This is a genomic window from Arthrobacter sp. TE12231 (assembly GCF_054062895.1).
The window spans coordinates 3662417-3718826 of record NZ_JBSSFS010000001.1; the positions used below are offsets into that span (position 1 = coordinate 3662417).

The 56410-nt window shown below is 67.6% G+C and carries 51 protein-coding genes (2 of these 51 cut by a window edge); 36 read left to right on the forward strand and 15 right to left on the reverse strand.

Translation table 11 applies throughout. From position 1 onward, the window contains the following. Together ppc and ACVWYS_RS16365 are read right to left on the reverse strand one after the other, a co-directional pair. Nucleotides 1-1687: the 5' portion of a phosphoenolpyruvate carboxylase gene (gene ppc / locus ACVWYS_RS16360; protein ID WP_344362851.1), read on the reverse strand. The gene continues 1127 nt to the left of window position 1, outside the view; the window shows 1687 of its 2814 coding nt (coding positions 1-1687); it begins with the start codon at nucleotides 1685-1687; its stop codon lies beyond the left edge, outside the window. Nucleotides 1688-1828: 141 nt separating this feature from the next. After that, nucleotides 1829-2509, reverse strand: a complete 681-nt coding sequence (locus ACVWYS_RS16365) for an NADPH-dependent F420 reductase (RefSeq protein WP_456507566.1) — start codon at nucleotides 2507-2509, stop codon at nucleotides 1829-1831. A 165-nt stretch (nucleotides 2510-2674) separates the two neighbouring features. Here ACVWYS_RS16365 and ACVWYS_RS16370 point away from each other — a divergent pair, with 165 nt between their 5' ends. The 4 genes from ACVWYS_RS16370 to ACVWYS_RS16385 all read left to right on the forward strand — a co-directional run bounded on the left by ACVWYS_RS16370 (nucleotide 2675) and on the right by ACVWYS_RS16385 (nucleotide 5941). Then, entirely contained in the window at nucleotides 2675-3691 is a 1017-nt protein-coding gene (locus ACVWYS_RS16370; RefSeq protein WP_116767093.1) for an aldo/keto reductase, read from the forward strand. Further along, entirely contained in the window at nucleotides 3688-4281 is a 594-nt protein-coding gene (locus ACVWYS_RS16375) for a TetR family transcriptional regulator (protein ID WP_456507567.1), read from the forward strand. Before ACVWYS_RS16370 ends, ACVWYS_RS16375 begins: the two co-directional genes overlap by 4 nt. 82 nt (nucleotides 4282-4363) lie before the next feature. After that, nucleotides 4364-4984, forward strand: a complete 621-nt coding sequence (locus ACVWYS_RS16380) for a TetR/AcrR family transcriptional regulator (protein WP_116767095.1) — start codon at nucleotides 4364-4366, stop codon at nucleotides 4982-4984. 126 nt (nucleotides 4985-5110) lie between these two features. Then, nucleotides 5111-5941, forward strand: a complete 831-nt coding sequence (locus ACVWYS_RS16385; protein WP_456507568.1) for a DUF1684 domain-containing protein — start codon at nucleotides 5111-5113, stop codon at nucleotides 5939-5941. An 8-nt stretch (nucleotides 5942-5949) separates the two neighbouring features. Here ACVWYS_RS16385 and ACVWYS_RS16390 read toward each other — a convergent pair whose 3' ends face one another. Beyond that, a complete protein-coding gene (locus ACVWYS_RS16390) occupies nucleotides 5950-7185 on the reverse strand; it encodes an acyl-CoA dehydrogenase family protein (RefSeq protein WP_456507569.1) in 1236 nt (411 codons plus the stop codon). Beyond that, nucleotides 7182-8006 (reverse strand): SDR family NAD(P)-dependent oxidoreductase, encoded by an 825-nt coding sequence (locus ACVWYS_RS16395; RefSeq protein ID WP_344362833.1) that lies wholly within the window; start codon nucleotides 8004-8006, stop codon nucleotides 7182-7184. Before ACVWYS_RS16395 ends, ACVWYS_RS16390 begins: the two co-directional genes overlap by 4 nt. 252 nt (nucleotides 8007-8258) lie before the next feature. Between ACVWYS_RS16395 and ACVWYS_RS16400 the strand changes: the two genes are divergently transcribed. From ACVWYS_RS16400 to ACVWYS_RS16420, 5 genes are all read left to right on the forward strand, one after another. Continuing rightward, nucleotides 8259-9446, forward strand: coding sequence for a glycoside hydrolase family 76 protein (locus ACVWYS_RS16400; protein ID WP_456507570.1), 1188 nt, complete (start codon nucleotides 8259-8261; stop codon nucleotides 9444-9446). A gap of 192 nt (nucleotides 9447-9638) precedes the next feature. Continuing rightward, on the forward strand, nucleotides 9639-10694 hold the full coding sequence (locus tag ACVWYS_RS16405; RefSeq protein WP_456507571.1) for an iron ABC transporter substrate-binding protein: 1056 nt from the start codon (nucleotides 9639-9641) through the stop codon (nucleotides 10692-10694). Nucleotides 10695-10804: 110 nt separating this feature from the next. Next, nucleotides 10805-12304, forward strand: a complete 1500-nt coding sequence (locus ACVWYS_RS16410; protein WP_116767101.1) for an ABC transporter permease — start codon at nucleotides 10805-10807, stop codon at nucleotides 12302-12304. Nucleotides 12305-12354: 50 nt separating this feature from the next. Beyond that, the gene (locus ACVWYS_RS16415) at nucleotides 12355-13491 is read left to right on the forward strand and encodes an ABC transporter ATP-binding protein (protein ID WP_456509085.1); all 1137 of its coding nucleotides are present in this window, start codon (nucleotides 12355-12357) and stop codon (nucleotides 13489-13491) included. Between the two features lie 40 nt (nucleotides 13492-13531). Beyond that, nucleotides 13532-15490, forward strand: coding sequence for a glycogen debranching N-terminal domain-containing protein (locus tag ACVWYS_RS16420; RefSeq protein WP_456507572.1), 1959 nt, complete (start codon nucleotides 13532-13534; stop codon nucleotides 15488-15490). On the opposite strand, the gene ACVWYS_RS16425 is transcribed toward ACVWYS_RS16420, so the two are convergent. Beyond that, nucleotides 15443-16285, reverse strand: a complete 843-nt coding sequence (locus ACVWYS_RS16425) for a phosphatase PAP2 family protein (protein WP_344362817.1) — start codon at nucleotides 16283-16285, stop codon at nucleotides 15443-15445. The two genes, ACVWYS_RS16420 and ACVWYS_RS16425, sit on opposite strands and share 48 nt — an antisense overlap. 80 nt (nucleotides 16286-16365) lie before the next feature. Continuing rightward, nucleotides 16366-16965: a YdeI/OmpD-associated family protein gene (locus ACVWYS_RS16430; RefSeq protein WP_456507573.1), complete on the reverse strand. Its 600-nt coding sequence runs from the start codon at nucleotides 16963-16965 to the stop codon at nucleotides 16366-16368. Between the two features lie 94 nt (nucleotides 16966-17059). On the opposite strand from ACVWYS_RS16430, the gene ACVWYS_RS16435 reads away from it, so the two are divergent. The 5 genes from ACVWYS_RS16435 to tgt all read left to right on the forward strand — a co-directional run bounded on the left by ACVWYS_RS16435 (nucleotide 17060) and on the right by tgt (nucleotide 21897). Next, entirely contained in the window at nucleotides 17060-17830 is a 771-nt protein-coding gene (locus tag ACVWYS_RS16435) for a VOC family protein (RefSeq protein WP_456507574.1), read from the forward strand. A gap of 121 nt (nucleotides 17831-17951) precedes the next feature. Then, nucleotides 17952-18491 (forward strand): NUDIX hydrolase family protein, encoded by a 540-nt coding sequence (locus ACVWYS_RS16440; RefSeq protein WP_091255041.1) that lies wholly within the window; start codon nucleotides 17952-17954, stop codon nucleotides 18489-18491. A gap of 121 nt (nucleotides 18492-18612) precedes the next feature. After that, complete coding sequence (locus ACVWYS_RS16445; protein ID WP_456507575.1) at nucleotides 18613-19716, forward strand: DUF6707 family protein; 1104 nt, start codon at nucleotides 18613-18615, stop codon at nucleotides 19714-19716. A gap of 123 nt (nucleotides 19717-19839) precedes the next feature. Then, on the forward strand, nucleotides 19840-20565 hold the full coding sequence (locus ACVWYS_RS16450; protein WP_456507576.1) for an SRPBCC domain-containing protein: 726 nt from the start codon (nucleotides 19840-19842) through the stop codon (nucleotides 20563-20565). 33 nt (nucleotides 20566-20598) lie between these two features. After that, nucleotides 20599-21897 carry a tRNA guanosine(34) transglycosylase Tgt gene (gene tgt, locus ACVWYS_RS16455; RefSeq protein WP_456507577.1) on the forward strand — a complete coding sequence of 433 codons (1299 nt, stop codon included), beginning with the start codon at nucleotides 20599-20601 and terminating at the stop codon, nucleotides 21895-21897. Between the two features lie 189 nt (nucleotides 21898-22086). Here the strand turns inward: tgt and ACVWYS_RS16460 are convergent, their stop codons facing one another. The 3 genes from ACVWYS_RS16460 to ACVWYS_RS16470 form a co-directional block, all read right to left on the reverse strand. Continuing rightward, nucleotides 22087-22323: a Gfo/Idh/MocA family oxidoreductase gene (locus ACVWYS_RS16460; protein WP_456509086.1), complete on the reverse strand. Its 237-nt coding sequence runs from the start codon at nucleotides 22321-22323 to the stop codon at nucleotides 22087-22089. Nucleotides 22324-22406: 83 nt separating this feature from the next. After that, nucleotides 22407-23426: a sugar phosphate isomerase/epimerase family protein gene (locus tag ACVWYS_RS16465; protein WP_456507578.1), complete on the reverse strand. Its 1020-nt coding sequence runs from the start codon at nucleotides 23424-23426 to the stop codon at nucleotides 22407-22409. Beyond that, entirely contained in the window at nucleotides 23423-24601 is a 1179-nt protein-coding gene (locus ACVWYS_RS16470; protein WP_456510076.1) for a Gfo/Idh/MocA family protein, read from the reverse strand. Before ACVWYS_RS16470 ends, ACVWYS_RS16465 begins: the two co-directional genes overlap by 4 nt. Nucleotides 24602-24753: 152 nt before the next feature. Between ACVWYS_RS16470 and ACVWYS_RS16475 the strand changes: the two genes are divergently transcribed. Continuing rightward, nucleotides 24754-25767, forward strand: coding sequence for a LacI family DNA-binding transcriptional regulator (locus tag ACVWYS_RS16475; protein ID WP_116767111.1), 1014 nt, complete (start codon nucleotides 24754-24756; stop codon nucleotides 25765-25767). Between the two features lie 112 nt (nucleotides 25768-25879). Then, nucleotides 25880-26821, forward strand: coding sequence for a type IV toxin-antitoxin system AbiEi family antitoxin domain-containing protein (locus ACVWYS_RS16480; protein WP_456507580.1), 942 nt, complete (start codon nucleotides 25880-25882; stop codon nucleotides 26819-26821). Between the two features lie 122 nt (nucleotides 26822-26943). On the opposite strand, the gene ACVWYS_RS16485 is transcribed toward ACVWYS_RS16480, so the two are convergent. After that, nucleotides 26944-27639: a queuosine precursor transporter gene (locus tag ACVWYS_RS16485; RefSeq protein WP_456507581.1), complete on the reverse strand. Its 696-nt coding sequence runs from the start codon at nucleotides 27637-27639 to the stop codon at nucleotides 26944-26946. Between the two features lie 303 nt (nucleotides 27640-27942). Here ACVWYS_RS16485 and ACVWYS_RS16490 point away from each other — a divergent pair, with 303 nt between their 5' ends. From ACVWYS_RS16490 to ACVWYS_RS16500, 3 genes are all read left to right on the forward strand, one after another. After that, a complete protein-coding gene (locus ACVWYS_RS16490; RefSeq protein ID WP_456507582.1) occupies nucleotides 27943-28734 on the forward strand; it encodes an ABC transporter ATP-binding protein in 792 nt (263 codons plus the stop codon). Continuing rightward, nucleotides 28734-29516, forward strand: a complete 783-nt coding sequence (locus ACVWYS_RS16495; RefSeq protein ID WP_456510077.1) for an ABC transporter permease — start codon at nucleotides 28734-28736, stop codon at nucleotides 29514-29516. The genes ACVWYS_RS16490 and ACVWYS_RS16495 overlap by 1 nt, the downstream gene beginning before the upstream one ends. 142 nt (nucleotides 29517-29658) lie before the next feature. Continuing rightward, complete coding sequence (locus tag ACVWYS_RS16500; protein ID WP_456510078.1) at nucleotides 29659-30531, forward strand: hydroxymethylpyrimidine/phosphomethylpyrimidine kinase; 873 nt, start codon at nucleotides 29659-29661, stop codon at nucleotides 30529-30531. Between the two features lie 106 nt (nucleotides 30532-30637). Here ACVWYS_RS16500 and ACVWYS_RS16505 read toward each other — a convergent pair whose 3' ends face one another. The 3 genes from ACVWYS_RS16505 to ACVWYS_RS16515 form a co-directional block, all read right to left on the reverse strand. Continuing rightward, entirely contained in the window at nucleotides 30638-31894 is a 1257-nt protein-coding gene (locus ACVWYS_RS16505; protein WP_456507585.1) for a serpin family protein, read from the reverse strand. A 116-nt stretch (nucleotides 31895-32010) separates the two neighbouring features. Then, nucleotides 32011-33759 carry a pyruvate dehydrogenase gene (locus tag ACVWYS_RS16510; protein ID WP_456507586.1) on the reverse strand — a complete coding sequence of 583 codons (1749 nt, stop codon included), beginning with the start codon at nucleotides 33757-33759 and terminating at the stop codon, nucleotides 32011-32013. A gap of 200 nt (nucleotides 33760-33959) precedes the next feature. Next, entirely contained in the window at nucleotides 33960-35441 is a 1482-nt protein-coding gene (locus ACVWYS_RS16515; protein WP_116767119.1) for a helix-turn-helix domain-containing protein, read from the reverse strand. 169 nt (nucleotides 35442-35610) lie between these two features. Between ACVWYS_RS16515 and aceA the strand changes: the two genes are divergently transcribed. Next, a complete protein-coding gene (gene aceA, locus ACVWYS_RS16520; protein WP_456507587.1) occupies nucleotides 35611-36942 on the forward strand; it encodes an isocitrate lyase in 1332 nt (443 codons plus the stop codon). 249 nt (nucleotides 36943-37191) lie between these two features. After that, the gene (gene aceB, locus ACVWYS_RS16525; RefSeq protein ID WP_456507588.1) at nucleotides 37192-38853 is read left to right on the forward strand and encodes a malate synthase A; all 1662 of its coding nucleotides are present in this window, start codon (nucleotides 37192-37194) and stop codon (nucleotides 38851-38853) included. Nucleotides 38854-39105: 252 nt separating this feature from the next. Here the strand turns inward: aceB and ACVWYS_RS16530 are convergent, their stop codons facing one another. Both ACVWYS_RS16530 and ACVWYS_RS16535 read right to left on the reverse strand, forming a co-directional pair. Further along, nucleotides 39106-40296 carry an MFS transporter gene (locus ACVWYS_RS16530; RefSeq protein WP_456507589.1) on the reverse strand — a complete coding sequence of 397 codons (1191 nt, stop codon included), beginning with the start codon at nucleotides 40294-40296 and terminating at the stop codon, nucleotides 39106-39108. Between the two features lie 154 nt (nucleotides 40297-40450). Next, the gene (locus ACVWYS_RS16535; RefSeq protein ID WP_344362768.1) at nucleotides 40451-41662 is read right to left on the reverse strand and encodes an ROK family transcriptional regulator; all 1212 of its coding nucleotides are present in this window, start codon (nucleotides 41660-41662) and stop codon (nucleotides 40451-40453) included. A gap of 181 nt (nucleotides 41663-41843) precedes the next feature. On the opposite strand from ACVWYS_RS16535, the gene ACVWYS_RS16540 reads away from it, so the two are divergent. From ACVWYS_RS16540 to ACVWYS_RS16610, 15 genes are all read left to right on the forward strand, one after another. Then, entirely contained in the window at nucleotides 41844-42932 is a 1089-nt protein-coding gene (locus tag ACVWYS_RS16540) for a Gfo/Idh/MocA family protein (RefSeq protein WP_344362765.1), read from the forward strand. Then, complete coding sequence (locus ACVWYS_RS16545; RefSeq protein WP_344362762.1) at nucleotides 42929-43747, forward strand: hypothetical protein; 819 nt, start codon at nucleotides 42929-42931, stop codon at nucleotides 43745-43747. The genes ACVWYS_RS16540 and ACVWYS_RS16545 overlap by 4 nt, the downstream gene beginning before the upstream one ends. 114 nt (nucleotides 43748-43861) lie before the next feature. Further along, nucleotides 43862-45184, forward strand: coding sequence for an ABC transporter substrate-binding protein (locus tag ACVWYS_RS16550; RefSeq protein ID WP_344362759.1), 1323 nt, complete (start codon nucleotides 43862-43864; stop codon nucleotides 45182-45184). Between the two features lie 11 nt (nucleotides 45185-45195). Continuing rightward, nucleotides 45196-46164 carry a carbohydrate ABC transporter permease gene (locus tag ACVWYS_RS16555; protein WP_344362755.1) on the forward strand — a complete coding sequence of 323 codons (969 nt, stop codon included), beginning with the start codon at nucleotides 45196-45198 and terminating at the stop codon, nucleotides 46162-46164. Beyond that, a complete protein-coding gene (locus ACVWYS_RS16560) occupies nucleotides 46164-47057 on the forward strand; it encodes a carbohydrate ABC transporter permease (RefSeq protein ID WP_456507590.1) in 894 nt (297 codons plus the stop codon). The genes ACVWYS_RS16555 and ACVWYS_RS16560 overlap by 1 nt, the downstream gene beginning before the upstream one ends. Nucleotides 47058-47144: 87 nt before the next feature. Further along, a complete protein-coding gene (locus ACVWYS_RS16565; RefSeq protein WP_456510079.1) occupies nucleotides 47145-47900 on the forward strand; it encodes a sugar phosphate isomerase/epimerase family protein in 756 nt (251 codons plus the stop codon). Next, nucleotides 47897-49015, forward strand: coding sequence for a Gfo/Idh/MocA family protein (locus ACVWYS_RS16570; protein WP_456510080.1), 1119 nt, complete (start codon nucleotides 47897-47899; stop codon nucleotides 49013-49015). Before ACVWYS_RS16565 ends, ACVWYS_RS16570 begins: the two co-directional genes overlap by 4 nt. A 9-nt stretch (nucleotides 49016-49024) precedes the next feature. Beyond that, the gene (locus ACVWYS_RS16575; RefSeq protein WP_456510081.1) at nucleotides 49025-50218 is read left to right on the forward strand and encodes a Gfo/Idh/MocA family protein; all 1194 of its coding nucleotides are present in this window, start codon (nucleotides 49025-49027) and stop codon (nucleotides 50216-50218) included. Between the two features lies 1 nt (nucleotide 50219). Continuing rightward, nucleotides 50220-51215 (forward strand): sugar phosphate isomerase/epimerase family protein, encoded by a 996-nt coding sequence (locus ACVWYS_RS16580; protein WP_120954239.1) that lies wholly within the window; start codon nucleotides 50220-50222, stop codon nucleotides 51213-51215. 10 nt (nucleotides 51216-51225) lie between these two features. Continuing rightward, nucleotides 51226-52089: a 3-keto-disaccharide hydrolase gene (locus ACVWYS_RS16585; RefSeq protein WP_456510082.1), complete on the forward strand. Its 864-nt coding sequence runs from the start codon at nucleotides 51226-51228 to the stop codon at nucleotides 52087-52089. Between the two features lie 2 nt (nucleotides 52090-52091). After that, nucleotides 52092-52994 carry a TolB family protein gene (locus tag ACVWYS_RS16590; RefSeq protein WP_344362738.1) on the forward strand — a complete coding sequence of 301 codons (903 nt, stop codon included), beginning with the start codon at nucleotides 52092-52094 and terminating at the stop codon, nucleotides 52992-52994. Then, on the forward strand, nucleotides 52987-54021 hold the full coding sequence (locus ACVWYS_RS16595) for a Gfo/Idh/MocA family protein (protein ID WP_456510083.1): 1035 nt from the start codon (nucleotides 52987-52989) through the stop codon (nucleotides 54019-54021). The genes ACVWYS_RS16590 and ACVWYS_RS16595 overlap by 8 nt, the downstream gene beginning before the upstream one ends. Further along, the gene (locus tag ACVWYS_RS16600; RefSeq protein ID WP_456510084.1) at nucleotides 54014-54496 is read left to right on the forward strand and encodes a heme-degrading domain-containing protein; all 483 of its coding nucleotides are present in this window, start codon (nucleotides 54014-54016) and stop codon (nucleotides 54494-54496) included. Before ACVWYS_RS16595 ends, ACVWYS_RS16600 begins: the two co-directional genes overlap by 8 nt. 309 nt (nucleotides 54497-54805) lie before the next feature. Continuing rightward, on the forward strand, nucleotides 54806-55909 hold the full coding sequence (locus ACVWYS_RS16605) for a baeRF11 domain-containing protein (protein WP_116767136.1): 1104 nt from the start codon (nucleotides 54806-54808) through the stop codon (nucleotides 55907-55909). Nucleotides 55910-55975: 66 nt separating this feature from the next. Beyond that, nucleotides 55976-56410, forward strand: the 5' portion of a protein-coding gene (locus ACVWYS_RS16610; RefSeq protein WP_456510085.1) for an N-acetyltransferase family protein. It continues 102 nt past the right edge of the window; 435 of the gene's 537 nt are visible here — the first part of the coding sequence; the start codon lies at nucleotides 55976-55978; the stop codon falls past the right edge of the window.

Consider the following 56410-nt stretch of genomic DNA (forward strand, 5'->3'; position numbering starts at 1 on the left):
GGTCCACGATCTCGGCCGAGGCGCGCAGCTCCTCCACGGTCTCCAGCAGCGGGGCGAAGCCGATCTTGGCGTACGGCGCCTCGCCGAAGAGGCTGACCAGGCCGGCCTCGCGGGCCAGAACGGCCGCGGCCAGGACGTCGTCCGCGCCGCGGGTCATGGAGATGATGTAGGTCTCGATCACGTCGGGGCCGTAGGTGCGCAGGGCGCGCCGGATCTCCCGGAAGACGTCGTACGTGCCGTCGGCGACGCCGTCCAGCTTGATCGGGTGGCCCGAGAGCGGGCGCCGGGACGCGAGTTCGGAGCCCAGGACCTCAAGCCGCTCGGCACGGCTGAGCTCCGCGTACCGGACACCCGGGCCGCCGAGGCGGTCCATCAGCTGCCCGACGGCGTCATGGTGGTGGTCGGCGTGTTCGCGGATGTCGAGGGTGGCCAGGTGCAGGCCGAAGGAGGCGATGGCGCGGCGGACCCGGGACAGGGCGCCGTCGGCGGCAAGCGCGGCGTGGTGGTTCCGCAGCGAGCGTTCCAGCAGGCCGAGTTCGGCGAGGAGCTCGGCGGTGGCGACGTAGTCGCGGCCGGGCTCGTGCGCGGATCCGGCGGCGACCCGACGGCCGGTGTTGATCAGCTTGGCCTTGATGCAGGTCAGCTTCAGCCGGTACGGCTCCTGCGCGTTGAGCTCGAGGACACGGCGGTCCAGGCCGGGCAGGTTCTTGAGGTCGACGTCGATCGAGTCCAGGAGTTCCTGGTCCGCCCCGGCCAGCGCGGTCGAGTTGGACAGGATGGAGATCAGCCCGTCGATCAGGCCGATGCTGATCCGCACGGCGTGCTGGTTCTGGATCTGGAGGATCTCGCGGGTGACCGCGGCGGTGACGTTGGGGTTGCCGTCGCGGTCGCCGCCGATCCAGGAGCCGAAGCGGATCGGCGCCTTCTGCGTCGGCAGCGTGACGCCGTGCTCGGCGAGCAGCTCGGACAGGTCCGAGAGCATTTCCGGCATGGCGTCGCTGAGGATGCCGGTGAGGTAGTAGATGGCGTTCCGGGCTTCATCGACGGGGGTCGGCCGGACCTGGCGGAGTTCGTCGGTCTGCCACATCTGGTCGATCACTTCGGACAGGTGACGGTCCTGGCGTCGGCGCGCGGACGTGCCCTCCGCCGTCGATTCGGCAAGGATGTCCGAGAGCCGGCGGATCTTGTCCAGCACCGAGCGGCGGGAGGCCTCGGTGGGGTGCGCTGTGAAGATGGGGCGGACGTCGAGTTCGTTGACGACTTCCTGCAGCACGGAACTGCCGGCCTGGTCCGCGATCTCAACGACGGCTTTGGCGAGCCAGCCGTCCTTTTCCTGCCGGCTGCGCAGCCCGCGGACCCGGTGGACCTGCTCGGCGGCGTTCGCCAGGTGGAAGTAGAACGCGAAGGCGCGGACCAGGTCGGTGGCCTGCTCGAGCGGCAGGGAGCCGAGCAGTTCGCGGACCTGGGCGACGACGTCGTACGAGCTCCACGGCCCGGTGGCGTCGGCCCCGCCCCGGGCGGCCTCCTTGGATTCCTTGGTCAGCAGGCGCACCTGCTCGACGAGGTCCAGGAGCTCGGGCCCGTGCTGGCGGACCAGGGATTCGCCGAGAAGGGTGGAAACGCGGCGGACGTCGGCCCGGAGTTCGGCCGCAAGATCGGTGTCGGAATGCATTGCAGTGTCAGCCATGGAAACTATCTTTCGAGGGTTCGACGTGGCTCGTACACTGCGCTGGATACTGTGAGCCGGATTACTTCTTCCCATGGGATGTTACCCGGAGGCACTCCCGTCCGGAATTCCGTCTCAGATAGTGTCAGTCCCCTCCGGGACCTACCGCGCGATCTTGAAGTTGAACTCGCCCGTGCCCAGCGCGCCCCAGATCCGCAGCCAGATCGGCAGGATCATTTCCGCCCCGCGGGCACTGGTGATGTCGCCGAGGTCGATCACGTCGCGGTGGCCGAGACTCTTGAGGATCCCGGTCACTGCGGCTTTGGCGTCGGCGTCGTTGCCGGAGACGAACACCGAGTGCTCGCCGCCGGCCACCCGCGCGGGATCCACCATCACCGAGGCCGTCATGGTGTTCAGCGTCTTGACCACCTTGGCCTCGGGGAAGGTCCGCTGGATCTGCTCGCCCAGGCTGTCCGTGTTCACCGGGTTCAAGGACGGCGGCATGCCCTGCGAAAAGTCCAGCGGGTTGGCGATGTCCATGATGACCTTGCCGGCGAGGTTCCCGGAGCCCGCAGCGGTCAGGGCTGCCAGGGAACCGCCTCCGTTCGTGGCGTTGACGACCAGTTCGGCCCCGGCCGCGGCGTCGGCAAACGCGGCGACGCCGACTCCGGAGTTCGCGGCGTGCCATTGGGCGAACGGCGGTGTGCCCATCATGTCCGGCTCGGTCCGGGCAAGTGTCGCCTGCGGGTCGCGGGTGCCGATCACGACGTCGTGCCCCAGGCCTGCGAGTGCGCCGGCAATCGTGCGCCCCACCATGCCGGTTCCCAGTACTGCAATCTTCATGGCATCCTCATTCTGAATCAGTGGAGTAGACAGGTTCGTCTACGTGTGGGCAAGACGCTATCAGACAGACCTGTCTACGGCAATAAAAAAGGGCACCTTGGGCGCCGGGAATCGATCGACTGACAAATATTGAAATATGTCAGCTGTCCGCGGTAGTCTCTCTCCATGACTACTTCTCCCCTCGGCCCCACCCGCACCCTGGGCTCCAGGGGCCCCGCCACGGCTCCCATCGGCCTCGGACTGATGGGCATGTCCGATCTTTATGGACCGGCAGACGACGCCGAGAGCGTCGCCACGATCCATGCCGCCCTCGACGCCGGCGTGACGCTGCTGGACACCGGGGACTTCTACGGCATGGGACACAACGAAATGCTGCTGCGTGATGCGCTCCGCGGCCGCCGGCGCGAGGACGCCCTGATTAGCGTGAAATTCGGCGCACTGCGCGACGCCCGGGGCGGATGGAACGGCGTGGACACCCGCCCCGCCGCGATCAAGAACTTCCTGGCCTACAGCCTGCGGCGATTGGGTACAGACTACGTTGACATTTACCGGCCCACCCGCCTCGATCCGACCGTCCCGGTGGAAGAGACCATGGGGGCCCTGGCCGGACTCGTGAAGCAGGGCCTCATCCGCCATATCGGCCTGTCCGAAGTGGGCGCCGAAACCCTGCGCCGCGCCAACGCCGTCCACCCGGTCTCCGATCTCCAGATCGAATACTCCCTGATTTCCCGCGGCATCGAACAGGACATCCTGCCGACGGCCCGCGAACTCGGTATCGGCATCACCGCCTACGGCGTACTGTCCCGCGGCTTGGTATCGGGTCACTGGCCCGCGGCCGGCACCGGAAACCGGCGCGATTTCCGGGCCCACCTCCCCCGATTCTCCGGCGAGAACCTGCAGCGAAATCTCGAACTCGTCGAACGGCTGCGCGGCATCGCGGACCGCAAGGGCGCGACCGTCGCCCAGCTCGCCATTGCTTGGGTCCTGTCCCGCGGCGAGGACATCGTCCCCCTCGTCGGCGCCCGCCGTCGCGATCGGCTCACCGAATCGCTGGGAGCGGCCGACCTGGTCCTCTCCGGCGAAGACCTGGCAGCGATCGAGGCCGCCGTCCCGGCCGGCGCCGCCGCGGGCACCCGCTACGACGCCGGCCAGATGGCCTGGCTCGACAGCGAACGCCGGTGACGCCTGCCGTCGCCGTCCTGACGGAGGAGCGCATCCTCGACGCCGCCGAAGATGTGCTGCGGCGCTTCGGGCCGGCCAAGGCCACAGTGGTGGACGTTGCGAAGGCCCTCGGCGTCAGCCACGGCACCGTGTACCGGCACTTCCCCACGAAGGTGGCGCTGCGGGACGCGGTGGCCCGGCGCTGGCTGGACCGTCTCGTGGAGCCGCTGGATCCTGCCCGGGATACGAACGGCCCGGCCGCGGAACGCCTGCTCCGCTGGCTGGAACGCCTCGCGGCCATCAAACAGGGCTTGGCACTAAATGATCCCGAGCTGTTTGCCACCTTCAGCCAGCTGACCGCCGAGGCGCGGGAAGTCGTGGCGGCCCACGTCGACCATCTGGCCGCCATGATCACTGAGATCATTGCCGACGGCGTCAGCAGCGGCGAGTTTGTGGTGACGGATCCGGTCACGGCCGGCCGTGCCGTCCTGCACGCGACCGCACGGTTCCACCACCCGCTGCACGCGGCGGAATGGGCGGATCCGGCCGTCGGCTCGGAGCTGCACGAGGTCTGGCGGCTGCTCGTGCAGGGCCTGGCCGCACGCCCATAGGCTGGCGACAACACGGGGCAGGCTGGATGCTACATAAAGGACGAGCCGGGCATAGACAGACTTGTCTGTGTACGATTGTGACATGACGTCGCCAGCAGCCACCGCCCCGCCGGCTGCCCGGACCCCCGCCGGGCAGGCCCGGGAGAAGATCCTGGCCACGGCCTTCCGCCTCTTTTATGCGCAGGGACTCCGGGCCGCCGGCATCGATACGATCATCGCCGAGTCCGGCGTCGCCAAAGCCACGTTCTACAAGTACTTTCCGGCCAAGGACGACCTCATCCTGGCGTATCTGGAGAGGGTCGACGGCGTCTGGACCGGGCAGCTTCACGCCGCAGCCGAAGCCGCCGGGGAAGACCCCGCCGCGCAGCTCGTGGGCCTGTTCGATGCCCTGACCACGGCCTGCCGGCGCGACGGCTACCGCGGCTGCGCCTTCATCAATGCGGCCGCCGAGTCGGCCTCCGGCACCAGGGTCCACGACCGGACCGTGGCCCACAAACAGCAGATCCGCGCCTGGATCAGGGATCTGGCCGTGCGCGCTGGCGCGCACGACCCGGACCAGCTGGCCCGCGGCCTGACCCTGCTGCTCGACGGCGGGCTGGCCAGCGGGGTGCTCGACGGCGACCCTGATGCGGCCGCCGCGGCCGGCGCCGCGGCGGCCCAGCTCGTGGCAGCCAGCCTCGAAACTCCACCCACCCCCAACTGACTCGCAGCAGTGGCCGTTTTGAGGCGTCAAAGCGACCCCTGATGCGTGCTAGTTGTGCCGATACCTCTGGAAGTGCCCATGATCACTCCTGAACCAGGGACTCGTTCGAAGCCCACACCTGATTCCATGCCCGCAACTGATCCAGCGAAGGATCCCCAGCTCGCCCGCTGGCAGCGCTTCCGGAACAGCCGCAACGCGGCCCTCGTGAGTGAGCACGGCTGGCTGACGCTGACGTCCTTTCAGTGGCTGGAGGACCGTCCGTCCGCCGTCGAGCTCGCCCCGGGGCTCTGGTCCACGGACGGCAGGGCGGCCCGCCTCACCGCCGCCGCGCCCGAGGGCCTGACCCTCGTGGAGACCGGCGAACCCGTGGACGGGACCGTCAGTGCCGAACTCGCCGACGAGGAATCGTTGATGTGGGTGCAGTACGGCGGCGACGACGGCCGTCAGGTAGTGGTGGAACTCGCCATGCGGGCCGGCAAGTACGCCATCCGCACGAGAGACTCCCAGTCACCGGTGTTCACCGGGTTCGACGGCGTGCCCACCTTCGACTTCCGTCCGGACCTGGTGATCGAGGCCCGGTTCGTGCCCTATCCGGAGCCCGTGGACGTGCCGATCGGCACCGCCAACCCGCTGGTGGACGGGATCCACCGCTCGGTCGGCGAGCTCGTCTTCCGCCTTCCGGGCTCGGAACACGAGTTCCGCCTGCAGGCGGAGGAGGAGAAGCTCGGCGCCCTGACCGTGACGTTCCACGACGAAACCAACGGGGAATCAACGGACGAGTGGCGCAAGGTCTCCACCGCAAAACCCCGGCCAGATGGAACGGTGATCCTGGACTTCAACCGGGCCATCAACTACCCCAGCGCCTTCACCCCGTACGGCACGTGCCCCATGCCGGTGAAGAACAACAGCCTGGACTACCGGATCGAGGCCGGCGAGAAGGAGCCCGGACTCTTCTAAACGGTCTTTTAGACGATCGCGGACACCCCGGTGATGGCCCGCCCCGTAATCAGTGTGTTGATCTCGAACGAGCCCTCGTAGGTGTAGATCGCCTCGGCGTCGGAGAAGATCTTGGCCATCCGGTAGTCGGTGACGATCCCGTTGCCGCCCAGCAGGGACCGGCCCATCGCCACGGTCTCGCGCATCCGGGCGCTGACGTAGGACTTCGCGAGCGCCACCTGCGGCATGTCCGCGGCACCCTGGTCCTGCAGCTGTGCGATCCGGACCATCATGCCCATGCTGGCCACGGCATTGCCGAGCATGGTCACCAGCTGCTGCTGGACCAGCTGGAACTTCGCAAGCGGCCGGCCGAACTGCTGGCGTTCGACGGCGTACTGCCGGGCGACGTCGAACGCCGCAAGCTGCTGCCCTACCGCCTGCCAGGCCACCATGATCCGGGAACCGCGCAGGAGCTCGTTGGTGTCCTCGAAGCTGCTGATGCCGGCGAAGCGGTCCGCCTCGGCCACGCGGACGTCGGTGAAGACGATATCCGCGTTCTGCACGGTGCGCAGGGCGATCTTGTTCTCGATCCGGCTCCGGCTCACGCCGGGCAGGGTGGCGTCGACGATGAAGCCCCGGATGCCGCCGTCGGCCTCGTCCCGGGCCCAGACCAGCATGTAGTCGCAGAACGTCCCGTTGCCGATCCAGCGCTTGGCGCCGTTGAGCACCCAGACGTCGCCGCCGCCGGCCTCGACGCCGGGAATCCGCCGGGCCCGGGTCTCCATGCCGCCAGCGACGTCCGAACCGTGGTCCGGTTCGGTGAGCGCAAAGGCACCCGTCGTGCGCAGGTTCGCCGCGTCGTCGAGCAGGCGCGCCTTCTGTTCGTCCGAGCCGAAGCCGAAGAGCGACTCCACGAAGAGGTCATGATGGACCAGGAAGAAGGTCGCGAGCGAGGTGTCCACGCGGGTCATCTCGGCGATGACGATCCCGGCGAACAGGTTGCTGTAGCCGCGCTGGGCGGGGGCGCTAAGCTCCAGGGCCGCCAGCTTGGGCAGGATATGGGCCGGGAACTCGGCCTTGTTCCACCAGTCCGTGGCGAACGGGGCGACCTCGGCCGCCAGGAACTCCCGCAGCTGCGCCAGTTTGGCCTGCTCCGCGGTGCTGAGCAGGGATTCGTAGTCGAAGAAGTCCGCCGCGGGCAACCCCGCCACAGATGCCACTGCCGCAGCCGGTGCTGCCCCGGCGGCCGGCCCGGTCCGGGTCATTTCGGGCCCATCCGGATGGCGCCGTCGAGGCGGATGGTCTCACCGTTGAGCATGGCGTTGTCCACAATGTGCGCTGCGAGGTTGGCGTATTCGGCTGGACGGCCCAGCCGCGAGGGGTGCGGCACCTGCTGGCCCAGGGAGTCCTGCGCCTCCTGCGGCAGTCCGGCCATCATGGGGGTCTCGAAGATCCCCGGCGCGATGGTGACCACCCGGATGAGCGAGCGCGCGAGTTCGCGGGCGATCGGCAGCGTCATGGCGGCCACGGCGCCCTTGGAGGCGGCGTAGGCGGGCTGGCCGATCTGGCCGTCGAACGCGGCGACGGAGGCGGTGTTGATGATGACGCCGCGTTCGGGACCGCCCAGTTCCGTGCTGACAGGCTCGGTGGCGGCCATCGCGGCCGCGGCCAGGCGGATCACGTTGAAGGTGCCCACGAGGTTGATCTGGATGACGCGGTTGAAGGTCTCCAGGGGCAGCACGCCCTCGCGGCCCAGGACCTTGCCCGGGGTGGCGATTCCCGCGCAGTTCACCGTGATGCGCAGCGGGCCCAGGGCGACGGCGGCGTCGACGGCGGCCTGCACCTGCGTTTCGTCGGTAACGTCGGCGGGGACAAAGACGGCCGTGCGGCCGCGTGCCTCAGCGCCGCCAGTGGACGTGCCACGGTGAGCGGAAGCGGTGAGTTCGGCGGCAAACGCGGCCCCGGCGGAGCCCGGCAGATCCACGAGCACCACCGATGCGCCGGCGTCGAACAGGCGCCGGGCCGTGGCAGCTCCGAGACCGGAGGCCCCGCCCGTAATCAGCGCGACAGTACCCTTGATGTCCATGCATCCTCCTTGATGTGGAACCGAACCCCGGCCGCGAAGCCTCGACGCGGGCGCCGCCTGCAGCAGCGGCCCGCCGGGAACATTAGTTAGTGAATGTTAACTGGAACGCCGGCATTCCGCACCTTTGCCCGCGCCCCACGGAACGATTCCACCGCACGCCTGCCGGCACGATTGCACTGCGACCTCGACTGCACCCCCGGAGGCCGCCGTCACGAACGGTGTCCGGGCAGGTCCCGCGATTAGGCTTGAACCATGACCCGAGCCGACGCCGCCCCCAACTGGTCCTTCCGCGCGGACGAGGCCGCCCGCTCGGTGACCAGGCTCTTCGGACAGCGGCTCTTTTTCCTGCCGGGGACCCACATCGGAGCAATCCTCCGGCCCTCGGGCCGGCTCAAGAGCCTGTCCCGGCCCTGGCACTACTGGTGGCAGGCGCACTACCTGGACTGCCTCGTGGACGCCGGCCGCCGGGAGCTGGGCTCGTCGGGGCATCCGGGCGCCAAGTTCGACGGCGAGAACCGGCCCAGCGCCGGCAGGCTCGCCTCCCGGCTCGTCACCGGGATCCGGCTCCGCAATTTCCTCACGGTGGTCAATGACTACTACGACGACATGGCCTGGCTGGCCCTCGCCACGCTCCGGCTGGACAGGCTCGCCGAGGACTCCCGCAAACGCACCGGCCGGGAGCGCAACGCCAAGGTCCTGCAGAGCCTGACGCTCCAGTTCGACGCCGCTTCCACGGACGATCTGGGCGGCGGCACCTTCTGGAGCAAGAAACGGGACTTCAAGAACACGCCCGCCACCGCACCGGTGGCCCTCTACTACGCGCGGACGGGCAACCGGGCCAAGGCCCAGGCGCTGCTGGACTGGCTCGACGCCCGGCTCTACGCGCCTGAACAGGGCCTGTACCGGGACGGATTGCGGATTTCCGGCACGGGCGAAGCGGTACTGGAAGAGACCATCTACACCTATAACCAGGGGCCCGTCCTCGGCGCCCTGCTGGAACTCGGGGGCGCGGCGAACCTCGAGCGGGCGGCCGCGCTGGTGGAGGCCGTGGCGCGCAGCCTCACGCAGCCGGCGCCGCTGCTGGGCCGAAGCGCGGCGGTGTTGCGCTGCGAGGGAACGGGCGACGGCGGACTCTTCACCGGGATCCTGGTCCGATATCTGGCCCTTGCAGCCCTAAACGAGGGCCTTCCGGCCGAAACCCGGGCCACGGCGGCGACCCTCGTAAATGACACCGCCCAGGCCCTCTGGGAGGGCCGGCGGATTCTCCCGGCCCACGACCGCCTCGCCCGCGGGGGCAGCCATCTGGTCTTTTCCAACCGCACCGAACTGCCGGCGCGCCGCAGCTATCCGGAGGGCGCCGCCGTCGAGCTCTCCACCCAGCTGCAGGCCTGGATGATTCTGGAGGCAGCCGCATCGATTGCCCCGGCACACGCCCCGTAGGCCGCCCCGACGCCGGCGCTAATTACGTCACGCAATAGTTTCGTAATTCATGTGATCCTGATCACTTAACGCGTTCTCAGGTTGGTTGCTTAGGTTTGGCTAACCTACAGTCTTTCTTAGTGAGCATGCCCTAACTTCCCCGCTCACGGGGGTCAGGGCACCTACGACGACTTCCTTGCAGAAAGTAGCCCCATGAAGATCCGCACCAACGCACTGGCGGGCATCGCCCTGGCCGCCACTGCCGCCCTGGGCCTGGCCGCCTGCGGCTCCGGTTCATCCTCCCCGGCCGGCAGCAGCGCAGCCGCCGGCGGCACCCCGTCGGGTGAGATCACGGTCTATAACGCCCAGCACGAGTCCCTGACCAAGGAGTGGGTGGACGCCTTCACCGCGGAAACCGGCATCAAGGTCACCCTGCGCCAGGGCGACGACACCGAGATGTCCAACCAGATCGTCCAGGAAGGCCAGGCGTCGCCGGCGGATGTCTTCCTTACTGAGAACTCGCCCGCCATGGCCCAGGTGGAAAACGCCGGCCTCTTCGCGGACGTGGACAAAGCCACCGTGGACCAGGTACCCGCCGAATTCCGCCCCTCCACCAACAAGTGGACCGGCATCGCGGCACGCTCCACCGTGCTGGTCTATGACAAGAACAAGATCAGCGCGGACAAGCTGCCCAAGTCGATGCTGGACCTGGCCAATCCCGAGTGGAAGGGCCGCTGGGCCGCCTCGCCGTCGGGCGCCGACTTCCAGGCAATCGTCTCGGCCCTGCTGGAGCTCAAGGGCGAAGCCACCACCCAGCAATGGCTCAAGGGCATGAAGGAAAACTCCAAGGCCTACAAGGGCAACAGCACGGCCATGAAGGCCGTCAACGCCGGCGAAGTGGACGCCGCCCTGATCTACCACTACTACTACTACGGCGACCAGGCCAAGACCGGCGAGAACTCCAACAACGTCACGCCGTACTACTTCAAGAACCAGGACCCCGGCGCCTTCGTCTCCGTCTCCGGCGGCGGCGTGCTGAAGTCCTCGAAGAACCCGGCGGCCGCCCAGGCCTTCCTGAAGTTCATCACCGGCAAGAAGGGCCAGGAAGTGCTCCAGAAGGGCACGTCCTTCGAGTACGCCGTCGGCTCGGGCGTCCCGTCCAACGAAAAGCTCGTACCGCTCAAGGATCTGCAGGCACCCACCGTGGATCCGGCCAAGCTCAATTCCGCCAAGGTCACCGAACTGATGACCCAGGCAGGGCTGCTGTAACGGCAGTGACTAACAAGCTGGCGGTCCCAGGTCCATCCGGTGATTTGACGACTGACACGACGACGGCGGGCAGGGTCAAGCGACCCCGCCCGCCTGTCGGCGTCTCTGCTGTGTCCATCGTGGCGGTGCTGATCGCCTTGTTCTCCCTGGTGCCGTTGGCCTACGTGATCGTCATGACGGCCGCCACCGGGTGGGACACCGCCGTCTCCCTGATCTTCCGCCCTCGGGTGGGCGAACTGCTGCTGAACACTGTGCTCCTGACCGTGGTGACGGTGCCCTTGTGCCTGATTCTGGGCGTGGGCGGCGCCTGGCTCGTGGAACGCACCAGCCTGGTGGGCCGGAAGTGGTGGGCTGTGCTGCTCGCGGCCCCGCTGGCCATCCCCGCCTTCGTCAACAGCTACGCCTGGGTTTCCGCGGTCCCCTCCCTCGGCGGGCTGTGGTCCGGGGTCCTGATCGCCACCCTGTCCTATTTCCCCCTCGTCTACATCCCGGCCGCCGCGACCCTCAGCCGCCTGGACCCGGCCATCGAACAGTCCGCCGCGTCCCTCGGCCTCGGCGCCTGGCGCGCCTTCTTCCGCGTGGTGCTGCCGCAGCTGCGCATCGCCATGACCGGCGGAGGGCTGCTGGTCGCGCTGCACCTGCTGGCCGAATACGGGGCCTTCGCGATGATCCGCTTTGACACCTTCACCACCGCGATCATGGTGCAGTACCAGTCCACCTTCAACGGCACCGCCGGGAACATGCTCGCCAGCGTCCTGGTCTTCCTGTGCCTGATCCTGCTGCTCGTGGAGGTCCGCAGCCGCGGCAGCGCCCGGTACGCCAGGATCGGCTCGGGTGCCCAGGCGCGCGCCTTGCGGCTGCCCCTGCACGCGTATCAGGTCCCCGCCCAGCTGTCCCTGATCGCCCTCACTGCGCTGGCGTTCGGCCTGCCGCTGACGTTCGTGCTGCGCTGGGTCATCGCCGGCGGGCCGGATGTCTGGGCCGCGGAGGAGTTCATGCCGGCCCTGCTGCAGACCCTCGCCTACGGCATCGCCGCGGCCGTGGTCACCACCTTGGTCGCGTTCCCCATGGCCTACCTTGCCGTGCGGCGTCCGGGGTGGTTCAGCAAGTCCTTGGAGCTCTCCAACTACATCACCAGCTCCATGCCGGGGATTGTGGTGGGCCTGGCGTTCGTGACCGTAAGCATCCGGATGCTCCCCAACATGTACCAGACCTCGGGACTCCTGATCGCGGCCTATGTGCTGCTGTTCCTGCCCCGGGCCCTGGTGAACCTCCGCTCCGGGCTGGCCCAGGCGCCGAAGGAACTCGACGAGGCCGCGCAGGCGCTCGGCAAGCCGCCCCTGCTGGCGTTCCTCCGTGTGACGCTGCGCCTCACGGCCCCCGCCGCTGCCGGCGGCGCGGCACTGGTGTTCCTAGGGATCGTCAACGAGCTCACGGCCACTCTCCTGCTCTCCCCCAACGGGACCCGCACGCTCGCCACCGAGTTCTGGAGCAAGAGCAGCGAGATTGACTACGCCGGCGCCGCTCCGTATGCGCTCCTGATGATCCTGATCTCGGCGCCCATGACCTACCTCCTTTTCCAGCAGTCCAAGAAAGTGGCCGGACAGTGACCGATTTTTACCCTCCGCACGAGGCACCCTCCCGTCTCCCAGAGCCGCGGATCGCGGCGTCCGTGGCGCCCAGCACCAACAGCCACCTGGAAATCGACGCGGTCACCAAGAACTTCGGGCCCCAGGCGGTACTCAAAGGCGTCAACCTCTCCGTCGCCAAGGGCGGAACGACGGCGATCGTGGGACCGTCCGGTTCCGGCAAGACCACCCTCCTGCGGCTGATCGCCGGCTTCGAACACCCCGATACCGGCACCATCTCACTCAACGGCAGCAAGGTGGCGGGAGAGGACGCCTGGGTCCCGGCCCACAAGCGCCACGTCGGCTACGTGGCCCAGGACGGCGCCCTGTTCCCGCACTTGACCGTGGGCCAGAACATCTCCTTTGGCCTGGACAGCGGCAAACTCCCCGGCGGACGCAGCGGCGTCAAGGCGCGGGTGAGCGAACTATTGGAAATGGTCTCGCTGGACCCGTCCACGGCCAAGCGCCGCCCACACCAGCTCTCCGGCGGCCAACAGCAGCGCGTCGCGCTGGCCCGGGCGCTCGCCCGCGAGCCCGAGCTCATGCTCCTGGACGAGCCGTTTTCCGCCCTGGACGCCGGCCTGCGGGTGGCGACCCGCCGCGCGGTGGGCCAGGTCCTGAAGGACGCCGGGGTCACTACGATCCTCGTCACGCACGACCAGGCCGAGGCGTTGTCCTTCGCCGACCAGGTGGCCGTGATGCGCGGCGGCAAGCTGGCCCAGATCGGCAACCCGTTCGTCGTCTACACACGCCCGGCGGACCGCGCCACCGCGGAGTTCCTCGGTGACGCCGTCATCCTGGATGCCTGGATGGAAGGTTCCCTGGCCACGTGTTCGCTCGGCGGGATCCCCGTGCGACGCCCGCCGGCGCAGGGCCGGGTCCAGCTGATGCTCCGGCCGGAGCAGATCCGCATTTCCGAGGACGGCCCCATCCGCGGCACCGTGGTGGACACCGACTACTTCGGCCCCGAGACCACCGTCCGGCTCCAGCTCCCCGTCCCGCCGGTCCTTGCCGCCGGCGCCGTCCCGGACCACCGCTACCCCGGCGGCGGGGAAATCATCACCATCCGGCACTGGAACGCCTCCATCGCACGCCCCGGCACCGAGCTGAGGCTGCGCGTGGTGGGCGAGGCCGTGGCGTTCCCGATGGACGACGCGCCGGTCCAATAGGACATTGAGCCCTCCGTGGGCCGCGGCATAGGGTGGGCGAATGACTGTTCAGCCAGGCCTGCACCGCCAGCACTGCTCCGTTGCCGCCCCGACGCAGCTGTGGCTCGATCCCGACGGCCGCCTGGCCGGCGAGTCCAACCCGCCAGGCGCCAGGCAGTCCGGTCAGTCAGCCGGGCAGTCCGGCGATCCGGCCGGCGGGTCCACCGATCCAGCCGGGTTCACCGGGCTCCTTCACGGCGACACCCGGATGCTCTGCCGCGCCCTCGTACGTGTCAACGGCCTGGAGCCAGAACCGGCCACCGTCGAGACCCAGCCCGGCGGCGTGCTGCGCGTGCGGGGACTCGTCCGGGGCATCCCGGGGCCCACAGAAGATCCCGCCGTCGAGCTTGTCCAGACTTGGACCGTGACGCCCGGAGTGGTGCGGCATGCCCTGCAGCTGCGCACGTCACTGGATTCCCTCGACGTCGAGATCGACGTTGAGCTGGCCGCCGACTTCACCGACATGGCCCAGATCCGGCTCAGCCGCTTTCGCGACGCGTCCGCGCCGGTCTCGGCCGACCAGTCGGCGTTACGCTGGCGGGAGGGCGGGAAGAGCTTCGCGGTGGCGGCGCCCGGTGCTGTGACCCCGGAGGGCCGGCTCGCCTGGCGCGGGAGCCTGGGCCGGGGCCGGCCGTTCGAGGCCGAATGGCAAGCCGTTCTGACCGACGATGACGACGCCGTGGTGGCGGCGCGGCCGCCCGCCCCGCGGCCGTCGCGGACCGGACCGGCCGGGGCCCTGGGCCTGCTCCTGGACAACTCCCTGGATGAAGTGGCCGGGCTCCGGCTGGCCACCCGCCAGCTTCCGCACGCTCCTTTCATCGCCGCCGGGGCGCCCTGGTACTTCACACTGTTCGGGCGCGACTCGCTGTGGGCGGCGCGGCTGCTGCTGCCGCTGGACACCGGGATGGAGACCGGGCTTGCCGCGGGCACGCTGCGGGCCCTGGCGGCCTTCCAGGGCACTCGGACTGACCCTGCGGCTGCCGAGGAACCCGGCAAGATCCTGCACGAGCTGCGCTCCAAGGAACTCGTGCTCGAGAGCCAGGGCCTGCGCCTGCCTCCGGTGTACTACGGCGCCGTGGATTCCACCCCGCTGTGGCTTTGCCTGCTCGGTGAACTCTGGCGTGCCGGGCCGGACGACGCCGTTATCCGGTCGCTGCTGCCGAATGCGGCACGCGCCGCGGACTGGCTGCTCGCCGCCGGCGCGGGAGCGGGCAACAACGCCGGGTTCCTTAGCTACCGGGACGCGACCGGGCACGGCCTGAGCAACCAGGGCTGGAAGGATTCCCGGGATGCCATGCAGTTCCGCGACGGCCGGCAGGCGGAGGGGCCGATCGCCCTATCCGAGGTGCAGGGCTACGCGTACCAGGCGGCCCTGCAGACGGCCGAGCTGTTCGACGCCTACGGGGAACCCGGTGGCCCGGCGCTGCGGGACTTCGCTGCCGGCCTCCGGCTCAGGTTCCGGGAGCGCTTCTGGGTTGACGACGACGCCGGGCCCTTTCCGGCCATGGCCCTGGACGGGCACGGGGTTCCCTTGGACATCCCGGGCTCGAATATGGGACACCTGCTGGGCACGGGCATCCTGGATGCGGCCGAAGCCCGGATCGTGGCTGACCGGCTGGTGAGCCCGGAGCTGTTCTCCGGCTACGGCGTGCACACGATCTCCCGGCGTGCTGCGGGGTTCTGGCCCTTCAGCTACCACTGCGGATCCGTGTGGAGCCACGACACCGCCATCGCAATCCGCGGCCTCCTGGCCGACGGGTTCATCCCCGAGGCACGGAACCTGGCCGATGGCCTGCTCGGCGCGGCAGCCTCGTTCGGGCACCGGCTGCCGGAGGTGTTCGCCGGGGTGCGGGCCGAGGACTCGGGGGTCGCGGTGCCCTACCCGGCGTCGTGCCACCCGCAGGCGTGGTCCTCAGCCTCGGCGGTGGTGATCGCCCAGGCGATGGGCGTCGGGCTCTAACAGCCCGTCTTCTGACGGGTACTCCTGCGCCGCGTACGCCGGAGCCGGCATTGCCGCCTGCGCGGCCGGGACGGCCGGCGCCGGCAGCCGGGCGGCCCTGGCGGTGCGCAGCCCGTCGGCCAGGATGACGGTCCCGGTGACGGCGAGCGCCAGGCCGATGGAGGCGAGCACGTCCGTCAGCCAGTGATAGCCCAGGTAAAGCCGGCTGAAGGCGACCACCAGCGTCCCCGCGGCCGCGGCCGCGAAGCTGAGGGCCGACGTCGTTCGTTTGCTAGTCCGCGTGCCGCGGCCCGTCACCAGCAGGTAGCTCAGAACGCACAGGAAGACGCCTGCGCCGAACGTATGGCCCGAGGGGAATGACAGGGCGTCGTCCGGGCCAAGCATGAAATCGCTGGCGGCAGGCCGGGGGCGGGCGACGTCGTGCTTGATCAGAGTGGACACTGCAAGGGCTGCCGCCATGGCACCGACCAGCAGGGCCGGACGCCAGATTTCCCGTTTCCACGCCGCCCATGCCAGGGCCAGCATGCAGCCGATCACGGTCATCCACAGTGGCGACGTCACCGTGGTCACGGCCGTCAGGATGGAGGTGGCCAGCGGGTCCCGGGACGCCACGAGCCCGTCGTGCACGGGCCCGTCCAAGGCAGCGGCACCGCTGTTCGACTGCACCGCGGCAAGCATGGTCCAGAAGATCGTCTCCCCCGCGACCAGCAAGCCCGCGGCCACGAAGAAGAGCCGCCGCTGGGACGGCAGCGGCGGGCGGGCGGAGGGTCGCGGAGCACGCTGGGCAGGGAGCATCGCTCCATCCTGCCAGCGGCAACTACCCGTAACCCGGACGGTTTCTGGGAGTTCTCTGGGATCCGCGGCGGGGGCCGCCGTTACTCTTCCCGGGGCCGCTTGGTCTGCGGGTACGGCGTTTCGAACCGGGCGAGCATCTCCACGAACCCGGCGATCTTCCTCTCTCGCGTAGCGGCCTGCTTAACCTCGTTCGTGCGATAGATCAGGGCATACCGGTTCACCGAGGTCAGGACCTCGAACATTGCCTGCGCCCGGGGCTCCGCCGCGATGGCCGCGGCGAGGTCTTCCGGGACCTCTGCCGTGGCCGCGCCCGAATAGGCGGCTTCCCAGCGCCCGTCCGCCTTGGCGCTGAGGACGGCGGCCTGTCCGGCCGGGGCCATCCGCCCCGCCGACTCGAGTCGTTCAACCCGCTCCACGTTCCGCGCGGACCACACGCTCTTGGGTCCGCGCCGTGTCATCCGCTGGTAGGAGCTCTCCTCGTCCCGCCGTCGGCCCTGCCCGTCGATCCAGCCAAAACACAGCGCCTCCTGCAGCGCAGCCTCGTAATCCAGCTCGGTCACCGAGCCGCCTTTCTTGTGCAGCACCAGCCATACGCCGGGGCTCTGCGCGTGATGCCGCTCCAGCCAGGCACGCCACGCGGCGGCATCCTTGACCAGCAATTCCTCCAGTTCAACAGCCATGGCCCTATTGTGCCCTTCGGACCTGACCACAAGTGCCGCTTTGGTGGGACGATATCCCTGCGAACCGAAACCCGTGACCACCCGAGGAGCAACGATGCTGCGCGTCCGCCCGATCCACTTCACTTCCCGCCTTGATGAATGGGAGCGGCTGCTCACCGATCTGGGCCTAGTCAAGACAGTAGACGAGCCCACCTGGCGGGTGTTCGACGCCGGTTCCGGCCGCCTCGCCCTTCACTTCGTCGAGCAGGGCTCCGCAGAGGACGGCACCACATCCTTCGGCGTCGAAGTGGGCGATCTGAAGGAATTCGCCCGGCGGACCACGGAGGCGGGGGCGCAGGGCGGTCCCGGCCCGGCCGGCGGCACCACCGCGGAACTCATCGAAGCGGACCACGGGTCTTCCTGCCGTATCACCGCTGCCGACGGTTTCACTTTCCTCGCGGACACGGCCACGCGCGATGCCGACGGCAGCTGGGGCGGGTCGGCGGAAGCGGACCCGGGCCTCGCCGTCGTCGGCGTCTGGTTCTCCGAAAACGCCGTTGCGGCGGCGCAAACGCTGCGCGATATCGGTGCCCGGCCCCGGCCGGTCCCGGGCAGCGGCGCTGACACAGCGGAGTCCGAGGCGTTCACGGCGAAGAACGGCGGGATCTTGATGGTCGGTGCAGGCGCCGGGACCGCGCGTGCCGGCTTCGGCTTCGAATACGCCGGCGACTTTGACGCCCTGCATGAGCGGCTGAACGAGGCGGGTCACGAGGCGGCGGTCATTGAGGAAGCTGCCATCCCGACCCTGCACGTGGTCAACCCCGATGCGGACGGAGTGGCCGCCCACCCGCCGCTCTGGATTTCCGCGGCACCCGCGGAGGGCTGAGCGCGGCAGGACCCTATGTGCCGGATCCCGTCCGCGCGGTGCACCTACCTGGGGCACAAACAATATCCCCGATCTGAGGCGCGGCGCGGGGAACGGGTCAGGGATGGGGTAGAACTTAACCATGAATGTGCGCACCCCTGACCCGAATCCCGGCTGGCTCTCCGACGACGACTTGTTCGAAGCGCGGGGAAGGCTGCCGATGGTCTACGTCGAGGCCGTTCCGGTCCGGCTGGATCCGCTGGGGTTTGTTAACGAGGTCGGCACCCTCCTGCAGGCCGACGCGGACGGCACCATGGTCCGCTCCCTGGTTTCGGGCCGCGTGCTCTATCGCGAGACCATCCGCGCCGCGCTCCTCCGCCACATGGAGAAGGACCTGGGCCCGCTCGCCTTCCCGCAACTGCCGGTCAGCCCCGTGCCGTTCACCGTGGCCGAGTACTTCCCGTCGCCGTCGCACACAGGCTTCACCGATGACCGCCAGCACGCCGTCGCCCTGGCGTACATCATTCCCGTCACGGGAGAATGCTCCCCGCGGCAGGACGCCCTGGAGCTGACCTGGATGACCCCGCAGGAGGTCATGAGCTCGGACGTGCAGCTTGAATTCAGCGGCGGCCGCGGTGCCCTGATCCGGCAGGCGCTGGCTTTCGCGGGAGTCGGCAACTAGCCGGTTCCCCTGGGTCCGGCGCCGCCCCGGGGACGCTCGGGGCAACAGCAGCGTCCCCGACTTCGGGCACCTGATTTTGTAGACTGTTGGGCGGACTGCAAGAGAACTTTAAGGACTCCCGATGACCCACCCGCCAGCCTCCCGGAACCACAGTGAACTTCAGGCTGGATCTCTACGGGCCGGCGATCACCTGATTCTGCCCGATGGAAACCGCTCCGCCGAGGTCCATCAGGTGGACGTCGAAACCGACGATTTCGGCACGCCCGCCATGGTTCTGGCGACCCTCAGCGGCGGCGGTGTGCTGCGGATCGCGGCAGGATCAACGGTGAGGATCACCGAGAACGCGGAGGAAGCGGAGACGGCTGAGATTGACGCGGAGGACACGACGGCGGCCGCGGAGTTCACTGATTTCGCGGCCGCCGGCACCGCCGATACAGCACCCCCGAATACAGGTTCCGCTACTTCCGATGCCAGCGCATCCGACGCCGATGCCTCCGACGCCGGCACGGCCCCCGCCCCGGGCCAGGAGGGCTCCGAGGCGGCGGCGCCCGGCGTCGTCGTTCCTCCGCTGCCCCTGGTGCCGCCCGCGGTGAGCGGACCCAGCGAGACGGAGCTGGCGCTCATCCCGGCGCCGGACGGCACACCGGAATCCGTGGTGGAGGCCGTGGCAGAGGCCCATGCGGGCGCCGTCGGCGTGCTCCTGCTCAGCGAACGGCTTGCCAAGGGCATCAACACCAAGTCCGGGAGCTGCCTGAAGGACCTCAGCGACCTCGCCCACGAGCTCTTCGTCATGCTCAAGGACGCCGAAAACGCCCTGGCCGTCGCGGACCTGCTCAACGTCCTGCCGTTCGACGGCAACCCTGGCCGCTGGGCCTCGGTGGAGGCGTCCTTGGCGCTCTCCAGCTACATTTGCCGCCAGCTGGGGCAGGACGAGCGCGCCGGAATCTACGAGAAATTCCTTCGCGCGCCGGAGGCCATGGAAGCAGACCCGTTCAAGGCCAGGATCAACGCCAAGGTGCGTCAGCGCTCGCTCAACGAGCCCAATCTGTACGACAAGGAAATTTTCCGCTCGATCGACAACTCCAACCCTGATGCGGAACGCGAATGGCGGCTGCTCCGGCTCGAGGCGCTCCTGTTCCTGCGCGCGCACGGCGGCTCTGAAACCATCGGCGCCGCCGAGCTGGAACGCCGGATCGGCAACGAGCTGGAATCCGTCCGCCCCTAAGGGCCTCGCGATCGTTCCCATCCGGTCCTGCCGGTCTTCTCCGGTCCCAGCCGGTCCTGCCCACCCGTTCGCCCTACCCGTTCGCCCCTACCCGTTCGGGGCCTGGCGTTGTAGATTCACCCCATGACGAACAATCTGAGCGTTGTGATCAATTCGGACGCGCAGCAAGTTTGGACCATGCTGCGCGAACCCGCCAGAATCGCCCAATGGCACGGCTGGAACGCCGATGACCAAGAGGCCGAAATCAACGAAATCTACTTCGGCCCCAATGTGGTCGAAGGCGCGGACCACACCTCCCTGGTGGTCGACGGCGGAGACGTCTTCACCTTGAAACCTGTCCCCACGGGCACGGAAGTCAGCGTCACCCGGGCGGCGATCGACCACAATTCCGAATGGGCCGCGTGGGACGAGGACATCACCCAAGGCTGGCTGACCTTCCTCCATCAGTTGCGCTTCGCCTTGGAACGGCACCCGCACGGCAAACGCCGGACCTTCTTCTTCTCCGTGCCCGGCACCGGCGGCTCGGCGATAGAAAACCTCGGGCTCAGCGACGTCCCGGCGCCCGGGGACACGTATTCGCTCACCCTGCCCACGGGCGAGGAGATCTCCGGCAAGGTCTGGTTCCGCAGCAATCACCAGGTGGGCCTGACGGTCCACAACTACGCCGAGCACGGCGAGGGCCTGCTGATCGTGGCGGACCAGCCCGCCATCGCGGACGTCCGGCCCGACGGCGGATCCCTGGCGATCGTCTCCACCTATGACCTCGGGGCCCACCAGCTGGACGCGATCCGCAATTACTGGGACAAATGGCGGGCTGAGAACTACCCCACATCGGATCCCGTCCACTAAGGCTTAGGCCGCGTTAGCTGGCACACTTGAACCGTGCCAGCCAATCCTGTCTCTGCTTCTTTGCCGCCCGCGCCTGCCCGGCAGTCCGAGTTCTCCTTCCGTGTGGGCAAGCGCCTGAGTGAGGCGTGCCCGCCGTCGGCCGGTCAGATCGCCGCCAACGGCGGGGAGTTCCTGGGCCGGACCGGCACCATCGCCACCCCGCACGGCGAGATCCAGACTCCGGCGTTCATCGCCGTCGGCACCAAAGCCACGGTCAAGTCCGTGCTGCCGGAATCCATCGCCGAGCTCGGCGCGCAGGCCGTGCTGGCCAACGCGTACCACCTGTACCTGCAGCCGGGAGCGGACATTCTGGACGAGGCCGGCGGGCTGGGCGCCTTCATGAACTGGCGCGGGCCCACGTTCACCGATTCCGGCGGCTTCCAGGTGATGAGCCTGGGCTCGGGGTTCAAGAAGGTCATCGACATGAAGTCGGTGGACCATTCAGGGCCGGACGACGCCGTCGCCCCCGGCAAGGAACGCCTGGCCCACGTCGATGAGGAAGGCGTGTGGTTCAAGAGCCACCTCAACGGCGACCGGCACCGGTTCAGCCCCGAGATCTCCATGAACGTCCAGCACCAGATCGGCGCGGACATCATGTTCGCGTTCGATGAGCTGACCACGCTGCAGAACTCGCGCGGCTACCAGGAGGAATCCCTGGAACGCACCCGGCGCTGGGCCGAGCGGTGCATCACCGAGCACTTCCGGCTCACATCCGAGCGCGTCGGGAAGCCCTACCAGGCGCTGTTCGGGGTGATCCAGGGCGCCCAGTACGAGGACCTGCGCCGCAAGGCCTGCCGCGACCTCGGCGCCATGAATTTCGACGGCTTCGGCATCGGCGGCGCACTCGAGAAAGAGAACCTCGGCACGATCGTGCGCTGGTGCAATGAGGAGCTGCCGGAGAACAAGCCGCGGCACCTCCTGGGCATTTCCGAACCCGACGATATCTTCACCGCAATTGAGAACGGCGCAGACACGTTCGACTGTGTCTCCCCCACCCGGGTGGCCCGGAACTCGGCGTTCTATCACCCCACCGGCCGGTACAACCTCTCCGGCGCCAAGTACAAGCGCGATTTCGGCCCGCTCCAGGAAGACTGCGACTGCTACGCCTGCCTGAACTATTCGCGGGCCTACATCCACCACTTGTTCAAGGCCAAGGAGATGATCTCGGCGACGCTGATCTCGATCCACAACGAGCGCTTCGTGGTGAAGATGGTGGACGATGCGCGCCTGGCCATCGAGTCGGGCAACTTCTTCGACTTCAAGGCCGAGACCCTGGGCCGGTACTACTCCTAGGTTCCGCTGCCGCCGTCCAGGTCGCCGAAACAATTCGGACCCGGCGTCGAATTCGCCGGAACCTCTTGAGGTCGCCGCAACGTTCCGGACCCGGCGTCGAATTCGCCGGAACCTCTTGAGGTCGCCGCAACGTTCCGGCGATTCCGCAGCTTTCCGGCGACCTCGCGATTCACCGCACGACGGCGGCCCCTACTCCGGGTGCTGTCCGTCCAGCCCCACAACCCTGTTCTCCAGTGCGCTGCGCCGGGCGGCGTCGAGCACCTCAAGGGTCCGTACCCCCTCGACGGCCGGCACCGGTCCGGGCCCGCCGTCCCGAACCGCGCGGGCGAACTCGGTGTAGAACCCGGCATAGTTGCCCTGCTCCGAGTCCGATGCGCACCGTATGGGGCCCTTTCTGTTCGGGCGCTGTCCGCACCGCCGTCGAATTCGCCGGAAAGCTGCCCGTTCGCCGGACTTTTACGGCGAACCCGGCGCTTTCCGGCGACCTCGGGGTATTGATCGAACGACGGTCAGTTCGTGAGGTGCAGCGACGCCGAGAGCGCCGCGTCCGCGTCCCGCAGGACCTTGGCCGCCACCTGGAGGCCCTCGATCCGGCCCAGGGAGGTGTCCTCATGTTCTATGTTGACGAGCATGTTCGGGTCCACCTCGTACAGCGCGCGCAGGAACTCCGTCCAGTAGGCGGTGTCGTGCCCGCGGCCCAGGGCCACGAAGTCCCAGGCGGAGTTCTTGGGCCACTCGTTGGCCCACTCGTCGCCGCCGAGGTTGGTGCGGTTTTCCTCCGGGGAAAGCCTGCGGAAGCTGTTGTCGAGGACACCGTAGAGCGCGGCGTTCTCAGTGTTCACTCGGACGTCCTTCGCGGCTGCCTGGAAGACCAGCGGACCGAGTTTGCGCACCACCGCGACCGGATCCATCTGCTGCCAGAACAGGTGCGAGGCGTCCAGCTCGACGCCCACGTGGGTCGCGCCGGTCAGCTCAATGAGCTTGTACACATCGGCGGTATTGAACACGATGTTCTGCGGGTGCAGTTCAAGGGCAACCTTGACGCCGTGGTCCGCGGCGAGGCGGTCGGTTTCTTTCCAGAAGTCGGCCGCGATGCTCCACTGGTAGTCCAGCACGTCCAGGGCGGCCGAGTTCCAGGCGTTGACCACCCAATTGACGGTGGTGGCCCCGGGTTCGCCGCCGGGAAGGCCGGACATGGTCACCACCCGGTCCTGTCCCAGCCTGTGCGCCAGCCGGATGGAGCGGCGGATGTCCTCGGCATGCTTCTCGCCGATCTCCCGCTTGGGGTGCAGCGGGTTGCCGTTGCAGTTCAGGCCTGCAATCGAAACGCCGGTCCCCTCGAAAATCGCGAGGTAGTCATCACGGGCCGCATCGCTTTCGAGGATCTGGTCCATGGTGGGAACATGGACGGCCGGCAGGAATCCGCCGGTGTTGATTTCGATGCCGGTCAGTCCGAGGTCGGCGATGACCTTGAGGGCCTCGGGCAGCGGACGGTCGTGCAGGATTGCGTTGTAGACGCCGAGTTTCATAGCGTGATTTTCTTTCCGTTGTTGAGCGCCGATTCGGTGACCGCGCCGAGCAGTTCCATGTTGCGCACGCCCTCGTCGAAGGTGGCGCAGCGGGGCAGCGACTCCGCCTCGCTGAGACCGGCAACTTCCTCCAGGAACGCCCGGGCCTGGTAGCCGAAGGCGTCGTTCTGTCCGAAGCCGACTTCAGGGGCGTCCATGGCCAGGCCGCCGGCGATGTAGGGGTGGCCCGGGCCGAGGATGACCTGGCGGTAGCCGTTCTCGTTGCCGGGGCCGTCGTTGAGGAACAGCTGGACTTCGGCGGGGCGGCGCTGGTCGAACTTGGCGGCACCGTTCTCGCAGAACACTTCAAACTGGAGGCTGTTGGCGTGTCCGGCGGCAACGCGGGAGACTTCAAAGCTGCCGGCACCGTTTTCGAACTCTGCGGAGAACGCCGCGTAGTCGTCGTTTTCGACCGGCTCGAAGGTGTCGCTGACAGCGACGTGGTCGTGGCCCATGACCGCGGCGAGCGGGAGCGGGCGCTTGTCGATCACGGTGCTGAGGTGCCCGCCGCTGATGGACTTGATGTCACCGCAGAGGAATTCGGAGACGTACGTGAGGTGGCTTCCGACGTCGGCCAGCGCGCCGGAGCCCTGGCCGCCCTTGTAGCGCCAGCTCATGGGGGCCGAAGGGCTGAACCCGTAGTCGGTCCAGTAGCGCCCGCTGAAGTGCAGGACGTTGCCCAGGACGCCGTTGCGGATGAGGTCGCGGATGTAGGCGATGCCCGGGGTGCGGCGGAAAGTGAACCCGATGCGCGCGATCGAGCTGGCGTTGCGGGCTGCCTCGGCCATGGCGCGGGCGTCCTCGATCGAGTCGCTCAGCGGCTTTTCGCACAGCACGTGCTTCCCGGCGGCCAGCAGGCCCTCCACGACTTCGCGGTGGAGGGAGTTCGCGATCACGACGCTCACGACGTCGATGTCATCGGCCTCGGCGATCGCCTGCCAGGAGGTGTCATTGCGTTCGTAGCCAAAACGCTTCGCCGCTAGAGAGCCGAACTCGGCGTTGACATCGCCGATGGAGACCAGCCGGATGGGAGGAAGAACCGGGCTGTACAGCGTGGACGCCGTCCGGTAGGCGGCCGCATGCGCCTTTCCTGCCATTCCGGCGCCGATTACGGCAACTCCTAAACTGTCAGCCATCGATTTCTCCTTTGAAATTGCCAGGCCGACGGCCCGACTCTAGAAAATTGGAGCGCTACAAAAATTAGCGCTGATAAGAAGCGTAGCTATGTGAATATGTCCTGTCAATGGTTGGACGGCTATCCTCGAATGACACATGAAAGGCTCTGCAGATGACGCTGAACACCTCTCGAACCCGCCGCCCGACGATCTACGACGTCGCCAAGAGCGCCGGCGTCTCCCCGTCGCTGGTGTCCCTCGTGCTTCAAAACCCGTCGAAAGTCAGCGAGAAGCGCCGGGAGGCTGTCCGGGCGGCCATGTCAGAGCTAGGGTACCGCCCGAGCCGGGCAGCGACCACGCTTGCCAGCAGCCAGACGAAAAGCATCGGACTGGTCATTGACGACTTCCGGAACCTCTGGTTCGTGGACCTCCTGCGCGGCATGGAATCCGCTCTCTCCCCCCACGGCTACCAGGTCACCCTCGCGGATTCCCGCCCGGGCGAGAACCGCATCACCGAAGCCGCGGACGGTCTGCTGTCCATGCACGTCGAGGGCCTTGTCATCGCGGCCGAGCCGAGCGAGTCGATGATGGCGGGGACCTGGGTTCCGGCCGTCGTCGCCGGCTGGCGCAACGGTGTTCCTGCCGGCGCCAGCCTCATTACCAATGACGACGACGGCGGCGGCCGCATGGCGGCGGATCACCTACTGGGGCTCGGCCACACGCGGATCGGACACCTCTCGGGCTCCGGCGGGGCTGCCGCCCACCGGCGCGAGGGCTTCCGCAGCGGCATCACGAAGGCCGGCGTCGAGCATCGGATCGCCGGCGAATCGCAGGGGACCTCCGAGGAGGACGGCTACGCGGCCGCCTGCTGGATTCTTGACCACCACCCGGACACGACCGCACTGTTCGCAGCCAACGACACCATGGCCCTGGGCGCCCTCGCCGCGGCCAAGGCGCGCGGCCTGTCCGTTCCGGCAGACCTCTCCGTGATCGGCTACGACAATTCCCAACTGGCCAAGTCGCGGTACCTGGACATCACGTCCGTCGACAACCGCAGCGACGTCGTCGGCGTCGATGTCGCCAACACCCTGCTGGCCCGGATCCAGGACCCGGCCCTCGAGCCCGAGCGCAAGCTGATCGAGCCGGCCCTGATCGTCCGGGGCACGACGGCGCGCGTTTCCGGCTGATACCGGCGCGTCCCGTTCCGGGCCGCCGGCGAACTCGTTATCCACACCGCCGTTATCCACATAGCGACGGCGGAGCCTCCCGGGCGCGTCGGCGGTACCGGACGCTGGAGCCATGTCGCAAAACCCCTCGCTGCAACTGCCCCCGACGGGCAATCTCTGGCGCACAGAAGAACTGCTCGACCTCGGCTACGGCTCGCGGACCATCCGATCCCTCCTGGATTCGGGCGCCCTCGTCCGGCTCCGGCACGGCTGCTACATCCGCACCAGCCTCTGGAACGCCCAGTCCCCGGACGTCCGGAGCAGGCAGCGCATCTTCGCGCACGCCCACGGAACGCGTACGACGTCGACGGGCACCTTCCTGTACAGTCACACGTCCGCAGCGCGCCTCCGCAGCCTGTTCCTCTGGAACGTGGATGACGCCATCCACGTCCTGCAGAAAGTGCGCCCGTCGAACGAGCGCCATGGCAGGGATGTCCGGTGCCATACACGTCCCTTTGCCGAACACGACGCCGACGTTGTCCGCGGCCTGCGGACGACGTCTCTGGAACGGACGGTTGCCGACTGCGCCATGATGCTGCGCTACAGGCAGGCCTTGATCCTCACCGACCACGCGCTTCGCCTGGGTGCGGATCGAGTAGCCCTGCAGACCATGGCGGACGCACTGGATGGCCGCCGGGGGATCCGGACGTTCCGCCGCGTCCTCATCACGGCCGATCCACGGTCCGAATCTGCCGGCGAAACCCTGACCCGCGAGCTGATTCACCGGCTTCGGATCAAGCCTCCTGAGCTGCAAGTGGAAGTATCAAGCCGCGCCGGGCGCCACCGTCTGGACTTTGCGTGGAAAGAGGAGAAGGTAGCCCTCGAGTTCGACGGCAAGACCAAGTACTTCGACTACAGGCCCACAGCCGAGGTGCTCTTCGAGGAACGGCGCCGGGAGAAAGCCCTGGCTGAAGAGGGCTGGCTGTTCATCCGCGTTGAGTGGGAACACCTCTTCCGCGAGCAGGAATTCAGGAACCGGCTGCTTCGTGCTTTAGCCGGCCGCCCGCCCGCCTGACACGCCCGTGAGTCGCGAATTCGCCGGACGCCCGCGACGTCGCCGGAAACCTACGGCGACCCCGCAGGTTTCCGGCGAACTGGGCCACGGAACGGAACGACGTCGGGCACGACGGCGGATGCCTAAGCGCTGTAGCTCGGTTCGCGCTTCTTCACCCAGCCGATGGCGAGCGTGGTCAGCGGTACGAAGGCGAACTCCACGAGGGTCTTGTAGAGGAAGCCCACAAGGACATAGTTCACGAACATCCCGACGTCGGTAATTCCGATCACGGACGCGGCGATGCTGCAGAAGATCAGCGTGTCCACGAACTCGCCGGCCACGGAGGAGCCCATGATGCGCGCCCACAGGGATCTTTCCCCAGTGCGCGCCTTCATCTTTACCAGGATCCAGGAGTTGATGGTCTGGCCGGCAAAGAAGGCCAGTAGCGAAGCCAGCACGATCTGCGGGACCGGGCCCAGGGCGCCTTCCAGGGCCGCCTGCTTGGAGGCACCGTACTCGTCGCCGAAGCCCGGCAGGGCGATGATGACCCAGTAGCAGAGTGACGCGAAGACGGAGAGCGCAAAGGTGGTGACGATGGCCTTGCGTGCCACTTTGAAGCCGTAGACCTCGCTGATGACGTCGCCCAGGATATATGCCAGCGGGAAGAGGAAGAAGCCGCCGTCCGTGATGATCGGGCCGATCGCCACGCCCTTGGATGCCCCGATGTTGGACAGGATCAGCACCACGGCCATAACGGCCAGCATGATGCCGAAGTACGGGGAACCGATCGAGGCGAACTTCGGCGGCGCGGACACCGGGAAAGTCTTGGCGGACGTCATGGCATTCCATTCGTAGTGGTTCGCTCGGCGGCCCGCGCCCGCAAGGGAATACGCTGGTCCGCCGGCTGTATTAGCACTGGACGGCTCGGGCAAAAGAACCACCCGAACCGCCCTCCATTCTCGCACCCGGCCGTGCGGGCACGACGGTGCGAATCCGGCCCGGAGCCGCGAGTTCGCCGGAGACCTGCCGGTTCGCCGGAAACTTACGGCGATCTCGCACCTTTCCGGCTATTTCGATGCTGCCGGGCCCCGCACTGTGAACGTTCCGGGCATGGTGGCAGGATGGGGGCATGGAGGAGCCCCGTGCCTGACACCGCGGTTTCCACGCGTGCCCTCGTCAAGCGATACCGCGGAGTCACCGCCGTCGACTCGCTCGACCTCGACGTCCGCCGGGGCGAGATTTACGGGTTCCTCGGCAGGAACGGGGCGGGCAAGACGACCACCATCCGCATGCTGCTCGGCCTCATCCGCCCGAGCAGCGGGGAGGTGACGGTCCTCGGGCGGCGCATCCGGCCCGGCGAGACCAACGTGTTTTCGCGCGTCGGCTTCCTCGTCGAGACCGCTACCGCCTACCCCAACCTCACGGTGCGCGAGAACCTCGACATCCAGCGGCGGCTCACCGGCTCGCCAACCCGGACGGTCGCCGACTCGATCGCTCTGCTGCGCCTGGGGCCGTACGCCGACCGGCGCGCCGGGCAGCTCTCGCTCGGCAACAAGCAGCGCCTCGCGCTCGCCCGCGCACTGCTGCACGCCCCCGAACTTCTCGTGCTCGACGAACCCGCCAACGGGCTGGATCCAGCCGGCATCGTCGAGATCCGCGAGTTGCTTCGCTCACTCGCCGACGAGCGCGGCGTCACTGTCTTCATGTCGAGCCACATCCTCGCCGAGGTCGCCCACCTGGCGGACCGCATCGGCATCGTCCACGACGGCCGCCTCATCGAGGAGTCATCACGCGACGAACTCGCCGCGAAGGCGCGCGCCTTCGCGACCGACGCCTACACGTCCGAAGAACGCGAGCAGGCGCTGCTCACACTGGATCTGGAGCGCTACTTCCTCGCGCGCACGGGCGATGGCCCACAGGGCGGCGATGCCTGATGTTCGGTCAGGTTCTCGCCACCGAATTCGTCAAGCTCCATCGTTCCAAGGCAACGTGGGCCACCCTGGCGGTGCTCGCGATGATGCCGCCGAGCGTAGCGCTTTTCATGTGGATCGTCCGCGAACCGGGGCGTGCGGCCGAGCTGGGGCTTCTGGGCACCAAAGCGAGCCTTGCGGGGATCGAGGCGACATGGTCCGCATACTTCTACATGCTCACGCTGATCTTCGGCGTCGGCGGGATGCTGCTGCTGGCGTTCATCGTCGCTTACCTGTTTGGCCGCGAGTACAGCGACGCCACCGCCAAGAACATGCTCGCGCTGCCGGTGGGCCGTCACTGGTTCGTCGTCGCCAAGCTGCTGGTCGCGGCGGCGTGGTGGATGGCAATCGTCGCCGTCGTCCTCGTCGAGGCGTTGGCGATCGGACTGGCGATGGGCCTGCCGGGGTTCTCGGCGGAGCTGGCCGCGACCGGAATCGCACACGTGCTTCTCGCCCCGGCGATTTCGTTCCTGCTCGCACCAGTGGTCGCCTGGATCGCGGTGTTGAGCCGTGGCGAGGTGGCGCCCATCGCCTTCTCGCTCGTGATGCTGGCCCTCGGCAATTTGTTCGGCAAGACCGGCTGGGCGGAGTGGTTCCCCTACTCGATAGTCCCACTGCTGATCGGCATGGTGGCCGGCCCTATCGACTCGCTCCCGGCAGGCAGCTACGCGGTGCTTGCCGCGACATTCGTCGCAGGCGTCGCCGCCACGATCCTGCAGCTGCGGTTCGCAGACAACGCGCAGTAACCTGACGACGGCGGGGCTCAGCGCACCGTCCGTCACCGTGGTCCGCGTGATCCGGGACACTCGGGTTTTGTTCATACTGTTCACGGAATACTTGTTCAAGAGCACAATGCGGTCGGATTTAGCCCAATGGCAGGATGGGACCATGACTTCTACCGCATTCGACTCCGCTTCCCCGGCTACTACCGAAACCACAGTCTCCCCCGCCATCGCGCTGACCATCGCAGGCTCCGAAGCGACCGGCGGCGCCGGCGCGCAGGCTGATCTGAAGACGTTTCAGGAACTCGGCGTCTTCGGCATCGCGAACCTGACCTGCATCGTGTCCTTCGACCCTAAGGACAACTGGAACCACCGCTTCGTCCCGGTAGACCAGCAGGTCATTGCGGACCAATTGGAGGCGACGACGGCGGCCTACGGTGCCGCGTCCGGCGCATCGACCGTATTGGATACCGTGAAAATCGGCATGCTGGGCAGCCCCGCGACAATTGCGACCGTGGCTGCGGCACTGTCCGACGGGCAGTTCGCCAACGTGGTGCTGGATCCGGTGCTGATCTGCAAGGGCCAGGAGCCGGGGCACGCCCTGGACACCGATCAGGCCCTCAAGGCACAGGTCCTGCCGCTGGCCACCTTCGTCACGCCGAACCACTTCGAGGCCGAGTCGCTCTCCGGGCTGGAGATCACCGACGTCGAATCCCTCACGGCCGCCGCCGTCCGCATCCACGAGCTCAGCGGCGCCGCGGTTCTCGCCAAGGGCGGCGTGCGGCTGGAAGGCCCCGACGCCGTCGACGTCTACTACGACGGCGAAACCCTGGAAGTCCTGTCCACCCCGAAGGTGGGCGACGTGGCCGTGTCCGGTGCCGGATGCTCGCTGGCCGCCGCGGTGACGGCCGAACTCGCGAAAGGCGCGACCCCGCTGGAGGCCGCCCGGACGGCCAAGGCGTTTGTGACCGCGGGGATCCGGAACCGGGTGGCCTCGGGCGCCCCGTTCGACGCCCTCTGGCAGGGCGGCCCGCGCTAGAGCCTTTCCGGCCCGTGTGCCGAGTTCGCCGGAGACTCTCCAGTTCGCCGGAAGTTGGCGGCGAACTCGAGAGCTTCCGGCGACGTGGAGCCCGGCCAGCCGCCCGTCAGCGGGGGTCGGCCACAGTTCCCATGAACAGGGGCAGGCCGGATTCGACGTGCACGATCTGGTAGTGGAACGGCCGGTCGAAGTCGATGGTCTGTTCCGGCTCCGGCGGCAATCCGGTCACCATGCCGTCAATTCGGGTCACCGCCGCGGCCACCGTCCCCTTCTCCGCGGCAGTGATGCTGGCAGCCTGCGCGGCCTTGGTGATAGTGAGTCTGCTCTGGATGGAGTCGAAGTCTTTGGTGGTGGTGAGGGTTGTGTCCAGCCCCAAGGAACCCAGCACTTTCCGAAGGTCGAAGCTGCTCTTGTGGTCCCACCTGGGCAGGGAGATCAGCACGAGGACCTCGGGGGCCGTGTCCAGTGCCGCCGCAATCTCCGCTAGGGTGGCGGCCGTGAGGGTCTCCGGCCCTTCGCCGGGACCGGGCAGCACCAGCCGCATGACAAAACCTTTTGCGTACGGCAGGTCCACGACTCGCCAGCGGGCACCCTCTGCATAGGCCAACTCCAGCATGTTGTGCATCGTCGGGACGCTGATTTCCTCGCCACCGGACTTGGTGAAGGGGCTGTCCTGGGTGTCGTTGGGGTCGAAAGGCGACCGCCACGCCGCGGCGAAGTACAAGGCGTTGAGGAGGCTGAAAGTGCAGTCGCGATCGTACTCCGCAGGCGCTTTCTTGATCCGGCCGCCGGTGTTCTTGTTCACCCAGGCGTCGATTGCAGGCTTGGTGGCGGCCTCATCTTGGAAGTCCACCGGGTACACGCCGGTGCCATAGTGCTTGGCAAGGGTTGCCAAGTAGTTCTTTCCGGTTGGCACGCCCGTGTCCGCAAACAGGCCATTGGCCGCGTGCATGACCGGCTTCCGTGGCGGGTCCTTTTCGTCCACCGAGCCAGGATCGCCGTCGTACGCCGCCAGGAACCCGAGCAGGGCGTTCATTGCCTCATCCCGGGTGCCGGCCGGGAGTCCCAGGACCTTGTCCATTTCGACGGCGCTCTCCCCGGAGGCCCCTGCCCGCAGCATCGCGAGCGCTATCAGCAGGCTGCCCGGGGACGACACCACGTTTCCTTCGGCCCCTTCACCACCGTCGGCCAGGAGAGCCGCTCCCAATGTCAGGGCGGATGCCCGGAATGCCCGAAATTCGGCAGCGTACGCGGCGCGGTCCACCGCAACCCGCTCAACGCCGTCGGCCGTCAACAGCGACGGTGGCGGGGGCGAGTATGCGGCGAGCGCCCCGGCGCTCCGCGCTGGCCCGATTCCAGCCATGCGGTGATTTTTCATTGCCACTCCCGTCGTATCGTTAGTACCCAGTTCGCCTGAATCTCTCCAGTTCGCCGGAAGTTTCCCGCGAGCTGGAGAGTTTCCGGCGAACCCGGAGGGCCTCAGCGCCGCGGGATGTTGCGCAGGTTGCTCCGGGCCATGCTGACGGCCTCGCCGGCGCCCCGGTTGAGGACCACCTTGGACATGGCCGTGGCGAAACCCAGGACCTGGGCGCCCTTGATCTTAGGCGGGAGGGACAGCGCCTTGGGGTCCGTGATGAGCTCCACGAGCGACGGGCCGGGATGGGCAAACGCTTCCCGGTACGCGGCCTCGATGCGGGACGGGTCCGTTACACGCACGGCATGGAACCCCAGGGCCCGGGCGACGTCGGCGTAGTTCGCATCGGGGACGTCCACGCCAAAGTCAGGGAGCCCGTCCACCAGCATTTCGAGTTTCACCATGCCGAGGGTGGAATTGTTGAAGACCACGACGTTGACCGGAAGCCGGTGCGCGGCGACCGTGATGAGCTCACCCAGCAGCATGGACAGGCCGCCGTCCCCCGAGACCGAGACCACCTGCCGGCCGGGGTAGGCCAGCTGAGCGCCGATCGCGTGCGGCAGCGCGTTGGCCATGGAGCCGTGCAGGTACGAGCCGATCAGCCGGCGGGTGCCCAGCGGGTTGATGTACCGCGCGGTCCAAACATTGCACATGCCCGTATCCGCCGTGAAGATCGCGTCCTCTGCCGCCACCTGGTCCAGCAGCGAGGCCGCATATTCCGGGTGGATAGGCTGTTTCTTGCCCACGTTCCGGGTGTATGCGCCCACGGCCTTGTTCATGAGACGGTCGTGCTTCTTGAGCATCGCATCGAGGAAGCGCCGGCTCTTCTTGGCCTTGATCAAAGGCATCAAAGCCGCGAGCGTGGGGAGGACGTCGCCATGCACGGCGACGTCGACGTCGGTCCGCCGGCCCAGTTTGTGGGCGGCCCGGTCCACCTGCGCCGTCCGGGTTGCCGGCAGGAATTGGTCATACGGGAAGTCGGTGCCCAGCAGGATCAGTAGATCCGCGTCCTCGATGCCTTCGGCCGCAGCGCCGTAGCCCAGCAGCCCCGTCATGCCGATGTCATACGCGTTGTCGTACTGCATGAAGTCCTTGCCGCGGAGCGAATGGCCGATCGGCGCCGCGATCAGTCCGGCGAGCGCCACCACCTCATCGTGCGCGCCCTCGACGCCGGCCCCGGCAAAGATGGCTATCTTATCCGCCGCGTTGATGGCGTCTGCCAGCTCTTGAACGCTGGCGGGGTCCGGGGTCAGCGTCGCCGGCCGGAATGCGGCCGGCGCCGGGGTCGGGGCGGTTGCTTCGAGGCCGGCGATGTCGCCGGGAAGGGTCACGACGGCGACGCCCCGGAGCCCGACGGCGTGCTGGATGGCGCTGTGCATGACCCGGGGCGCCTGCTCCGCGGTGCTGATCAGTTCGGAATAGACCGAGCATTCGTTGAAGAGCCGGTCCGGGTGGGTTTCCTGGAAGAAACTGCTGCCGATCTGCTTGCTCGGGATGTGCGAGGCAATGGCCAGCACCGGCGCCCCGGAACGGTTGGCGTCGTACAGCCCGTTGATCAGGTGCAGGTTGCCGGGCCCGCAGGAGCCGGCGCAGACCGCGAGCCGGCCGGTCAGCTGGGCCTCCGCCGCCGCGGCGAAGGCGGCTGCTTCCTCATGCCGGACATGGATCCAGTCGATGCCGCCCTGCTGCGAGCCGCCGGTCTTGCGGACGGCGTCGACGAGCGGGTTGAGGCTGTCCCCCACGATCCCGTAGATCCGCTGCACGCCGGCAGCCTGGAGTTGTTCGATGAGCTGGGTGGCAAGTTCCTTGGCCATGGGTGCACGCTCCCGCGAGGTGGGTCGATGAGCTGTCACAGGCCAATATAGTCCGCCCTGCCGTCAGCCACGCCCAAGGCGACGCTCCCTCGCCTGATGTGCGGGAGCGACGCACTGAACCGCAGAAAATGCGGGAGCGACGGCAGTAAGCGGGCGGGACGGCAGGGTCCCGGAGAAACCCGCAGGACGTGAGGGGAGGATCAGCTTCCGGAGTGCGCCTGCAGGAAGGAGTAGACCTCGGTCTCGTCCACGCCGGGAAAGGCGCCCGGCGGCATGGCGGCCAGCAGGTGGGAGTGGGCCCGGGCCGAGGGCCAGGCGTTGCCGGCCCATTCGGCGGTCAGCGATGCCGGCGGGCGGCGGCAGCAGCTTTCGTCCGGGCAGGTGGATTTGGACCGCTCCGTGGTGTCGCGGCCGCGGAACCACTTCACGTGCGCATACGGGACACCAACGGAGAGCGAGAACTCCCCGTTGGCGGAGCGTTCGGTGCGGGCCGTGCACCAGAAGGTCCCGGCCGGGGTGTCGGTGTATTGGTTGTACGCGCTGAACTTGTCCGGGACGTCGAACACCACCCGGGAGGTCCAGTTCTTGCAGGACGGCTGGCCCTCGATGGCGCCGGTGTGGTCCTGCGGGAACGTCACGCCGTCGTTCTCGTAGGCCTTGTAGATGATGCCGCTCTTGTGGGTCTTCTGGAAGTGCGTGCGGAGGTCCAGATGCTGCGTGGCGAGGTTGGTGAACCGGTGCGCGGCCGTCTCATAGGACACGGCGAAAGCATCCCGGATGTCCTCGACGGCGATTTCCTTGGCCTGCTTGGCCCGCTGCAGGAACTCCACCGTGGCCTGTTCCGGGAGCAGGAGCGCGGCGGCGAAGTAGTTCGTGGCCACGCGCTGCATGAGGAAGTCCCCGTAGTTCGACGGCGTCTGGTGGCCCAGGACATAGTGGCCCAGGGCCTGCAACAGCACCGACCGGGGGTCGTGGTCGCTCCGTGCGTTCTGCGTGAGGTAAATTCTACGGTTCTTAAGATCCGTCACCGAGCGGGTGGAATGCGGCAAATCGCCCACGTGGTGGAGGCTGAAACCGAGGTGCCCGGCGATGTCCGCAATGACGTGGTGGGAGAGGGGTCCGCTCGTGTGGCCCACCGAGGCCAGGACCTTCTGCGCCTCGGCCTCATACTCCGGGAAGTAGTTGTTCCGTTCCCGCATCATGGCCCGCAGTTCACCGTTGGCGCGGCGAGCCTCCTCCGGTGTCGCCACCTGCTCGTTGAGCCGCCGCTCGAGTTCATGCTGCAGGCCCACCATGGACTCCAGCACGTCCATCGGAAGCCGCGAGCTGATACGGATTTTCGGCAGGTTGAGGGACTCGTAGATGGGGCTGCGCTGGTAGCGTTCCAGCTCGATCTCCAGCGCAGCGCGGCGGTTGGGCGGCTCGGCCCCGAGCAGTTCATCGATGCTGACCCCGAGGGCCCCCGCGAGCTGCTGAAGCAGGCCAAGCTTGGGCTCGCGCTTGCCGTTTTCGATCAGGCTCAGCTGGCTGGGGGCGGTCCCGACGGCGGCGCTCAGGTCATCGAGCGTGAGTCCGGCAGCCTTGCGCAGATGACGGACACGGCGGCCCATGCTGATGACGTCCACTTCCGGGACGGCAGGCGAGGCGGCTGAGGCGGGGCGGTTCCAGCTGGCGGGGTGCATTTATTGAGGATATGCGAAGAAGTGCATTTCTTTCCATAGCTTTGGTCTAGAAACCCCTTGGAAAGTGAAGAAAAGTAGATCTCACGGAAAGATTCACTATCCGGAAACAACCGGCCAGGATCTGCAGAGTCGCAGACTGGCCGGTCCCGGACCCATCAAGGAGACAAAGATGACTGCAGCATTTGAGCCCACCCAGCAGACGCCCGAGCAGCAGGCCGCCGCACTGGAGCTCGAGTGGGCCGCCAACCCGCGTTGGGAAGGTGTGACCCGTGACTTCAAGGCTTCCGACGTCGTCCGCCTCCGCGGTCGCGTCTCCGAAGAACACACGCTGGCCCGCCGCGGTTCCGAGAAACTGTGGAAGCAGCTCACCGAGGAGCACAGCACCGGCAAGTACACCAACGCCCTGGGCGCCCTGACCGGCAACCAGGCCGTGCAGCAGGTCAAGGCCGGGCTCCGCGCCATCTACCTCTCCGGCTGGCAGGTCGCCGCCGACGCCAACAACTCCGGCCACACCTACCCGGACCAGTCGCTCTACCCCGCCAACTCGGTCCCCACCGTGGTCCGCCGCATCAACAACGCCCTGCTCCGCGCGGACCAGATCGAGTTCTCCGAGGGCATCCAGACCGTCGAGGACTGGATGGTCCCGATCGTGGCCGACGCCGAGGCCGGCTTCGGCGGCCCGCTGAACGCCTACGAGCTCATGAAGTCCATGATCCAGGCCGGCGCCGCGGGCGTGCACTGGGAAGACCAGCTCGCCTCGGAAAAGAAGTGCGGCCACCTCGGCGGCAAGGTCCTGATCCCCACCCAGCAGCACGTCCGCACGCTGAACGCCGCCCGCCTCGCCGCCGACGTCGCCGGCACGCCGTCGGTCATCATCGCCCGGACCGACGCGGAGGCAGCCACCCTGATCACCTCCGACGTCGACGAGCGCGACCAGGAATTCATCCTCCGCGAAGGCGGACAGCCGGTCCGCACCCCGGAGGGCTTCTACAAGGTCCGCAACGGGATCGAACCCTGCATCGCCCGCGCCAAGGCCTACGCCCCGTACTCCGACCTCATCTGGATGGAAACGGGCACCCCGGACCTGGAGCTGGCCCGCAAGTTCGCCGAGTCCGTCAAGGCCGAGTTCCCGGACCAGATGCTCTCCTACAACTGCTCGCCGTCGTTCAACTGGCGCAAGCACCTCGACGACGCCACGATCGCGAAGTTCCAGCGCGAACTCGGCGCCATGGGCTTCACCTTCCAGTTCATCACCCTGGCCGGCTTCCACGCCCTGAACTACTCGATGTTCGACCTCGCCCACGGCTACGCCCGGGAAGGCATGAGCGCCTACGTCGAGCTGCAGGAGAAGGAATTCGCCTCCGAGTCCCGCGGCTACACCGCAACCAAGCACCAGCGCGAAGTCGGCACCGGCTACTTCGACGACATCGCCACCGCGCTCAACCCGAACGCATCCACTTTGGCTCTCGTGGGATCCACAGAAGAGGGCCAGTTCCACTAATCCCCGCCCAAGGTGAGCTGTTGATTCCGCTCATCTGAAGGCACGACGGCGGCCGGCACCCAGGGTGCCCAACCCCTCGGGGGCCGGGAAAGGTGATCCGGAAGCGTGCGTATAAGGGGCCCTGTCCCCGCCCGGCCGAGCCCTGCGAGGCCCACGGCGGGGATGGGGAATAGCACGCGGAGGATTGCCTTTTTCGGCCCCAAACCGCACCCCGCCGTCGAACATTTGCTTCTCCGAGGAGAGATTGAAATGAACAGCTTCACTGACAACTTCACTATTAACGGGATCACGCTGACCGCGCAGCCAATTTGCCGGCAGAGCGAGGTCCTCACACCGGATGCGCTGGCGTTTGTGGCCAAGCTGCACAAGGCCACGGCCGGGCGCCGGGAGGAGCTATTGGAGGCACGGCGTGAACGCCGCCAGCAGATCTCCAAGGGCCAGGACCCGCGGTTCCTGCGCGAGACCGAGTCCGTGCGCAACGACCCGAACTGGCGCGTCGCTCCCCCGGCCCCGGGCCTGGAGGACCGCCGCGTGGAAATCACCGGGCCGGTGGACAAGAAGATGACCATCAACGCGCTGAACTCCGGCGCCAAGGTGTGGCTCGCGGACATGGAGGACTCCTCCACCCCGTCCTGGCGCAACGTGATCCAGGGCCAGCTGAACCTCACGGACGCCCTGGAGCGCCGGATCGACTTCACCTCCCCCGAAGGCAAAGAATACAAGCTGCGCCCGGCCGGGGAACTGCCCACGATCGTGGTCCGCCCCCGCGGCTGGCACCTGCCGGAAAAGCACATGCTCATCGACGGCACCCCGATCGCCGGCGGAATCGTGGACTTCGGCCTGTACTTCTTCCACAACGCCCGCCGCCTGATCGCCCAGGGCAAGGGACCCTACTTCTACCTGCCCAAGATCGAGAACCACCTCGAGGCCCGGCTGTGGAACGACATCTTCATCCTGGCCCAGGACCTGCTGGGCATCCCGCAGGGCACCATCCGCGCCACCGTGCTGATCGAGACCATCACCGCCGCGTTCGAGATGGAGGAAATCCTCTACGAACTGCGCGACCACGCCGCAGGCCTGAACGCCGGCCGCTGGGACTACATCTTCTCCCTGATCAAGAACTTCCGCACCCGCGGACCGCGCTTCGTGCTCCCGGACCGCGGCCAGGTCACCATGACCCAGCCGTTCATGCGCGCCTACACCGAACAGCTCGTCCGGGCCTGCCACAAGCGCGGCGCCATGGCGATCGGCGGCATGGCCGCTGCCGTCCCCAACCGCAAGGACGCCGCAGCCAACGCGATCGCCTTCGAAAAGGTCCGCGCCGACAAGACCCGTGAGGCCGGCGACGGCTTCGACGGCTCCTGGGTGGCGCACCCGGACCTGGTTCCGGTCTGCCGCGAGGTGTTCGACGGCGTGCTCGGCGACCGCCCGAACCAGCTCGAGCGCCTCCGGGAAGACGTCACCCCGGACGACCGCGCCCTCCTGGACATCTCCTCGACCACCGGAACCATCACCGAACAGGGCATCCGGAACAACATCGAAGTCGGCATCCGCTACATCGAGTCCTGGCTGCGCGGCAACGGCGCCGTGGCCATCCACAACCTGATGGAGGACGCCGCCACCGCAGAGATCTCCCGCTCACAGCTCTGGCAGTGGATCTTCTCCCGCGCCATCACCGACCACGGCGACGTCGTGACCCGCGAGTGGGTGGAGGACATGCTGGATGAGGAATTCGCCAAGCTGGAACGCTTCGAAGGGGACCGGTTCGCCGACGCGCGGGACATCTTCGAGGAGGTCACGCTCAGCAACGAGTTCCCGGCCTTCCTGACGCTGCCGGCCTACGACCGCTTCCTGTATGAAGCGCGCGACGGCGCGGAGCTCAGCGAGAAGGCCGCCCTCATCCCGGCGTAACCCCAGAATTCCGTCAGCTGGACTGCCCGCCCTTCGCAACAGGCAGCCCGAAATCCGGGTGGCAGCCCAGCAACGGAACACAGCCCGACAACGGCGTCGAACTGACAGTGAGGGCCCATGTTTTCGATAAAACATGGGCCCTCACTGTGTTCCCGGCGCAAACTTTGTGGGCGGGAAGGCGGCCGGGGCGGGCATTTCTCGGCGCACAGGCGTCCACAAGCGCGGCCCGAAATGAGCGGGGGCGGGAGGAACCTAGTGCGGCTTCGGCACCCGGCGCAGGGACAACGCCGTGCCCAGGATGAACGCGGTCACGGAGCACAGGATCAGCAGCAGCGGACCGGTCCAGGCGCCGGAGACACCGTGGACGTAGCCCAGAAGGGTCGGCGCCACGGCGCCGAAGGAATACCCGGTCCCCTGGACGACGGCGGACATCCGGGCCGCCGACGCCTGGTCCCGGGCCAGCCGGATGATGGCGAGGAAGATCAGCGTGATGCCGCCGCCCTGGGCGACACCGCCGAGGGAACACCACAGCCACCACAGTTCGGGCGCGAGCAGCAGGCCCACAGGAACCGTGAGCCACAGCAGGCCCAGGGTGAGGCCCACCGCCGTCGTGCTGGCGAACCGGGCCGCCAGCGGGACGCCGAGGCCGCCCACAATGGCAAAGATCTGGAAAAGCGAGGACGCCGCTCCGGCGGCCGACGGCGTCATGCCAAGTTCGTCCACCAGCAGGCTGGGCAGCCAGGCGGTCACACCGTAGTAGGAGAACGCCTGCCCGGCGAACCCGACGGTCAGGGCTGCCGTGATCCACCGCGATGTGAGCTTGCCGGCCGGCCGCCCGGGGTCGGACGCGGGAACGGCAGCAGGAACGAAGGCCGCCCGCTGGCCGACGGCGATCACCCAGACCGCGAGGGCCGCCAGCGCGAACAGTCCGCTCGCGGCAATCGCGGGACGCCAGCCCAGCAGCTCGGCCAGCGGCGCGGACACCATCGACGTAAGGAACGAGCCGATATTGAGCGCCGCCGTGTAGGTGCCCATCGCCGCGCCCTGCCGGGCCGGAGTGAAGTCCCGACGGATGATCAGCGGCACCACGATGTTGCCGATCGTGATGGAAACGCCCAGGATCACGGTGCCCAACATCACGACGGCGCCGCCTCCCGCCGAGCGGACCACGACGCCCAGGAGCACGCCCAGCAGGGTCAGCGTGATGGCGAACTCGGGACCCAGCTTACGCCCGGCCAGCGATGCCAGCGGCGCGGCCAGGGCAAAGCACAGGACCGGGATCCCGGTGAGGAATCCCAGTTCCACCGGAGTGAACCCGAGATCGTGCTGCATCTGCGCGACCACCGGGGCCACGGCCACCAGGGGGCCGCGCATGTTCAGCGCGATGAGCCCGATCGCGAGCATGAGGAGCCAGCCGCGCGGTGCCTTGGCGAGGTCGCTCATAAGGTGGGCCGTCGCCCGGCGAGCGGGCACAAATATGGTTTCATCAGTCCCATTGCTATCACGGGCCACTCCCGCACCCGCGGAATATGACGCCACCCGGGACACGGCCACCGGCGACCACGCATCCGGGGCGACGGCTTCCGGGACGCCGTTTCTAGCCCGTGGCCTGCAGGGTCGCCTCAATGACGGCGGGCGAGAGCACGTGCTGCGTGACCATCTGGCTGGCGCCGAGGATGGCGGCCTGGTCGCCGGCTTTGGACAGGCCGATCCTCAGGTGCGTCGTGGCCAGCGGCAGCGAGCGCCGGTAGACCACCTCGCGGACCCCTGCCATGAGGTGCTCCCCGGCCTGGCCGAGGCTTCCGCCGATCACGATCACCGAGGGGTTTAGCAGGTTGACCACCGTGGAGAGGACATCCCCGAGGTCCCTGCCGGCCTGCCGCAGCGCCTGGATTGCCTGGAGGTTCCCCTCAGCGACGAGGCGCAGGACGTCGCCGCCGTCGTGCGCCGGAAGTCCCTGCTGGGTGAGCGCCTTGGCGACGGCGGGGCCGGACGCCAGGGCTTCGAGGCAGCCGTAATTCCCGCAGCGGCACAGCACGTCGTCGCCGCGCGGAACCCGCACGTGCCCGAGGTCTCCGGCTGTGCCGTTGGCCCCGCGCTGGAGTTCACCGTTGCTGATGATGCCCGCGCCGATGCCGGTGGCCACCTTGATGAAGAGGAAGTTTTCGTCCTGGGGCCAGTGCGCCGTGCGCTCGCCCAGGGCCATGATGTTCACGTCGTTGTCCACCAGGACCGGCACCGGGAGGGACCGCTGGACGTGACGGACGACGTCGAACCCGTCCCAGCCGGGCATGATCGGCGGCTTTACCGGCATGCCGGAGGCGTGTTCCACGGGCCCGGGGAGCCCGATCCCGGCGCCGGCCAGGTCCGAGGTACTCCGCCCCGCCTCGCCGAGCAGCTTCAGCCCTTCCTCGATCACGCGGTCCAGGACAACCACCGGGCCGTCGGCGACGTCCTGCGCCAGCCGGCGCTCGGCGAGCACCTTTCCGTTGAGATCCGTCACGGCGATGATCACGTGCGTGGCCCCGACATCCACCGCCAGGACTACGCGGGCGGCCGGGTTGAAGGCAAAGCGCGACGGCGGCCTGCCGCCGCTGGAGCTCGCCTCCCCTGCCGGGCCGACGAGGCCCGAGACCATCAGCGCGTCGATGCGGGAGGCGACGGTGGAGCGGGCAAGCCCGGTGGTCAGGGCCAGTTCCGCGCGGGTCCGGGCCTTGCCGTCGCGCAGGAGCTGGAAGAGGTCGCCGGCGCGGGACAGGCTGCCGCCGGCCTCGGTGGCTGCGGGTTCGGTGCCGGTGGGCGTACTCATGAGTAAGTGATAGCACGAAGTTCTTCTGTATGTCACTCTTCACAAAGATTGAAACGTAGTTTTCAACTTTTGCTTGACGCTCGTCAAAAGTATGTCTAACTTTGGGTGTGAGCCAGATCACCGGCCCGGCAGCCTGCCTGCCGCTGGACGGTTCCGGGACTACGAAGGGGTATGAACGAACTTGTCGAGCCAAGAACATGCAGCGCCGGCGCCGCTGGGAGTGGGGATTCTGGGGGCGGGTCCCGTCACCCAGGCGATCCACCTTCCCTCCCTCGCCAGGCTGCGCGGCATCCTGGAGGTCCGCCACATCATGGACGTCGATCCGGCGGTGGCCGAATCCGTGGCCGCACGGGTGGGGGCACGCTTCAGCACCAGCATGGAAGAACTGCTGGCCGACCCCGCGGTCGAGATCGTCGCGATCTGCAGCCCGCACCAGTTCCACGCCGTCCAGGTGATCGCCGCCTGCCGCGCCGGCAAGAAAGCCGTCCTGTGCGAAAAGCCCTTCGCCATGAACGGCGAGGAAGCCGCGGCCATCGCCGCCGTGTCAGCCGAAACCGGTGTGCCGATCGTCGTCGGCGCCATGCACACCTTCGACCCCGGCTGGCTGGCTGCCGAAGCCGCGTGGGGCAACCTGCCGGAACAGGTCCACACCGTCCGGTCGTCGATCGTCCTGCCGCCCAACCCCCGCTTCGAGGACTTTGCCACCGAGATCGTGGGCCGCACTCCCCCGGCGCCCGCGGCAAACGCGGCCCCCGACACCGCTGCGGTGAAAGCCATGCTGACCGGCGGCGTCATGGGTCTGGCCATCCACGACCTCCCCCTGGTCCGCAGGTTCGCCCCGGACTTCCGGGCCGTCGAGGTCCTGCATGCCCAGACCGTCATGCCGTTCGGCTATGTCATCTCCCTGCGGGCGGGCGACGTGACAATCGAACTCCGCGCCGCGATGAACGGCACCTGGGAACCGTCTTGGACCTTCGAGGCCATCGGCAACGACGCCTCGCTGTCCATCGACTTCACCCCGTCCTACGTTCACGCGGGGTCGGCGACCGCCCGGATCCGCACCGCTGCCAGCACCACCGTCCTGGGCCCCTTCGGCCACAACGGCTACGAGGGCGAATGGCGCAAACTCGCCGAAATCGCCCGGGGCACCGGAACGGCCCCCCGCCCGGAGACGCTGATCCACGATCTGGAATTCGCCCTCGCGATCGCCGACGCCGCCGCTGCCTGCGTCGATGCCGGCGCCGCCGCCTATGAGGAGGCAAGCGCATGACAACCCCGCTTCTCGTCCAGGCCGGCCCCGAGGCCGAACAAGCCGGTGCCGTCGGCGCCGTGGTCGCTTCCCTGCCTGTTTCCTTCGCCCCGGCGGACGGCCGGGCCGACGTCGTGGCTGTCGCCGGTGTCCCGGGTTGGACCGCCAGCGCCACCGCGGCGGTCCGCAGCGGTGTCCGCGGCGTCGTCGTCGTTGATCCCGTGGCGGAAGACCCCGCCACGCTGGCCGAGGCAGCTGCGGAGGCGGGCGCCGCGGTGGTCCTCGACCAGGCGTGGGCCGGAAACCCGGTCCTCGCGGAGTCCCAGGCCGCGGTCCGGAACGCCATCGCCGACGCCGTGGCCGACGCCGTGCTGCTGGACTCCGTGGCGTGGGGCACCCCCGGAACCGACCCGGCAGCCCTGCTCACGCGGCACCTTGGCGCGGTCCTGGCCTGCGGCGTCGAGCTGGAAGGCCTGCGGGTCATCCAGCGCAACGCCAACGGCTACACCGTGATCGGCAGCCTCCCCGGCGGGGCGCCGGCGGCCCTGCAGGGAATCACCACGTCCTCGCTGCCCGCGACGGCCACCGTGTCCGTCCTGACCTCCTCAGGACGGGCGGACATCACCCTCCCCGATGCCTCCGCAGGCTGGCCCGCGGAGGTCCGCTCGGTCACCTCCGCCGGGGCCGCCGCCTTCCCCACCATCTACGAATCGGCCCACCGGCACAGCTGGAGGCGGCTCCGCGCCGCCATCGACTCCGGCGCCCCGGAGGCCGATCTGGAACGGTTCGCCGCCCTGACCGCACTTGTCGGGCAGCTCCACGACTCACCGCAATAACTGCTCCAACCGCTCTAGCTGCTCTAACTGCACAGCCCGCAATACCTTCCGCATCAACTCACTGTCGAGAAGACCGGCCGCGCCACAGCGTGCCGGTCACGAAAGGAAATCATCGTGACGATCAAGTCCTCTGTAACCTCCACCGCATTCTCCCGCCGGGGATTCCTGGGCTTCGCCGCAGCCGCGGCGAGCGCACCGCTCCTCGCGGCGTGCGGCGGCGGCTCCGCCTCTCAGTCAGGCGGCAGCGGCGTCATCAAGTTCTGGGATATGCCGTGGGCCACCCCCGCGTACAACGACGCCGCCAAGAAGATCGCAGAGGGCTACGCGCCGGCCTCGGGCAACCTCAAGGCCAGCTACCAGACCATCCAGTGGGCGAACTTCTACCAGACGTTCTCCTCGGCCATCGCTTCCAAGACCGGACCGGCAGTGTCCACCGGCGGCGGCTTCCAGGCCTTCCAGTTCGAGCAGCAGGGCCAGATTGCCTACGCGGACAAGGTGGTGGATGAACTGAAGAAGAACGGCCAGTTCGATGACTTCCTGCCGGGCGTGCTGGAGCCGTTCAAGACGGACAAGGGCTATGTTGCCGTTCCGTGGCAGCTGGACATCCGTCCGCTCTGGTACCGCAAGTCGCTGTTCGACCAGGCCGGCGTCGCGGTTCCCACCGACTGGGCATCCCTGCTTGAGGCTGGCAAGAAGTTCAAGAGCATGGGCGCCGTCGGCTTTGCCACGGGCTCCGGCGCCGGCAACAACATCGGCAACCACCTGATGATCATGATGATGCTCAACAACGGCGGCGGCGTGTTCACCCCGTCCGGTGAGCTCGATGTTATGAACGACCGCAACGTCGAGGCCGTTGAATTCCTGCTGGAGCTGGTCTCCAACGGCATCATCGACCCCGCCGCGGTCAGCTACACCTCGGACAACCTCAACGCCCAGTGGAAGAACAAGAAGGCCGCGTTCGGCATGTTGACGCTGGGAGTTCCCGAGCGTGTCGGTGACACATCTGGCGACCTTGTGGTCGCCAGCCCCATGGCCGGCCCGCACGGGGACAAGGCCGCCCTGGTTTTCCCGAACAACATCATGATGTACACGAACACCCCCTCACAGGCGTCGTCCGAGGCCTTCCTGGTCGCCTACCTGGGCCAGCTCAAGCAGCTCTGGCAGCAGAAGCTCATGAACGCGCTGCCGGTCTTCAAGTCCATCACCGAGCTTCCCGAGTTCACGTCCGATCCCAACAACGTCAAAATCGTCAAGGAGTACGTGCCGATCGCCAAGACGTTCGCCGCCCAAGGCACAACACTCAATGCCAATCTTGCCGTCCTCGACGGCGGCCAGGCCCTCAACCAGTTCACCCAGACCATCCTGACCGGCAAGACCGATGCGAAGTCCGCGCTGCAGACGTTCCAGTCCGGGCTGCAATCGGTCCTGAAGAAGTAAGCGGCGCTCCAATGGCATTGACCACAGCCCAGACCGGCCTGAGCCGGGCCCGCCGGGGCGTTGCCCCCGGCGGGCCGGGCAAGCCCGCCAAATCTGTCAACCGCAAGAGCAAACTCAGTTCGCAGACCCGCAAGACGTTCTTCTGGCTCCTGCTGCCCTCGGTCGTCCTGCTGATCCTGATCCACGGCTACCCCCTCATCTACGCCGGCATCCAGGCCACGCACAACGGCTCCCTCCTGGACACAGGCGAGTTCGTCGGCCTGGATAACTTCGCCACGGTCCTGTCGTCCGAGGCATTCTGGAAAGCCGCCCGCTTCACGTTGATCTTCACGATCGTGGGCGTCTTCGGGTCCTGGCTCCTGGGCCTGGGCCTGGCCCTGCTGCTGCGCACCAAAATCCCCGCTGGGGGGACCTTCAAAGTCCTGCTCCTGCTGCCGTGGGTGGTGCCGATTGTGGTGTCCTCCACTGCCTGGAACTGGCTGGTCGGCACTCCGGACAGCCTCATCCCGAGCATTTGCCGGAACCTCGGACTGGGCACGCCGCTCTTCCTCGCCGACCCGACGCTCGCGGCCATTACCGTTTGCATCTTCAAGGTCTGGGTCAGCTTCCCCTTCATGATGATGATGACCTCGGCGGCCCTGGCCTCCGTGGACACCACCGTCTACGAGGCCGCCAGCATGGACGGCGCGAGCCGCTGGCAGCAGTTCTCCGGCATCACCCTGCCGCTGATCGCACGGTCCACCTACATCAGCTGGATCCTCATGACGATCTTCTGCGTCAACGACTTCCCCACCATCTACCTGCTCACCGGCGGCGGACCCGTGGACGCCACCACCTCCCTCGTGGTGCTGGCCTACCGCACCGTCTTCCAGGACTTCCAGACCGGACCGGGCGTCGCGATCGCCTTCCTCATGACCATCACCCTCGTGGTGGTGTCGGTCATCCTGTACCGCCAGATCCGAAAGTCGAGCGTCGAATAATGAGCGCAGTCCTCCACGCCCACCCCGAATCCGGCCCCGCCCTCGGCGTCGCCGACACCGGCAAACCCCGCCGCACCCTTTCCGAAGCCGGCCTGCGCGGCCGCTGGTGGCGCTTCACCGCCATCCTGGCCATCACCGCGATAGTGCTCATCCCGATCATGGTGACCGTCCTCCTCGCTTTCACGCCCGGACCGAACAGCACCGCCACCGGCCTGACCTTCGAGAACATCACCGACGTCTTCTCGAAAACCCTCGCCGCGACCTGGCTTCAAAACAGCCTCATCACCACGCTCAGCACGGTGACCGTCTCGGTGGCCGTCGCCGCCCCGGCAGGCTATGTCCTCTCCCGCGGCCGGTCCAAGGCCGTCTCCGGTTACTCCCTGCTCCTGTTCGTCATGCAGTCCCTGCCCATCATCACCTCCGTGGTGCCGCTGTTCATCCTCTTCGCCGGCATGGGCCTCGTCGACAACCTGATGGGGATAACCATCATCTACGTCGGCTCCACCATGACCGTGGCCACCTGGATGATGGCCGCCTACTTCGACTCCATCCCCATCAGCCTGGAAGAGGCATCCTGGATCGACGGCTGCTCCGTCTTTGGCAGCTTCAGCAAGGTGGTGCTGCGCAACTCCCTCCCGGGCGTGCTCTCCACGGCGATCTTCGCCTTCCTGCTTGCCTGGAACGACTACCTCGTGGCCATCGTGTTCCTGCGCTCCAACGAAATCTTCACCCTGCCCATGGGCGTGCAGTCGTTCTTCCAGCAGAACAACACCGACTGGTCCGGGGTCATGGCCCTGGCCCTAATCATGATGCTCCCGCCCATCATCGTCTTCGCCACCCTGAACAAATACTTCAGCGTCGGCGGCATCGGCGGATCCCTCGCCGGCCGCTAGACACCTGGCTCCACCCCCGACGTCGGCCGGCTAGCCGCAGGGCCGCTCCCCTACTTGAGAACAACCGACTCCCCGCAAAGGAACGCAATGTCCTACTCAATCCAGCTGTACACCCTCCGCAACGCCCTGCAGGAAGACCTGCCCGGCACCATCAAGAAGGTTGCCGAACTCGGCTTCACCCAGGTGGAGCCCTACAACTTCGTCGCCACGGCCGCCGAGCTCGGCGCGGCTCTGAAGGCGAACGGCCTGACCGCCCCGTCCGGCCACGCCCCGCTGCTGAGCCAGGACCAGGACGAGATCTTCGCCGCGGCCAAGGAACTGGGCATCGGCACGGTGATCGATCCCTACCTCCCGGCCGAGCACTGGCAGTCCGCCGAGGACATCCAGGCCACCGCCGCGAAACTCAATGCCGCCGCCAAGAAGGGTGCCGGGTACGGCATCCGCGTCGGCTACCACAACCACGCCTGGGAGCTGGAGTCCAGCATCGAGGGCCAGACCGCCCTGGAGTACTTCGAAGGACTCCTGGACCCGGAACTTGTCCTGGAGGTGGACACCTACTGGGCCGCCGTCGGCGGCCAGGACCCGGCTGCCCTCCTTGAGCGCCTCGGCGACCGGGTGAAGTTCATCCATATCAAGGACGGCCCCGTCTCCACCGACACCAAGGCCCAGCAGCCCGCCGGTCAGGGCAAAATTCCCGTGTGGGATGTCATCGAGGCGGCGCAGTCCCTTGAGGTCGGCGTCGTGGAGTTTGACGATTACTCCGGCGACATCTTCGACGGCATCGCCCAGTCCCTGGGCTACCTGCAGAGCGGTTCCGCCAGCGCCAAGGGCGTGAACGCATGAGCACCGCAGCAACCGGACGCGGCCCGGTGGGCGTCGCCGTCATCGGCGCCGGAAACATCAGCAAGCAGTACCTGGACAACCTGACCGTCTTCCCCGACCTCAAGGTCCACGTGATCGCCGACCTCTTCGAAGAAGCCGCCGAGGCGCGCGCAAAGGAATACGGCATCCCGGAGTGGGGCGGCGTGGATGCGGCCCTGAACCACCCCGACGTCGAGATCATCGTGAACCTGACCATCCCGGCAGCGCACGTGGAGGTGGCGACGGCCGCCGTCAACGCCGGCAAACACGTCTGGACGGAAAAGCCGTTCTCGCTGGACCGCGAATCGGGCCTGGGCCTGCTGAAGGCCGCCGACGCCGCGGGGCTGCGGCTGGGCTGCGCCCCGGACACGTTCCTGGGGGCCGGGCTGCAGACCGCGCGGCGGCTGATCGAACGCGGCGACATCGGCACCCCGCTGACCGCCATGACCACGTTCCAGACCCCCGGCCCGGAATCCTGGCACCCCAACCCGGCCTTCTTGTTCCAGTACGGCGCCGGCCCCCTGTTCGACATGGGCCCGTACTACCTCACGGCTCTGGTCCAGACGTTCGGGTCCGTGCGCCGCGTGGCCGCCACCGGGTCCAAGGCCAAGGAAGTCCGGATGATCGGCTCCGGGCCCAAGGCCGGCGAGGAATTCACGGTCGAGGTCCCCACCCACGTCTCCGCGATGGCCCAGTTCGAGTCCGGCGCGTCCTCCCACAGCGTCTTTTCGTTCGAGTCACCCCGGCTGCGGATGGGCTTTGTGGAGATCACCGGGACCGAGGCCACCATCTCGCTGCCGGATCCGAACTACTTCGACGGGGACGTCAGGCTCTGGCGCGCCGGCGACGAGGAGTGGACTGATATCCCGGCGACCGGCCCCAGTCAGGGCCGCGGCATGGGCGTGCTGGACATGGCACGCTCCATCCGCGCCGGCGTCCCGCACCGCGCCACCGGCAACCTTGCCTACCACGTCCTGGACACCATGGTCTCGATCTCCGAGTCGATCGATTCCGGCGCGTTCGTCGACGTGGAAAGCTCCGCCCCCGCCTCCGCAGCCCTCCCCGAGGACTGGGACCCCACCGCTTCCACACTCTAGGAACCAGTAATGAACTCCCACGAAACTACCCCCGGATCTTCCCCCTTGGGAGTGGCCATGATCGGGTACGCGTTCATGGGCAAGGCCCACTCGAATGCCTGGCGGAATGTCGCCAGCTACTTCGACGTCCCGGCCTTCGAACGTCGCGTCCTGGTCGGACGCGACCCCGCCGGGGTGGCGGAGGCCGCCGCGAAATACGGCTGGGCCGAGTCCTCCACCGACTGGCGCGAGGTGATCGCCCGTGATGACATTCAGATTGTCGATATCTGCGCCCCGGGCTGGATGCACGCGGAAATCGCCATCGCCGCCCTGGCCGCCGGCAAGCACGTCCTGGTCGAAAAGCCGCTGGCCAACACCCTGGCCGAGGCCGAGGCCATGGCGGAGGCCGCCCGGGCCGCCCGGACCCGGGGCGTGCAGTCCATGATCGGATTCAACTATCGCCGGGTCCCCGCCCTGGCCCTCGCAAAGGAGCTGATCGCGGAGGGCCGGCTCGGCACCATCCGGCACGTCCGTGCCGCGTACCTGCAAGACTGGCTCGTGGACCCGGACTCGCCCATGACCTGGCGGCTGAACAAGGACACCGCAGGGTCCGGCGCGCTGGGCGACATCGCCAGCCACGCGATCGACCAGGTGCTGTTCCTCCTCGGCGGCCAGGTCACCGAGGTCTCCGGCCGGCTGCACACCTTTACCTCGCAGCGCCCCGGCGCCACCGGGCTGGAGGACGTGACAGTCGACGACGCCGCCTGGGCCACGCTGACCCTCGCCTCCGGGGCCATCGCCTCCGTGGAGGTCTCCCGGGTGGCCACCGGCCAGAAGAACTCGCTCAAGCTGGAGATCTACGGCGACAAGGGAGCTCTGCTGTTCGATCTCGAGGACCTCAACGAGCTCGGCTTCCTCGACGCCACCCTGCCCGTGAGGGAACAGGGCTTCCGCCGCATCCTGGTCAACGAGCCCGAGCACCCGTACGTGGACGCGTGGTGGCCGCAGGGCCACGTGCTCGGCTGGGAACACACGTTCACGCACGAAATCCGCGACTTCCTCGTGGCGGTGGGCACCGGAACCACGCCGTCGCCGTCGTTCGAGGACGGCCTGAACGTCCAGCGGATCCTCGCCGCCGTGGAAGAAAGCGCCGCGGCCAAGAGTTCGCTCATCCAGCTCGCCCCGTCCGCCCCGACCACCCAGCCCGCTACCGAAAGAGCCTGACATGCCCCGCCCGTACACCCTGTTCACCGGCCAGTGGGCCGACCTGCCCTTCGAGGAAGTCGCACGCCTGGCCTCCGGCTGGGGCTACGACGGCCTGGAAATCGCCGTCTCCGGCGACCACCTGGACGCCTGGCGCTGGGACGAACCCGGCTACGTCGAATCCAAACTCGCCGTCCTGGAAAAGTACAACCTCAAGGTCTGGGCCATCTCCAACCACCTCAAGGGCCAGGCCGTGTGCGATGACCCGATCGACTTCCGGCACGAGGCCATCGTCGGGGCGCGCGTGTGGGGCGACGGCGAGCCTGAGGGCGTGCGCCAGCGCGCCGCGGAGGAAATGAAGCACACCGCCCGGCTCGCCAAGGCCCTCGGCGTGGACACCGTGGTCGGGTTCACCGGCTCGTCGATCTGGCAGTACGTCGCGATGTTCCCGCCCGTGCCGGAGAAGGTCATCGAGGCCGGATACCAGGACTTCGCTGACCGCTGGAACCCCATCCTGGACGTCTTCGACGAATGCGGGGTCCGGTTCGCCCACGAGGTCCACCCCTCCGAGATCGCCTACGACTACTGGACCACCGTCCGCACCCTCGAGGCGATCGGCCACCGCGAGGCCTTCGGCCTGAACTGGGACCCGTCCCATTTCATGTGGCAGGGCATCGACCCCGTCTCCTTCATCTGGGACTTCAAGGACCGGATCTACCACGTCGACTGCAAGGACACCAAGCTGCGCCCCACCGGCCGGAACACCGTCATGGGCTCGCACCTGCCCTGGGGCGACCCGCGCCGCGGCTGGGACTTCGTCTCCGCCGGCCGCGGGGACGTGCCCTGGGAATCGTCCTTCCGCGCCCTCACCGCGATCGGCTATGACGGCCCCATCTCCGTCGAGTGGGAGGACGCCGGCATGGACCGGCTCCACGGCGCCCCCGAAGCCCTCGCCGCCCTCAAGAAGTTCGACTTCCCGGCCTCGAACACCTCCTTCGACGCCGCCTTCAAACAGTAAGGGCACGTTCATGTCAGGCATTGAAACGCCCGACGGCGGCGACCGTTTTGTCCCGCTGTTCGACGGCACCACTTTGGCTGGCTGGCGATCGGTACCCCGCGTCTATGGCACCGAGTATCCGGGCGGTCCGGCCCTCTCGGAACGCTTTGCCGCCCTGGGTTTGACCCCGCCGGTGGAGCCCGAGAAGCACCCGGCCCGCTGGTTCGTGGAAGACGGCGTCCTGGTCGGCGAGCAGGACTCCCCCGGCAGCGGCTACGGCGGCTACCTGGTGAGCGAGCAGGCATTCGGCGACTTCGAACTCGTGCTGGAAATGCGCCCCGACTGGCCGGCCGATACCGGCGTCATGATCCGGCGCCGGCCGGATACTTGGGAAGGCTTCCAGGTCTTGGTGGACCACCGTCCCTCCGGGGGTATCGGCGGGTTCTTCGGCAACGGCCTGGCGAGCTTCTCCGCCGTACCCTTCGCCGTCAACGTGGCCATGGACGCTGACGGGCGACCCACGGGTTTGATTGCGGACAACCCGGCCACGTCGGTGGAGCCTGTCACCGAAGAAAAGCGTGGCCGCCTGAAGCACGCCGCCGACGTCGAGGACTTCCTCAACGTCTGGCGATGGAACGGCTGGAACGAACTCCGCATCCGCTGCGTCGGCGCCCTGCCGGTCATCACCACCTGGGTCAACGGTCTCAAGATCGCCGAACTGGACACCGCTACGCTGGACTCGCCGAACTACAACCCGGCAGATGTCCTGGGTGTTCTCGGAGAGCGCGGTCACATCGCCTTGGAAGTCCACGACAACGACTCCATGTTCGGCGAGGCCCGCTGGGGCAAGGGCGCGCAGTGCCGGTGGCGGAGCATCCGGATCAAGGAACTCTGAGCATGCTGCGTACCCTTCAGACCGGCCAGCGCTGCGAGGTCTGGATAGCGTCCGTCACAGGCGAATCCGAACTTGTCTACAGCACGGACGAGCTCCTCCTCGAAGCGCCCAACTGGACCCTTGACGGCTCGGCCCTCGTCCTCAACGGGGACGGGAAGCTATGGCGGTTTGAGTTGCCAGGCCGGACCATCAGCCAGGTCCCGCTGACCGGCATCCCCGACCTCAACAACGACCACGTCCTGGCACCTGACGGCACCGGCATCTTCCTCTCGGCGAACGACGGCCACATCTACCGGGCAGCTCTGAGTGGAGGTCCGGCGGAGCGGATCACCGACGCCGACGGCTCCTTCCACTTCCTGCACGGCGTCAGCCCGGATGGATCCCAGTTGGCATACGTCGGCATCGAGGCCGGAGACTTCACGCAGCCGGGCCGCCTCAGGACCATACCGTCCGACGGCGGCGCTACCGCCGGCGTCGATGTCGGCCCCGGCCATTGCGACGGACCGGAATACTCGCCCGACGGAAAGTGGCTCTACCTGAACACGGAGTCCTTCAGCGCTCTCCACGGCCACGCCCAGCTTGCCCGAGTCCAGGTTGACGGAAGCGATTTCGAGCGCCTCCTAGAGAGCGAAACCGTCGACTGGTTCCCGCATCTATCCCCCGACGGCGGCTGGGCCAGCTACATCCGTTTCCCCCGCGGCACGGAGGGCCACCCCGCGGACCTGCCGGTCGCCGTCGTGCTTGTCTCCACCAGCGACTGGACCGCACCTCTTCACACCTGGCCCCTCTTCGGCGGCCAAGGAACCCTCAACGTTAATAGTTGGTCGCCGGATTCCAGGCGCTTTGCGTTTGTGGCTTACCCGCTGGCCACCACCGACTCACCGAAGGACCAAGCACGTGACTAATCAACCCACCGGCACCTCTGACGGCCGCATCAGCTGGGGAATCCTCGGCACCGGATTCATCGCGGGGCTGCAAACCCAGGACCTGATCGAGAACGGCTTCACCGTCCAGGCCGTCGGCTCGCGGACCCTGGATTCGAGCCAGGCGTTCGCTGAAGAGTACGGTGTGGCAACCGCGCATGGCAGCTATGAGGACTTGGTGGCCGACCCGCTGGTTGACGTGGTCTACATCGCCACGCCGCACCCGTTCCACCACGCCAATGCCTTGTTGGCCTTGAATGCTGGCAAGCATGTGCTGGTGGAGAAGTCGTTCACCATGAACGCCCGCGAAGCCCAGGACGTTGTCGACCTCGCGGAATCCAAAGGGCTCGTGGCGCTGGAAGCCATGTGGTCGCGATTCCTCCCGCACATGATCCGCATCCGCGCAATCGTCGAGGAAGGCACCATCGGCGAGGTCCGGAAGGTGGTCGCCAGCCACAACCAGAGCCTGCCCAAGGACCCTGCCCACCGGCTGAACGATCCTGCACTGGGCGGCGGAGCGCTGCTGGACCTCGGCATCTATCCGGTCTCCTTTGCGTTCGACATCCTGGGCACTCCGGAGACCATTCGCGCCAGTGCGTCCATGACCGCTACCGGGGTAGACCGGCAGACTGCAGCCATCTTTGATTATGTTGGCGGTCAGCAGGCCATTGTGGACTGCGAACTGGACGCCGCCAGCGCCAACCGGGCTATGGTCATCGGGACCGAAGGGTGGATCGATATCGAATCCACTTGGTACAACCCCACGCCCTTCACAGTTCATGCCTTGGATGGCAGCGTTGTTGAACGCTATGAGCAGCCTGTCAACAGCCGCGGAATGCAGTACCAGGCCGCCGAACTGGAACGACTGGTCAGGGAAGGCGTAACCTCCGGCACCATCCTTCCGCCCCGAGAATCAGTGGCCGTCATGGCAGCAATGGACGAAATCCGACGCCAGATCGGCCTCAGCTACGACGCCGACTCCACACCGGACGAGACTTTCCATGACTGACACCGGCTCGCCGCGGATCGCCGAACTGCGCCGGCACGAGGAAGAACTCGTCTTCCCGGGCTTTGACCACCACGATGCCTGGCGCCTCGGCTCGCTCATCGCCAAGCGGGCAATCGCCGAAGGGCACGCGATCGCCATCGACATCCGGCGGCACAACCTGGTCCTCTTCCGCTGTGTCCTGCCGGAAGCCACCGCCGACCAGGAGGAATGGATCCGCCGCAAGGCGGCCACGACGCTCCGCTTTGAACGCAGCACGGCCCTGCTCGCCGAGGAGTTCGCGGTCAAAGATTTCGATCCAATGCAAGGAGGGTGGCTCGCCGCGGAGGACTACACGTTGGCCGGGGGCTCGTTCCCCATCCGGGTCAAGGGCGTCGGTGTCATTGCGGCAGTCACGGCGTCCGGGCTTTCGTCCGACGACGACCACCAGCTGGTGGTCGAGGCCATCAGGCGTCATCTCCAGTCGGCCGCCGGCTAAGAAATGCTGTCCATGTGTTGGCCTGAGATATGTACCCCAGCCACCACCCGCACGCACTCCCGGAGTGCCACGTGACCGAGACAATCCGCATCCCTGCGGTCCGCTAAGGGTGCTGGCCGAACTGGCTACCGGCGCCGAACACCTCCGTACTGCAAGTTGCGCCGACTGTTGACACGGGACTCCGCGGGGTCCGATGCTGGGCTGATCCGGTATTGCTGACCCTCGGTGCGGCTTTGCGCATCGAGTAGGTGCAGGAAAATCCCCCTCCTCGTGCGACCCAGCGGAGAGATAGCAAAAAGGAGCACCCCCATGCACATCGATATGCCGACCCGGTACGACGTGGAACGTCTGGCCGCCGCGCGCGATCCACACAGCGTCACCGTGTATCTTTCGACGAGCAGCGTCCCGGCCCATTCGGAGGACAATCAGTCCAGAGCCCGGTCCTTGTTCAGTTCCGCCGTCGAACAGCTCCGCCAAGGCGGAAACAACGACGCAGTGGCCGCGATAGAAACCTTCCTCGACGAGCTGCTGGGATCCCCGGAGTTCTGGTTTGACATGGGGCGGAGCGTGGCCATCTTCGTGACTCCGACATCAATTCTTGAGTTCCGTTTGCCCAACGATCTCGAGGACCACGTGAGCGTGTCCGACCGCTTCGCCATCACCCCGCTGCTTCGCGCACTCACCTTCCCGAACGCGGCGCTCGTGCTCGCAATCTCACAGAACGGGGCACGGCTCATTGAGGTCACGGCGGACCGGCCGGCAGAGGAGGTCACGGTACCGGGCATGCCCCGGGATGCAGCAAGTGCCGTCGGGCTCGAATCGATAGGCGGCCGCTCCGCATCCGGCCGGCTGCAGGGCGACGAGGGACGAAAGGTACGGCTGACCCAATATGCCCGTTCCGTCGACCATGCGCTTCGTCCACTCTTAAACGGGAATTCCCTCCCGCTGGTGATCGCTGCGACGGAACCACTCACCAGCATCTACCGCAACCTCACAGGCTACGCACACCTTGCGTCCGAAGTCATCGAGGGAAACCCCGATGAACTGACACCGGCCCAACTGGCGGAAGCGGCGCGTGGTGTGCTCGACCGGATCTACGCGGCCGATCTTGTTGCTCTGCAAACGACGTTCGAGGAGCGTCGTTCCAACGGCCGTGGCACGACCGACCTCAGCGACCTGGCTCGGGCCGCCGCCTTCGGCGCCATTGCGACGCTCGCCGTGGACATGGATGCACAAGTCAACGGTGCTGTCGGAGACGACGGCGCGCTCACGCTCGACGGGGACACCGGGCAGGACGTGGTTGAGGAAATCGCGCGCCGGGCCCTCGGCGCGGGCGCCCGGGTCCTGGCCGTGCGCCGCTCCGATCTGCCGGAAAACGTGGAGGCGGTCGGAATCCTTCGCTACACCATCTGATAGGTAGCTCTGCCCGGCAACCACGCCATTGATGCCCGGGCTCCGCGGCGGACTAGGGTTTTAGCTATGACGCACCAGATCCGGACAGCAACCGCGGACGACGCCGGGAGGCTGGCAGCGCTTGCTGCCGTCACCTTCCCGCTCGCGTGCCCGCCGGAATCCCGGCCGGAGGACATCGCGGCCCATCTGGCCAACACCCTGAGCGAGGCCAATTTCCGGGCCTATCTGGACGATCCGGCGGTCACGGTGCTGGTGATCGACGCCGACGGCGAGCTCCGCGGCTACAGCCTGCTGGTGGCCCGCCCCGCCCGGGACCCGGAGGTGGCCGCAGTCCTGGCCGAGCTGCCGTGCACCGAACTCAGCAAGTGCTACGTCCACCCGGACCACCATGGACTGGGCGCCGCCGCCGAATTGATGCAGGCGAGCATCGCCGCGGCCGTGGCGGCGGGTGCCCGCGGGCTGTGGCTCGGTGTGAACAGCCAGAACGCCCGGGCCATCCGG

What these genes read in the sequence shown, in the direction of transcription:
- ACVWYS_RS16365 (WP_456507566.1), bottom strand. Translation starts at nt 2,509, where the DNA reads ATGAAGATTGCAGTACTGGGAACCGGCATGGTGGGGCGCACGATTGCC.
- ACVWYS_RS16370 (WP_116767093.1), top strand. Translation starts at nt 2,675, where the DNA reads ATGACTACTTCTCCCCTCGGCCCCACCCGCACCCTGGGCTCCAGGGGC.
- ACVWYS_RS16380 (WP_116767095.1), top strand. Translation starts at nt 4,364, where the DNA reads ATGACGTCGCCAGCAGCCACCGCCCCGCCGGCTGCCCGGACCCCCGCC.
- ACVWYS_RS16385 (WP_456507568.1), top strand. Translation starts at nt 5,111, where the DNA reads ATGCCCGCAACTGATCCAGCGAAGGATCCCCAGCTCGCCCGCTGGCAG.
- ACVWYS_RS16390 (WP_456507569.1), bottom strand. Translation starts at nt 7,185, where the DNA reads ATGACCCGGACCGGGCCGGCCGCCGGGGCAGCACCGGCTGCGGCAGTG.
- ACVWYS_RS16395 (WP_344362833.1), bottom strand. Translation starts at nt 8,006, where the DNA reads ATGGACATCAAGGGTACTGTCGCGCTGATTACGGGCGGGGCCTCCGGT.
- ACVWYS_RS16400 (WP_456507570.1), top strand. Translation starts at nt 8,259, where the DNA reads ATGACCCGAGCCGACGCCGCCCCCAACTGGTCCTTCCGCGCGGACGAG.
- ACVWYS_RS16405 (WP_456507571.1), top strand. Translation starts at nt 9,639, where the DNA reads ATGAAGATCCGCACCAACGCACTGGCGGGCATCGCCCTGGCCGCCACT.
- ACVWYS_RS16420 (WP_456507572.1), top strand. Translation starts at nt 13,532, where the DNA reads ATGACTGTTCAGCCAGGCCTGCACCGCCAGCACTGCTCCGTTGCCGCC.
- ACVWYS_RS16425 (WP_344362817.1), bottom strand. Translation starts at nt 16,285, where the DNA reads ATGCTCCCTGCCCAGCGTGCTCCGCGACCCTCCGCCCGCCCGCCGCTG.
- ACVWYS_RS16430 (WP_456507573.1), bottom strand. Translation starts at nt 16,965, where the DNA reads ATGGCTGTTGAACTGGAGGAATTGCTGGTCAAGGATGCCGCCGCGTGG.
- ACVWYS_RS16435 (WP_456507574.1), top strand. Translation starts at nt 17,060, where the DNA reads ATGCTGCGCGTCCGCCCGATCCACTTCACTTCCCGCCTTGATGAATGG.
- ACVWYS_RS16440 (WP_091255041.1), top strand. Translation starts at nt 17,952, where the DNA reads ATGAATGTGCGCACCCCTGACCCGAATCCCGGCTGGCTCTCCGACGAC.
- ACVWYS_RS16445 (WP_456507575.1), top strand. Translation starts at nt 18,613, where the DNA reads ATGACCCACCCGCCAGCCTCCCGGAACCACAGTGAACTTCAGGCTGGA.
- ACVWYS_RS16450 (WP_456507576.1), top strand. Translation starts at nt 19,840, where the DNA reads ATGACGAACAATCTGAGCGTTGTGATCAATTCGGACGCGCAGCAAGTT.
- ACVWYS_RS16465 (WP_456507578.1), bottom strand. Translation starts at nt 23,426, where the DNA reads ATGAAACTCGGCGTCTACAACGCAATCCTGCACGACCGTCCGCTGCCC.
- ACVWYS_RS16470 (WP_456510076.1), bottom strand. Translation starts at nt 24,601, where the DNA reads ATGGCTGACAGTTTAGGAGTTGCCGTAATCGGCGCCGGAATGGCAGGA.
- ACVWYS_RS16475 (WP_116767111.1), top strand. Translation starts at nt 24,754, where the DNA reads ATGACGCTGAACACCTCTCGAACCCGCCGCCCGACGATCTACGACGTC.
- ACVWYS_RS16480 (WP_456507580.1), top strand. Translation starts at nt 25,880, where the DNA reads ATGTCGCAAAACCCCTCGCTGCAACTGCCCCCGACGGGCAATCTCTGG.
- ACVWYS_RS16485 (WP_456507581.1), bottom strand. Translation starts at nt 27,639, where the DNA reads ATGACGTCCGCCAAGACTTTCCCGGTGTCCGCGCCGCCGAAGTTCGCC.
- ACVWYS_RS16495 (WP_456510077.1), top strand. Translation starts at nt 28,734, where the DNA reads ATGTTCGGTCAGGTTCTCGCCACCGAATTCGTCAAGCTCCATCGTTCC.
- ACVWYS_RS16500 (WP_456510078.1), top strand. Translation starts at nt 29,659, where the DNA reads ATGACTTCTACCGCATTCGACTCCGCTTCCCCGGCTACTACCGAAACC.
- ACVWYS_RS16505 (WP_456507585.1), bottom strand. Translation starts at nt 31,894, where the DNA reads ATGGCTGGAATCGGGCCAGCGCGGAGCGCCGGGGCGCTCGCCGCATAC.
- ACVWYS_RS16510 (WP_456507586.1), bottom strand. Translation starts at nt 33,759, where the DNA reads ATGGCCAAGGAACTTGCCACCCAGCTCATCGAACAACTCCAGGCTGCC.
- ACVWYS_RS16515 (WP_116767119.1), bottom strand. Translation starts at nt 35,441, where the DNA reads ATGCACCCCGCCAGCTGGAACCGCCCCGCCTCAGCCGCCTCGCCTGCC.
- aceA (WP_456507587.1), top strand. Translation starts at nt 35,611, where the DNA reads ATGACTGCAGCATTTGAGCCCACCCAGCAGACGCCCGAGCAGCAGGCC.
- aceB (WP_456507588.1), top strand. Translation starts at nt 37,192, where the DNA reads ATGAACAGCTTCACTGACAACTTCACTATTAACGGGATCACGCTGACC.
- ACVWYS_RS16530 (WP_456507589.1), bottom strand. Translation starts at nt 40,296, where the DNA reads ATGAGCGACCTCGCCAAGGCACCGCGCGGCTGGCTCCTCATGCTCGCG.
- ACVWYS_RS16535 (WP_344362768.1), bottom strand. Translation starts at nt 41,662, where the DNA reads ATGAGTACGCCCACCGGCACCGAACCCGCAGCCACCGAGGCCGGCGGC.
- ACVWYS_RS16545 (WP_344362762.1), top strand. Translation starts at nt 42,929, where the DNA reads ATGACAACCCCGCTTCTCGTCCAGGCCGGCCCCGAGGCCGAACAAGCC.
- ACVWYS_RS16555 (WP_344362755.1), top strand. Translation starts at nt 45,196, where the DNA reads ATGGCATTGACCACAGCCCAGACCGGCCTGAGCCGGGCCCGCCGGGGC.
- ACVWYS_RS16560 (WP_456507590.1), top strand. Translation starts at nt 46,164, where the DNA reads ATGAGCGCAGTCCTCCACGCCCACCCCGAATCCGGCCCCGCCCTCGGC.
- ACVWYS_RS16565 (WP_456510079.1), top strand. Translation starts at nt 47,145, where the DNA reads ATGTCCTACTCAATCCAGCTGTACACCCTCCGCAACGCCCTGCAGGAA.
- ACVWYS_RS16570 (WP_456510080.1), top strand. Translation starts at nt 47,897, where the DNA reads ATGAGCACCGCAGCAACCGGACGCGGCCCGGTGGGCGTCGCCGTCATC.
- ACVWYS_RS16575 (WP_456510081.1), top strand. Translation starts at nt 49,025, where the DNA reads ATGAACTCCCACGAAACTACCCCCGGATCTTCCCCCTTGGGAGTGGCC.
- ACVWYS_RS16580 (WP_120954239.1), top strand. Translation starts at nt 50,220, where the DNA reads ATGCCCCGCCCGTACACCCTGTTCACCGGCCAGTGGGCCGACCTGCCC.
- ACVWYS_RS16585 (WP_456510082.1), top strand. Translation starts at nt 51,226, where the DNA reads ATGTCAGGCATTGAAACGCCCGACGGCGGCGACCGTTTTGTCCCGCTG.
- ACVWYS_RS16590 (WP_344362738.1), top strand. Translation starts at nt 52,092, where the DNA reads ATGCTGCGTACCCTTCAGACCGGCCAGCGCTGCGAGGTCTGGATAGCG.
- ACVWYS_RS16600 (WP_456510084.1), top strand. Translation starts at nt 54,014, where the DNA reads ATGACTGACACCGGCTCGCCGCGGATCGCCGAACTGCGCCGGCACGAG.
- ACVWYS_RS16605 (WP_116767136.1), top strand. Translation starts at nt 54,806, where the DNA reads ATGCACATCGATATGCCGACCCGGTACGACGTGGAACGTCTGGCCGCC.